Genomic DNA, 55,552 nt, shown 5'->3' on the forward strand with positions numbered 1-55,552 from the left:
CCTCATAAAAATAAGCCGGGAAAGATATTAACATCAATATCCTCCCAGGCTTTTATCCTTCCGTGTACACAGATTCATATACATCTGTGCGTTTTCTCTCGGACCAGCCCCGTACTTTTATCGCCCGGCGGAACCCTAGAAAACTTTTCACTTATTTTTTTCTTCTTTTACCTATGATTAACCCTAAAACTACTGCAAGTGCTGCAAGTCCAACCAAAATATAAAGCAAAGACGAAAACTCAGGTGTGTTCTTTTTGTTCTCTGTCTTCACTTCATTTTTCGTTTTCTCCTCTTTTTTCACCCCGTCATCATTTTTGGCTGCTGGCGGTTTCGCCTCAATCTGCTCTTCCGCCTTCACCGTAAACTTATAAGACCCTTGAACGACGTGGCTGTCCTCCCCGATAATTTTCCAATACACATTGTATGTTCCGTTTGGCATCGCGTTCTCGCTCTCGCTGACAAGTTCGTTGCCTTTCGCTGCCATTTGCATGAGAGCTACTTCTTTACCGTTTGAATCTGTTACTCTTATACGGCTCAGATTCTCAATTTCTGTATTAAACGTAAGCAGAAACTTAACGTTATTATCAGTCACTGTACTCCCCTCTGCAGGCTCAGACTTAACCAGCCCTGAATGAGCAAACGACTTCTGAGGCGACACTATGAGCAGCAGCACAAAAAGAGCTGCAATCCATTTTTTCATCATAACCGCTCCTGTATATATTAGTAAATTGATAACGTCATCATAGTACGTTTTACGTTCTCCTACAAGTCAGACGACAATTTTGATAAAGATTGTTCACAATATGTTTTACAGCGTAACAATGTTATGTTACATTGGATATAACAAAGGAGGGATATAATGGAAAATGATTTGATCTCCAAAAAAGATCTCCTCGAACATGCGGGTATTTCATACGGACAGCTGTACCGTTGGAAAAGGAAAAAACTCATCCCTGAATCATGGTTTATACGCAAGTCCACTTTCACCGGCCAGGAAACCTTTTTTCCTCGCAAGAGCATTATAGAACGCGTCGAGAAAATCATGAATTTAAAAGATGACGTCTCCCTTGATGACCTCGCTGATATGTTTTCCCCTCAGCCTGCTGCAGCAAGTATGACATCAAGCCAGCTTACAGAACGGAACATTGTTTCACCCACTACACTGGAGCTTTCTACTAGGCTGCTTGGGACAAAGCAAGAGTATTCGTTTCTTGAAATCGTGCAGCTTCGCATCACCGACCACCTTCTCCACCAAGGAGACATGACGCTTACTGAAGCCGATCTGCTTCTGCAAACCTTCTCAGACCACCGCGAAAAGCTTCAAGGCCAAGACATGAACATTCTTTTAATTCGCAAAATGGGAGTTCCGCTTGTCTTATTCATTCCAACATCCTGTGAGCTTCTTCTTGACTCCCAAACAAAAGTTATCGCATCCCTCAATCTTAATGGATTTGCCGAGCAATTAAAAATTCAGCTAACGTAGGAGGAATCAAGAGATGGAACAAACCACCCGCACCGATTTAACCATTTCAGGGTCCGGCAGCGCTGCCGGGGGATTTTATGAGGATGTAAAAGTAAATGGTTCTGGCAAGATCCAAGGAGACATCAACTGCTCTCTTTTCAAAGCAAACGGCAGCGCCAATGTTTATGGCAGCATCACGGCACGAGAAGTTAAAATCAACGGGTCCGCCAAAATCCAAGGCGCTGTCAATGCCGATGAAGTAACCATTATGGGGTCCGGTACGATTGAAAAAAACCTGGCGTGCCGCGAGCTTAGTATCAACGGCTCCGCCACTGTTGCCGGAAACGCCGAAGCGAAGGAATGTGAAGTAAACGGTTCTGCCACATTTAAGAACGATCTTTCGTGTGATGAAATTTCAATCCGCGGAAGAGCGAAGATTGAAGGCAGCTGCTCAGCAGAGGATTTTCACGCCAAAGGACAGTTCAATATTCATGGTCTTTTAAATGCAGAATCTATTGAAGTCGATTTATATGGAGAATGCAAAGTGAAGGAGATGGGCGGTAAAGACATCGAAGTTAAAAACACAGAGTTTGCATCGCCATGGAAAAAGATTCTCCGCAAGCTGTTTCCAAGCCACGATGACCGCTTAACTGCAGAGGTCATTGAGGGTGATAACATCGTGCTTGAAAACACATTTGCAAAGGTCGTACGCGGCAATCATATTGTAATCGGGAAAGGCTGCGAGATCGGGCTTGTGGAGTATAAAGATCATCTAGACGTCCGCAGCGGAGCATCCGTCCAATCTGAGAAAAAAGTATAATAGCCTGGCTGTCCCAGCAGTGTCACAACACTTTGGGCAGCCTTTTTTTGAATATAAAAAAGACAGCATCTCAGCTGCCTTGACTCAGTCCTCATAATAACTGATCACCGAAACGGCTTCAGCCACAATTTTCTTAATCAGTTTCTTTGGTTTAATGATCGTCATTTTCGTCCCGAAACCGAGTATGAACTCAACGGCTTCCTGTTCACTTTGAAAATGAAAGACAGCCCGCATCCGCTCCCCTTTTTTCAATGGCGGACGGACGACTTTCATGAACTTCCCTGCAGAAAAGTGAACACGCTTGGCGATATCCGCTGAAATATCTACTTCTACCTCAAACGTAGGAAGTTCTGCGGCAAAATCCTTTTTAGACTGTCTCCAATACTCCTCCAGATGAAATCCATCCGGTCTTTCAAACACTTCATCCAGAAGATGAGCAGTTAACACACGCGAAACACGATAGCTTCGGAGCTGCCCATCGTGACTCGCAGCGAGATACCAGTTACCTTTTTGTGCAACCAGCCCGAGTGGTTCTACTGTCCGGTTAATAATATCCCCATTAATCTTTTCATATTCAATCTTTATCCTTCTGTTTTCAAAAACAGCTGTAAATATCTCAGGCAAAGCTTCGTCCTTTTTATGACCGTTTTCTTTCCAGCCTTCTGAATCAATGTAGATTCTGTCTCTAATGTGCTGCGCTTCTTCTTGATATGGGCCAGCAAGCGAAGATAACAGTTTTTCACGTGTATCAAGTCCCGTTCCTAGTCCAAGGTCTTCGAGCAGCGTTTTAGAAGGAAAGATAAACAGTGACCGGATGTCTTCCTTATTCAACCCGCTGAGCTTCGTTTTGAAATCATCATACAGCCGCCATCCGCCTGCTTTGCCGCGCTCTGCCAACACTGGCACACCAGCCGTTGTAAGAGCATCCATATCCCGCTGAATCGTACGCTCTGAAACTTCCAGCTCTTCAGCAAGCTCCCCCGTCGTAATCTTTCCCCTGTTTTGAAGCAGGATGAGGATGTTCATTAACCGGTCCGCTCTCATTCTAAAATTCCTCCTAAAAAAATCTTAAATAAGACACAACATGACATATTTCAAATGTACAATTAAAACAATAAAACACAAACAGGAGGCTTTGTAATGGAACATACACGTAAAGTCGTATTATTTATTGCCGTGAGTCTAGACGGTTATATTGCGAAAACTGACGGAAGTCTTGAATGGCTTTTTGCCGTTGAAGGCGAAGGAAGCAATGGCTATACTGAATTCTATGACACAATTGATACAATGATATCCGGAAGAGCAACTTATGAACATGTTTTACAAATGATGAATAATGAGTATCCGCATTATGATAAACACAACATTGTTTTGACTTCTTCTGGCAAAGGCGAGGATCCGAAAATTAGTTTCTCTAATGAAGATGTCGCTTCTATTGTAAAAAAGTTACGCAGAGAGCCAGGCAAAAATATCTGGGTGGTTGGCGGATCAAAAGTAATTGAAGCGTTCATGTCAGAAAATTTGATCGACGAATACATCATTACAGTAACTCCAGTCCTTCTTGGTGAAGGGATACCTTTGTTTACAAAATTCCCGCAAGAGATCAAGCTGAAACTGACAAACAGCCGGACTTACGGGCAGTTTGTGCAAAGTACTTATGTAAGAGCAGAATAAACGAGCACCCCAGTCTAAAATAAGGCTGGGGTGCTGATGCTTCATTTATATAGCCTCACATAAAAGGCTGTTCCATAACCAGGCTTGCTTTCTACCCAAATGTCGCCGCAATGGGCATCAACAAGCTTCTTTGCGATGGTCAATCCAATTCCGCTTCCGCCATATTCGCGGTTACGGGATTTTTCCGTCCGATAAAAACGGTCAAAAATGCGATCCAGTTCAGCTTCCTTAATCCCAATACCAGTATCTTTCACAGCCAACACAACGCTTCCGATCTCTTCAAACACCTCTGCATTCACTCTTCCTCCTGAGGGGGTGTATTTAAGTGCGTTGCTCATCAAGTTGAACATTATCTGTGCGATCCTCTTTGGATCAGCTTCAACTACTGTATTACCCTGCGTGTTCAAATTGAGCAGCACTCCTTTTTGCGTAAAAGAAGCTTTCAGCGGCTCCGCATTTTTTAGTAAAAGCTCCCCTAAGTTTACGCTCTCTTTCTTAAGCGTGAACTGCGGTGATTCCATATCAGTCAGCTGTTCGAGATCCTGTACAAGGTAAATCAGCCTGTCTATCTCTTCTCTCAGCCCGCTCATCCTTTCTGGGGTAGGATCAAAGATTCCATCCTCGATTGCTTCAATATGGCTTTTTACTGTGGCTAGCGGAGTACGAAGCTCATGGGCAACATCCGCTGTAAGTGTTTTCCGCGCCTCCTCCTGTTTTTGAAGCTGTGAAGCGAGCTCGTTTAATGACGTGCCAAGATCGTTCAACTCGTCATTGCCGATTGTTTCAATCCTTACCTCTAATTCTCCGCCTGCCATTTTTTCAGCTGCTTTTCTCATCTGGACGAGCGGTCTGGAAAGATTTTTAGCGACAAAATAACTGATCACAGCAACAAGGATCAAGGACCCTGCAGCTGTCCAGATGATCGAACTCAAGAGCGCTTGCTCAAAATGATGCACAAGTGCACTTGATTCCCCAAATCCTTTCACATCCTCCTCAAACATCATCAAATGATAATGCACTTCATAGATGATGACGAGACTTGCGATTAAGAGGATGATCGATGCTGCGGCACCAAAACTGATTGCGAGCCGTCTAAACATTAGATCCTCCAGCAAACTTATAGCCGACTCCAAAAACGGTCTGAATGTATTGAGGTGCTTTCGGATCCTTCTCTATTTTCTGCCGCAGGTTCTTCACATGCTGGTCAATCGTGCGTGTGCTTCCTTCAAAATCGTAGCCGAGAACCTTCTCGACTAATTCTTCCCTAGAAAACGGCCGCTTTGGATGGCGTGCAAAAACGAGTAAAGTTTTATATTCGTTCGGTGTTAAGCTCACCTTTTTATCGTGTACGAAAACCTCCTGTTCGCCTGCATCAATCACAAGCTGACCGTTATTATAAGAGATTTTTTCCGCCAGCAGCTGTGATCCTTCCGTTCGGCGCAAGACCGTTTTGATCCGCATCACAAGCTCACGCGGGCTGAACGGCTTAACCATGTAATCATCCGCACCCACATACAGACCGTTTATTCGGTCTTCTTCCTTCACCTTAGCTGTCAGCATCAGTACCGGTACATCTGATTCTTGCCGAATAATCTTGCAAACCTCTTCCCCATTCATATCGGGGAGCATTAAGTCCAATACAACCAAATCCACGCTAAGGCTATTTATCAGTTCGAGAGCTCTTTTTCCGTTTTCTGCTTCTGCTGTCTGAAAGCCTTCTTTTTTCAAATAAGAAGAGATGACTTCGGTTAATTTCGGTTCATCATCTACGATTAAAATGGTTTTCATTCTTCAGCCTCCTGCCACATTGTTTTTTTAAAACCGGCTAAGGGTATCTTATGGTTATGAGTAAACTTACTAAGAGATAAAGGGGATTTTAGAGAAATGAATCAGCCTCAAGGACAAGAACGCATCCAGCTTCATGGTTTCAATAACCTGACAAAATCATTAAGTTTTAATATGTATGATATTTGCTACACGAAGACGAAGGAAGAGCGTGAAGCGTACATCGAGTACATTGATGAGCAGTACAATGCCGACCGCTTGACTAAAATCTTAAATACCGTTTCTGATACGATCGGAGCGCACGTGCTTAACGTCGCCAAACAAGATTATGTTCCACAAGGAGCGAGCGTAACCCTTCTTGTATCAGAAGGACCTATTGTAGAGGTTCCTGCAGAAGCTTACGAAGACGAAGAACTCGGGGCTATGCCCGGCTCTGTCGTTATGCAGCTCGATAAAAGTCATCTGACCGTTCACACGTATCCAGAGTTTCATCCGAATGAAGGCATATCAACGTTTCGTGCGGATATCGATGTTTCAACATGCGGAGAGATCTCACCGCTTAAAGCTCTTAATCATTTGATTGATTTCTTTGATACAGACATTATGACAGTCGACTACCGTGTCCGCGGATTCACAAGGGACATTAATGGCGAAAAGCTGTTCATCGATCATGACATCACATCTATTCAGAATTATATCTCACAAGAGCACAAAAGCATGTTCGATATGATCGATACGAACATTTATCAGGAAAACGTCTTTCATACGAAGTGTCGCCTTAAGGAATTCGACTTGAACAACTATCTTTTTGGCTACTCGAAGGATACGCTCAGTTCGAGTGAACGAGAAAAGATTACGCAGCAGCTCCAAGCTGAGATGGATGAAATTTTTTACGGACGGAACATGAAACATCGTTAAAATATAGGCTAGATTTCAGAGAAGAGGTTGCTCTCCGTTTCAGGTGCACGCTTTCCGCGGGGCAGGCGGTGAGCCCCCTCGTCGCTACGCGACATTGAGTGGTCTCACCTTCCTGCTTGTCCCGCAGGAGTCGGCACCTTACACTCCGATCAACTTTACCAATGATGAATTCAAGATGATTCAGTAATCAAAAAAATTGGAAGCATTTCTATTTGGTAATCGTTGGATTTCTCAGAGGAATTACCGCTGACCTTCCATACAAACAAATCGTTCAAAAGCAACCATGTATCAATCTTTTTAAAAAAGACGTGTATTTGAAGCCTAATAATAAAAAAGATAGGGCTACACCGCCTCGACAATGAGAGTCGAGGCGGTGTAGCCCCTTATTTATTTGTCGTTTTTTATTCATATTTGATGAAAACTTGGAGTGATTGAAGCGGAAGGGTGCGAGATTCCAGCGGAACGAGCGGGAAGGTGAGACCCTTTAGGGCGCGTAGCGGCAAAGGGGCTCACCGCACGCCCCGCGGAAAGCTCAGCACCCTGGAACGGAAATCATCGCACCACACTTTGTTAAAAACTTAATTCAGTGCCCTCCAGTATGTGGCAGGCTTTTTGTTGTTATTCCACTTCAACCGTAAAATCAGCAATAAACAGCTCTCCGTCCTGCTGAAATTTCCCCAATATTTTGTATACACCTTTGTCATGGAATGATGTAGCAAATTTTGCATCTGGTCCTTTTCATCAAGCGGATGAACATGAAGATCATCCATCTTTTTTAGCTTAACTACAGGTTGTGAAGAAGTAATGAAGAATACATTAAACATCAAATAAAAAAGGAAGTGCCACTCATAATGTCTTCTCTTGCTGTTGTTACATGCATGATCGCCATCGCTCCGGTGCTGATATTAGGCGGGCTTTCCCTGGTTCTGAAAAAATGGAAAGTGATGTTTCTCGCAGCTGCATTGCTGCTATCTATTGGGGAAACAGTTTATTTTATCGCGCGCCACGATCAGGAAAAGCTTGATGTAATGGAAAATATGGACCACGTAGAATCTTATTTGCAAACCAAATACAAAGATGAGCAATGGGTCTTACGGAGAGGAGAAGGAGTATTTCGCAGCCCTGGTTCGATAGAAGCTGTTTTTTTAAATGAGCCGGACGCGGTTTATTTGTACCGTATTAAAGACAATAAAGTAACACTATCAGGATATTCATCAAAAAACGAAAAATCTGAATGGATTCATAAAGAGTAGCGTTTCATAATTATCCCTCGAGGTACATTATGTATGTGAACATTTTTTTAGGAGGGATACTATGTCTCATGAAAATTTTCAGGAATGTATTGATGAATGCCTTGCATGCTTGAAAGCTTGCAATTATTGCTTTGACTCCTGCCTGCAAGAGGAAGATGTTAAGATGATGGCTGAATGTATCCGGCTTGACAGAGAATGTGCGGACATCTGTGGCTATGCTGCTGACGCTATGTTAAGAAACAGCCCCTTTGCTATCCAGATCTGTCAACTGTGTGCAGAAATTTGTGAAGCGTGCGGCACCGAATGCAAAAAACATGATCATGAACATTGTCAGAAGTGTGCCGAAGCCTGCTTCCGCTGTGCTGAGGCGTGCCGGAAAATGGCTGCCTAAACTGAAAGTATGAAAGTTACGAACTCTCACATCTTGTATGATGCGGGAGTTTTTTTATTTTTCCAAAGAGAAGGTTATGTTAAGATTAGAAATTGTTGATTATATACTGTTCTCATCTATGAAAAGAGGTTCTTATGCAAGCTGCAAAACTATCCAGACAGCATTGGCTGCTTATATTAACATTGTCACTCCTGACATTTGTCCTCGGAACGAGCGAGTTCGTCATCGTCGGCATTTTAACCGATATTTCACATAGCCTTCATATCACGAACGCAAAAGCAGGAACATTGGTTTCCGCCTTTGCCATCACGTTCGCTGTGGCTACACCGGTCGTCATGTCGGCAACTAGCCATTATCCTAAACGGAAATGGATGCTCACACTTATCGCTGTATTCATCATCCTTAATCTAGCCTGTGTATTTACTGGCAGCTACACACTGCTTATGGTGTTCCGGATGCTGACAGCTATCGTAACAGGAGTGCTGATTTCGCTAGCAATGGTTGTCGCCAGCGAATCGGTTCCTGATGCAAAACGCGGGCTTGCTATTTCATTTGTGTTTGGCGGTTTTACACTTGCCAATGTGATCGGTGTTCCGCTTGGAACCTTTATCGCAGGAATGTTCAGCTGGCACGCTACATTCATCCTAACGACACTGCTTGGCTTGTGCGCATTATTGTCATCATACAAAGTGCTTCCTTCAAAGCTTAGTCAAGAGCGCGGTTCGATCAAAGATCAGATTATGCTCTTGATTCACCCGCGAATTATGATGGCGTTCTTTATTCCTGCACTGGGATTTGGTGCTCTATATGCTGTGTACACTTACCTTGTTCCAATTTTAAAAGGAATGGGTGTAGCAAGCGGATCAATCAGCTTAATATTGTTCGCATACGGCATCATCTCTATATTCAGCAACATACTCGCCGGCAAGATTGCGAGCCGCAACGGCATCGGACGCCTTCGTTTTGTCTTTCTCGTTCAGGCGCTCGTTCTTTTCGCACTGTATTGGACGACAGGAAGCTACCTTGCGGGCATGATTAATATTGGGCTCATGTCTTTAACAGGAATACTTCTTACCACTTCTACTCAGCTTTATTTAATTGACCTAGCAGGAAAATACCAGCCGAACGCAACGAGCCTTGCAGCATCGCTAATGCCTGTCGCAAGCAACGTCGGCATCGCATTTGGTTCAGCACTCGGCGGTATCGTATATGAACAAGCCGGACTTCTCGACGTCACATGGGCAGGCGGTCTTGTTGCAGTCGCTGCAAGTCTACTCACATTCTCAAGCTATTATTTGGATCAAAAAAAATAAAATGCAGGCTGGCGGATTCCGCTGGCCTGCATTTTATTGTTCTTCGTCATTACGCGCAGCAAGAGCCTGCATCCTTCTCATCCTCACAGCAGCTGCCGGATTCAGTTTCTGCCTCTGAACTGCAGCAAGACTCTTCACTGGTTTCTACTTCGATTATTTCAACTCCGCAGCAATCGCTGCCTTTTTTCGTTCCAACTAGCTTTTTAATAAAGTTCACGTTCTTCACCTCCTTTCAGTAATTTCCTTATAATTAGATGAGATAAAAGATAAATCCGGAAACGGTAGACATTGTCATCACTGATAGTACAAACGTGATAACTAGCTCTTTTTTAAAGATGGATTTCAGCAATATCACTTCGGGAAGGCTTGCTCCCGCTGAGCTGATCATCAGAGCCATAACCGGTCCGAGAGCCATTCCTTTTGCGATCAGCACCTGAGAAATCGGGATCATGCTCGACAGGCGGATATAAAGCGGGATTCCTATTACAGCTGCAAGCGGTATAAGCCACCAATTTCCGCTTCCAAACGTACCAGCAATCCACTTGGTCGGCACCAGTCCATGAATGACAGCTCCGATTGCCGCTCCGATCAGCAGGTACGGATACACACTTTTCATAAGCTGCATGGTCTCCTGCCAAGCTGCTTTCCAATCGAATTTCTTATTGCTTTCTTCATAGCCTTTCATCACAACATTCTTTACTGATTTTTCAAAGCCAAGTGCAGCAAGCGTGAAGCCGATTACTACAGAAAAGATTGCCGTGATGACGGTATACATTACGGTCACTTTCCATCCTAATATGACACCCATAATGGTGATGATGGTCGGATCTAGCACGGGTGAAGCGAACAAGAAAATCATTACTATTGAAAATGGCATCTTCTTTTTAAGCATGTTTACGACAACCGGTATAGTCGAGCATGAACAGAATGGCGTGACGAACGCGAATATGAGCGCGAAGAAAGCAGCAAAAATTTTATTTTTACCCCCTAGATGCTTTTCAACCTTCTCGTATGGAATGTAGGACTGGAGCAGATTGATCAAGAATGAAATCACGACAAAAAGTATGGTTAGTTCGATTGCGATTGCCAAAAAGCTTTTGAACGTTTCAGCGAGCATCTTCTTTCTCCTCCTCAAGCACAGCAAGCTGCGATGTGCTTCTTATTTTCACTCCTCAGGTTCGCAATAAAAGAAAACAAATGGTTCTTTGCAGAATGTTTCACTGTGCGATAATTACTAGCATCCTTTTCAAACTGCTTCATTTTTTCCTCAGCCATTTTTTCTAAGTAATATGAATTCATTTTTTCCTCTCCTTATATCAATTTTTCTTGATTAATACATCAAAAAAATTTGATGTATTTTTAAAATAAAAACTGCTTTAAAAGCAGCATTTAACAACCAGACGGAAGAAAGATGCAGCACAGCTGGTCGGACAGAAGACTCCTCACTTCCTTAACATTTAAAGAGTAATCGTTCCACGTTCCTCTTGTCTCTTTCTTAATGAGTTCAGCATCAAGCAAAATTTTTAAGTGATAGGATAATTTTGATTGCGGCATGTCGATCATCGGTGCAAGATCGCAAACACAGACCGTTCCTTTCGATGCCAGAATGTTGATGATTTGCAATCTCTTCTGGTCAGACAGCGCTTTAAACTTTTTTTCATAACGCTTAAAATCCACGGTTTCTGAAGTGTTGATGAGTGGAATTTCTTTATTCATAGCAATCGCTCCTTACATCAATTTTATTTGATGTAACTTCATTATATTCCATATTTTATTAAATGCAACTATTAAATCAAAAAAAATTGATATTTAGTTTAATAAAAATGAGCTCTGAAATAGATGAGCTCATTCTAAGCTGCAAATTTGCTTAATAAAATCGTCAGCAATCCCAGTGCTGCCAAACAATAATTGTGTATACCATTATAATGATCTTCAGGTTCTGTTATGTTAAAGAGCTTTTCAAAGGCTTTTTTCCGGAAATTAGTTTCATGGATAAACATGATCTGCTCACCACCCTTTTGAAATCGCGTTTAACAATATAATAACGGCTCATTAATTAAATTTCAAAATATTCTGTAAATTTAAACGAAATAAAGAGCACACTTCACGTGTACCCTTTTGTATACCCTATCAATGAGCAGAAAAATTAGTCTCTGCTTTATCATGAACAGCAAGTTTAGAAACGAGAGCCGCACTCTCTTCGTTCAAGCCAACAATCTCGACATCTGTACCATTCATACGATATTTAATCACGATTTTATCAATCGCACCTACCGCAGAATCATCCCATAAATGTGTCTGCGAGAAATCAATAATGATTTTATCTGCCTTCTCTGTAACATCAAACTTTGAAATAAAATCAGTAACAGAGGCGAAGAAAAGCTGCCCTCTCACCGTATATGTTTTAATGTTAAGAACTTCATCTGTTCTCGTTTCGACATTCACTTTCGATATTTTAGAGGCAAAGAACAATGCACTTAAAATTACTCCAGCCAGTACGCCTTTTGAAAGATCATGTGTCAGAACGACTGTTACCACTGTTACGATCATGACGGCTGCATCGGTCTTAGGCATAACGTGAAGCTTTGTTAACGAAGACCAGTCAAACGTGCCAATTGACACCATGATCATGACGCCAACAAGCGCAGCCATCGGTATGGATACAAGAATATCATTCAATAAAATAATAAGCACCATCAAGAATGTACCCGCAACAAATGTAGACAGTCTTCCGCGTCCCCCAGATTTCACGTTAATGACCGACTGGCCGATCATTGCACATCCCGCCATGCCGCCAAAGAATCCAGCAACGATGTTTGCCATCCCTTGCCCTTTTGCTTCTTTATTCTTGTCGCTTTCCGTGTCTGTCATATCGTCCACGATTTGAGCGGTTAAGAGAGATTCTAATAAACCGACTAATGCAAGGGCAAATGAATAAGGGAAAATGATTTTCAATGTCTCAAAGTTTAGCGGAATATCAGGAATTAAGAACATAGGCAGAGCCTGTGTCAATTCTCCCATATCGCCAACAGTACGCACCGAAGATCCAGTTGCAATTGCTATTATGGTAATGACTATAATTGCCACAAGCGGTGACGGAACAGCTTTCGTAACCCTCGGGAACAGATAAATGATGGCAAGAGCGCCTGCCACCATCGCATACATCACCCATGATTCGCCAGCAAAGTGTGGAAGCTGAGCCATAAAGATAAGGATAGCCAGAGCGTTCACAAATCCAACCATAACGGACCGGGGAATAAATTTCATGTATTTGCCTAGCTTCAGCACACCGATCAGGATTTGTATAACTCCTGTTAGAATGGTCGCTGCAAGTAAATACTTCAGACCATGATCGGCAACAAGCGTCGTCATCAGTAATGCCATCGCACCTGTTGCTGCAGAAATCATTCCTGGTCTGCCGCCAACGAACGCAATCACTACGGCAATACAAAACGAGGCATATAAGCCAACCATCGGGTCAACCCCAGCAATAATCGAAAAAGCAATTGCCTCAGGGATTAGCGCCAATGCTACTACTATACCTGCGAGAATATCTCCTCTGATATTCCCAAACCACTCATGTTTAATTGTCTGTAAATCCAACCAAAAACACCTCTCCAACTTTTTTATTTAAAATGAATGACTTTCAACTCTCATGAAAGTCGGGGCCGATGTCAACGAGTTGCATTATAGCATAGGACTGTAAAATTGTGTATGGATTATGTAAGCGAATAACAAGCCTATTTTCTTTGAATTACTTATGTTTTCAATGATTATCTGCGGAAAACAAAAAAGCCCCCTGATTGGAGGCATTTTAAAAACCGCATTGCTTCATGGATATTTTAAAAGTCATTGTTTTCGGCGTTAGTTTCTTCTTTTTGCTTTTTAGCGCCTTTGCTCACATAAGGTTTTGGCCCCTTCTTCTTAGCGCTTGACTTCCAGCGGTTCCACCCTTTCTTTCCAGTACCTCTTCCCGTTCCGCCTTTGCCTTTTGCTTTACTCATAACAGCATCCCTCAATTTCCTACTATGTTTTTAATCATTTTAATAAAATTAACTTTTCAATCATAACATTACACAATGAAACAGAAAGTATAAACTTGCTGAAAGGCAGAATTCTTTTACTCTTTTGTATGAAATGTTATATTTTACCTGAAAATGTTAAGGAGGCAGTGATTATGGCACTTGAAATGAGAGAACAATGTGAACGCTGTGAGTCATCTGTTAAAGGACACTCGCTCGTTTACATTTGTGTTCATGAATGTACGTTCTGTGAACCTTGTACAGCTGAAATGAAAAACGTCTGCCCGAACTGCGGTGGTGAACTTGTAAGGAGACCTCGGCCTGCGCAGAATTCCTGCAGCTTGAATACTTAATAGACAGGAAGAGCACGCAGGCGGCGTGCTTTTTTACTTACTTATCAGGACTGAAAATATACTGCACTTTCTCTAAATGAATTTAAACATTTGTTTAATTCTTAGACAGCCATTGATTTAAGCAGATTGTTGGAACTTAAAAACGTTCAATGGTACGCTTAATAGGTTAGGGCACTCGTTCAGCCCCCTTAAATTCACGATACATAAGGAGTGGTTTTTATTGACTGAATTAGAATTGCAGAAAGCATTACACCCAAAGCTCACCAAAACAAAAATCCTGAAAAGGACGGTTGCGATTTTTTTAGGAGCTTTGTTAATGGCAGTCGGGCTCGAAATTTTCCTCGTACCAAACAAGGTTATTGATGGCGGCATTGTCGGAATTTCGATTATTTTATCTCATTTAACACAATCTCCTCTTGGTTTGTTCATATTCGTATTAAACATTCCATTCTTTTATATTGGTTATAAGCAGATTGGAAAAACATTTGCCATTTCCACACTTTTCGGGATTGCTGTCCTCTCATTCTTTACTTCTCTATTCCACCCTGTACCTGCGTTTACTGAAGACATTCTTCTTGCAACGATTTTTGGAGGCATGGTGCTTGGCGTCGGTGTCGGAATCGTAATCCGGTACGGCGGAGCGTTAGACGGAACAGAAATATTAGCTATACTTATCACGAAGAAAACACCATTCTCCGTCGGTGAAATTATCATGTTCTTCAACCTCTTTATTTTAGGTTCTGCCGGTTTTGTGTTCAGCTGGGACCGTGCTATGTATTCAATTCTGGCCTATATCATTGCGTTTAAAACGATTGATGTCGTCGTGCAGGGGCTTGATGAATCGAAATCTGCCTGGATTATCAGCGAAAAATACGACGATATCGGTGAAGCGATCATTAAACGTCTTGGCCGCGGCGTGACGTATTTAAGCGGTGAGGGTGCCTATACGGGCGATAATAAAAAAGTCATTTTCTGTGTTATCACTAGGCTGGAAGAAGCAAAGCTGAAAGAAATCGTAGAAAGCCATGACCCAGATGCTTTTCTTGCGATTGCTGATATCGCAGAAGTACGCGGCGGCAGGTTTAAGAAGAAAGATATTCACTAAGATAGAGAAACCTTCTTGATTTTTTGAGAGGGTTTCTTTTTTAGTAGGACATTTTTTCAAACTCCTGTTGGAATATTAAAATCATGTAAATACACTTGGACAATAGTGGAAGTCGTACTTTCAACATGTTATTCTTTTTCGGAGTACATTCAATATTACACTAGAGGTGGTAATCCAGTGCAAAAAAAGAGTACCTTTAGAACGCTTATGGAAATTTTATTCGTTTCAACAAAACTCGGCTTAACATCCTTTGGCGGACCGGTCGCTCACCTAGGATACTTTCATGAAGAATACGTCCGCAAAAGAAAATGGCTCGACGAAAAAAGCTATGCAGATTTAGTGGCGCTCTGCCAGTTCCTGCCCGGACCAGCAAGCAGCCAGGTGGGAATCGGAATTGGGGTCATGCGCGGGGGAGTTCTAGGCGGTATTATTTCATTTCTCGGTTTTACACTCCCTTCCGTTATCGCCTTGATTTTATTCGCAGTGACTTTATCTGCAATGGATGATGTGAATTTAAGTTGGATCCACGGATTAAAAATTGTGGCGGTAGCTGTCGTCGCTCATGCTATTTTAGGAATGGCCAGCAATTTGACGCCTGACTTAAAAAGAAAAGCAATCGCCTTGTTTGCTTTGGTCATTACTCTGCTCTGGCAGACCGCTTTCTCTCAAGTCACCGTTATCTTGATTGCAGGATTTGTTGGCTATATTCTTTACCGGCATAATACGAAAGATGGCGAAACGGCAGCAGATTTCCCCATCTCACGAAAATTTGCCGCAGTATGTTTGACGTTATTCTTTGCTCTTTTAGTGCTATTGCCTGTCTTAAAAGAAGTCACGTCATCTTATTGGGTCGCTTTTTTTGACAGCTTTTACCGTTCCGGCTCATTAGTTTTCGGGGGCGGCCATGTTGTCCTTCCTTTATTGCAGCAGGAATTTGTTCCAACGAATTGGATCAGTGAAGGGGAGTTTTTGGCAGGCTACGGCGCTGCTCAAGCTGTACCGGGTCCGCTGTTTACTTTTGCAGCATACCTTGGCGCCGTCATGAACGGATGGCAAGGCGGACTGCTGGCGACTATCGCCATATTCCTTCCTGCATTCCTTCTTATCTTAGGCACGCTTCCTTTTTGGAATATGCTAAGGCGCAACCCTAAGATCAATGGTGCTTTAATGGGTGTAAACGCCGCGGTTGTCGGTATTTTGATTTCTGCATTTTATAAGCCGATCTGGACGAGCACTATACAGAAACCAATCGATTTTGCTTTTGCCGCAGTGCTTTTTAGCATGCTTGTTTATTGGAAGGTTTCTCCTTGGATCGTAGTTGCTACAGGAGCGTTAGGCGGAATTTTACTTTCACTAATTTAATCGCTCGGAGAATCGAGTTAGGTTATTTCTCAGTAGACACAAATTAAACAATTGTTTAATTTGTGTCTTTTATCACAAGATCACCTAAAAAAAGACGTGCCTATATTACAGACACGCCTTTTACAGTATTTAGTTTTATGATATTTTTACGACTTCAAGCGACTTTACATGATATCCATCTGCTTCAAGAACCTTAAAGAGATAATTATCAACTGCTATTTCATCTCCTGTATTCACTTCCATTTTCTCTGAGAGTATCCAGCCGCCGATCGTATCAACATCTTCATCACTGATATTAAGGCCGAACAAATCGTTCACTTCTTCGATTAGTACTTTTCCATCTAATATCGTTTTGTTTTCATCGATTTTTTTTATGTGAGGCACTTCATCATAATCAAATTCGTCTCGGATTTCTCCAACAATTTCTTCGAGGATGTCTTCTACTGTAACAAGGCCAGAAGTTCCGCCATACTCATCGATTAGAACTGCCATATGAACCCGTTCCTTCTGCATCTTAAGAAGCAGCTCGTGAATGGCTGTCGATTCAAATACCTGAATTACCGGTCTGACATAATCCTCAATTTTACTTTCCACGTTTTTGCCTTTTACAATATCGGTAAGAACTTCTTTCATATTGACCATACCAACAATATGATCCTTATCCCCATCAATTACAGGATATCGTGTGTACTTTTCCTCGGTTACCACTTTAATCGTCTCTTTAACGGTTTCTGCAATATCCAAAGTTATCATATCCATTCGAGGCACCATGATTTCTTTTGCAAGACGATTGTCAAATTGAAAAATGTTGTTCACAAATTTAAACTCAGATTGATTGATTTCCCCGCTTTTATAACTTTCTGAAAGAATCAAACGCAATTCTTCCTCTGAGTGAGCGAGTTCATGTTCTGACGCCGGTTTAATGCCAAAAAGCCCTGTAAATAAACGTGCAGAACCATTGAGAGTTTTAATGAATGGATACATCAGTTTATAAAAGAACATGATTGGCTTAGCAACCCTTAACGTTACTTCTTCAGCCTTTTGTATAGCCATCGTTTTAGGGGCAAGTTCACCCACTACAACATGAAGAAACGTAATCAATGAAAAGGCAATGATAAACGATAATAAACTTGAAACAGATTCTGCAATTTCAAATTGTAAGAATAGTGGTCTTAGCAAAAGCTCAACAGTCGGCTTACCAAGCCAGCCAAGACCTAACGCCGTAATCGTTATCCCTAGCTGGCAGGCAGATAAATATTCGTCCAAATTTGTAATGACCTTTTGAGCAGCGATAGCCTTATGATTTCCTTCTGCTGCCAGCTGATCTATTCTCGTCGTACGAATTTTTACAATCGCAAACTCAGTAGCTACAAAAAACGCCGTTAACGCAATAAGCACAACTACCATAAATAAATTAAATATCTCCAAATAATACCCCTGCTGTGTAATCGAACAACAAGGGATCCACCTCCCAGGTTTTTATTGTACATAAACGAATATTCACCCTAAAAGCAAAAGCAAAGAATGGGCTAAAGTTACTCCTTGTGGAGAGACTTTACTCAATACCAATTCACGCTGTTTATCTTCCAGGTTCTCAAGTATCGGCTTCATTTCCATGATTTCCTTCTCAAGGTGTTTCATAAACTCTGCGATCTGATCAAAATGCTTTTCCACTTGAGTGCTACTTATACTATTTTTCTTCTTTACAAGTTCAATAGATGACTTTATTTCCTGCAAGGGCATGTTCATGTTCTTGTAATGTTCAATCAGCTTTAGCACACTCACTGATTCTTCATCATATAACCGATAATTAGATGCCGTTCGATAAGGCTCTAGTAAGCCAATTTGGGAGTAATAGTCAATGGTCCTTCTTGAAACATGTGTGCAATCCGCTAGTTCGCCAATTCGATACAACTTCCCAATTTACTCACCTCTTCCCTCACCTTTTCACTGTAACTTATCGTATATAAAACCGTACAGTCAACTGTATGGTTAACTTTCACACATAACGTTCAAATATAAAAATGTTTTATTTTTTTTCTTCTAAATCGTGAAACCTAACAAACATTTTCTTCGTATATAGCAGGCGAAAATTGTGCACATCGAAGTCTTTAAAAAATATTCCCTTACTGATGGCAATCCTGCCTATATCAAAGCGAGTTTCAATAAATGGCCGGATGTACTTGCTTCTACAAGCAGAACTTGTGCCTTTATTGTATGCTGCAAAGTGCTGGTCTTTACATTAATAAAAGCTGCCAAATTCTTGGCAGCTTTTATTGTTTCAAATATTTCTATTAATTTCCGAAAACACTTGCCAGCGTATATTAGTTAATTACTCATATTCCGCTTTTTATTGAGCTCTATCTTTGTATTACGATTTTTCCTTACTACTAAGGGAACCAGCAATAAAGATAAGATTCCTCCCGCAAAAGACAATGTCGCATAACTAGAAGAACCTACAATCACACCTGATAACGCTCCACCTGAAGCTCCCGCCAAAGCGATAAAGACATCCACCGTTCCCTGGCTCTTTGCACGCTGAGAAGGCTCGGTAGAATCTACTATCATTGTTGTTCCTGTTATTAATCCAACATTCCAGCCAATACCAAGCAAAGATAGAGCGATTATAAGGAAAAGCAAAGAATTGCTTGGAGCCATTGCCGCTATTATGCCTGCAAGCAGCAGAATAACTCCTGAAGCTGCGCCCATAATGGTTCGCCCGATTTTATCTACTAATAATCCTGTTAGTAAAGAAGGCAGATACATGGAACCTATATGAACACCTATTACTAGTCCGATTTCATTTAGACTATGCCCATGATGCTCCATATGAATCGGAGTCATCGTCATAATCGCAATCATCACAAGCTGTGTCAAAATCATGATTGCTGCACCGGCCATAATGCCGTTTTTATAAGCTGGAATTTCACTTGTTGTATGTTCAACATTAGAATTTCGGCTGCGTTTATTGTTTTCTAGCATCTTTACGAAATGATATGGATCCGGACGAAGCATGAGAAAAATAATAAGACCTGCAATTATAAATGCCGTGCCTGAAAATAAAAACGGACCCGCAAGAGAAGGAATACCAATATTTAGTGCATAATCTTTCATCGTTCCAACTAAACTCGGCCCAGCAAATGCGCCAAATGTTGTAGAAACCATAATGATGCTGACTGCTGTGGCACGCTGCTGCTCGCTCGCAAGATCCGTCCCTGCATATCGCGCTTGTAAATTTGACGCTGTCCCTGCTCCATAAATCAACAATGAAAAAAATAAAAGAATAATACTATTGGTTATTGCAGAAAGAGCCACTCCAAGTGCTCCAAAGCCGCCTGTCATAAATCCAGCTGTTAATCCTGTACGGCGGCCAAATCTCTGTGAAAGCTTCCCTACTATGAAAGCCGCACCAGCTGATCCTAAAGTAAACAAAGCTGCCGGCAATCCTGAATAGGCTTCTGTGCCCAACATTTCTTTAGCAAGAAGTGCACCGACCGTTATTCCTGCTGCCAGTCCAGCGCCGCCAAAAATTTGCGATAGACTTACGACCAGCAAGCTCCGCTTATAGAGCTTTTCCTTTATAAGATGTGAATCTTTTTCCTGAATAACGAGAGAACGATTTGTAATGATTTCTTTTGCCAGAGCTGCATCTTCCTCATTTACCTTCAAAAGTAAACAAGAAGAAACGATTTCGAGTTGGAATGAAATTTCTTTTTCTGTTAGTAATTGCTGTACTTGAAATGACTCACCTTGGCTCATTGTCATATGAACTGTGTACATCAGGGACTTTCGATTATGATCCATTGAAATCCCCCCGCTTTTTTTATCTTACTTTCATTTTATGCTTAAGAGTTCTATAATTAAAATGCATATTCGTAATAGTTTAAATGCATTTTCGTTATACGATTTACAAAGGAGAGAGAAGACTTGGATTTTTATCAGCTCAAAACGTTTTATCAAGTAGCTAAGCAGCGCAGTTTTACCAGAGCTGCCGTGGTACTGTCCATCAGTCAGCCAGCTGTTTCTAGACAAATTGAAGCATTAGAGCAGAAGTTAGGACTAACCCTCTTTCATCGAGTCGGGCGGGAAATAAAGCTAACAGATGCTGGTACGTTTTTGTTCGAAAATGCTGAGAAAATACTCTCCTTAGTGAATCAAACTGAGTCATTTATGGAAGGAATGAAAAATGTAAATAGTGGATCGATCGTGGTCGGGGCAAGTACTACAATCGGCAATTATTTGATGGCTCCAATCGTCATTAACTTTATGAAAAAGTATCCAGGGGTCAATATCAAACTAGAAATACAGCCAACAGATGAAATCCTCGTCAAAGTTAAAAACAACGTACTCGATATTGCCATTATCCCTGAAGTACCTGTCATTTCCGCCTTGATTCACGAGCCTTTTATACAGGATGAAATCGTCCTAATCGCAGGAAAAAGTCACCCGCTTATTAATAAAAAAATCAGCAGTCTAAAAGACATAGTGAATGAGAAATACGTAATGAGAGGTCACGATTCAAACACACGCAAAACAATCGAGAATCACCTTAAACAGCATAACGTTCAGCTTCAGCAGTTTATTGAACTTGATTCAACCGAAGCGATTAAACAAGCTGTTTTAACAGGCGAATTCTTGAGTTTTGTTTCAAGAAGAACCGTCCGAATGGAAACAAAATTTGGAGAAATTCAAATACTAAAAGGAAACGAATTAAACACATTTAGAAACTTTCATATTGTCCGGCATAAGGAAACCTTTCCCAGCCCAGCAGTAGACGCCTTTATCAAATTTATCAATCACGATTCTTGTGTGATTTAATACAAAACAGGTCAAGTTCAAAAAATTTGGCTTGTTGGATTTTAATGCTTAGAGCTGAGGTTGAGCATTTCATGTGAATTTTTATGGTGAGATATTGAATAAAACAAAAACTAAAAGCACCCCCGCAAAGGAGTGCTTTTTAAACAATTGTTTAATTCTTAAAGATATTTCCGATGCACACTCTTCCCGTCATAGGTGAACAGCACAGGCTTCTCCTCGATCTTCGTCTCCATGTGCACAGTGCGTCCCCACAGATAATGCACGTGCGGCAGCACTTTCTCGAGATACTTCACATCAAGCTCGATGTCTTCATAACTGTGATGCATATACAGTTCGCCGTTCTTGAGATAGTCTCCGTTTTTCACAGTCAAGTACGGAAATCCGCCATTCACCCTCATGCCGACTAACTGATCCCGCACGTTCTCCCACTCTTTATCGACGATTTTATAGTCTTTGCCCTGCTTCTGGAAAAGGTACATATCCTCCCGCTCGGCAAGATCCTTCGTTAAGTAATTGCGGATGAACGACATGTCAGATTCGAGTTCGCGGACTTCATACATCTTCTCACGGCCTGAGCCTGGCAGCACTCCCTGACGGCGAAGCTCTTCATTAGGCTTGTTATACCGCTCTTCGATGTCTTTGAAAATCTGTAGCCCAAGATAATACGGGTTAATCGATGTTTTAGACGGCTGCACGACACCCGCGTTCAGCTTAGCGAACTCGATCGTCTCATGTGACGTTAGATCCATCTCCTGCAAGATCTTCGCGTGCCAGTAGGACGCCCAGCCTTCGTTCATGATTTTCGTTTCAAGCTGAGGCCAGAAATAGAGCATCTCCTCGCGCATCATGGACAGGATGTCGCGCTGCCATTCCTCGAGCTCGCGGCTGTATTCTTGTATAAACAGCAAGATATCTTTTTCGGGCTGCGGCGGAAATGATTTCTTCTTCTTTGGCATTTCTTCTTTCTTGCCGTCCAGCCCCCATAAATCATCATATGGTGTTTCTTTTTTTATAGGCTCTTCTTCCTCTTCATCCATCCGATATTCCAGTTTGCCGCGGACGAGAGACGGATCGATATGCTCCTGAATCGCGAGCACAGCATCCAAGAATTCTTCAACGGCCTGTTTCCCGTAAAGCATCTCATACTGTGCGACACGTTCAGCGGTAGCGGTCATACTCTCTACCATATCGCGCCTCGTGTTCGAGAAACGCACATTATTTTTGAAAAAATCGCAGTGAGCCAGAACGTGAGCAATAATCAGCTTGTTCTGGATCAGTGAGTTCGTGTCCAGCAAAAATGCATAGCATGGGTCAGAGTTGATCACAAGCTCATAAATCTTGCTTAAGCCGAGATCATATTGCAGCTTCATTTTATGAAATTGTTTGCCGAAGCTCCAGTGCGAAAAGCGCGTTGGCATCCCATATGCGCCGAATGTGTATATAATATCTGCCGGACATATCTCATATCTCATCGGATAAAAATCAAGGCCGAACCCTTCCGCGATTTCCGTAATCTCAGCTATGGCATGTTCCAATTGTTTATTTTGAACGTCCCAATTCATGAATTTCCCCCCTAGCTCATCCTGTACTTACACTTTATGAGCGAAGAGGGGATTTCATGAGGCAAGACTTCGGAGATTCAATTCGTTTGATAAATACTCCATTGTTCTGGCGTCACATTTTCGATCCATATTTTTTGGCTGCTTCCATTGCTATCAGCTTGCCATACGTGGATTCCGGACTGCTGATGCCGCTCCCAAAACAATTGATTGTCCTTTAGAGATACAGGGTGAGTGTCACTATACTGTGAACTTTGAGATGTAATGTTCCGACTGCCACCAGTCATCAAATCCACCGAGACAAGCTGCGGCTTCGGTCTTTTCTCCTGAGCTATGTTCCAGCCGCTTTCCTTCTTTCTTGAAACAACGATAGATGTCTTGCTGGTCCAAGTGAAATCTCCGTCAGCGTATCCAGCAGGTGTGTAGGATTTCTTTTTATTATCGGTTGTGCTAAAGATCGTCAGTTTCTTATTTTCAGTCGTCAGTCTTCCCTCGCCTTCAATAAAAGCGATGAAATTTCCATCTGTAGACCATTTCATCCAATTAATATCAGCAAGCACCTCACCTACCACTCGAAATTTCTTTCCTTCCGTTGTGAGCAGAGAAAGAAAATTTCGGTCAGCCGAATAGGATGCAGTTGGACATGCGATAAACGCCATCAAATTTTTATTTACTGAAAACAAAAACGGCGATGTGCCGATCGCAAAAAAATCATCACTTTCCCCTGGCAGCTCTGCTAATTTCTTCACTTTTCCAGTGTTGCCTGAAGCGTCCATCGGTACATGAAAGATAGCAACATTTGTCCAGCCCGCAGGTGTCAAGTTAGCATCAGATGAAACGATAAAGCCCTGACCGTCAGGTGTCCACGAATAGCTTCCAGTTCCAAGCGCGGCATTTGAAAACGGGGAGTATGGTTCAAGCTTCCTAATGTTTAGTATGCTGCTGTCTTTAAAAGCAATCGTTTTTTCTCTCGGCGACCACTGAGCCAGGCTTACTGATGAATGAAACACTTCCTTTTTGTCATGCGTACTTAAACTGTAAGCCCAAAGCTTACCTTCAAAATCATAGTAGCTTATGTATGTTCCATCAAATGACCATTTTGGCTGAGTTAGTCCACTCTCGCTCACGAGTCTGGTTTCTTTTGTCCCTTTTTTTAGCCATAACCCGTCAGATCGTATAAAAGCAGCTTTAGGTTCTGCAGCGTTAACTGAAACAGGAATTGTGATAAATACGACTATTAGAAGAATTAATATTTTGCTGCGCATTTATAAATCACCTCGTTCTTAAAATAGCCAAACCAGGTAATCTTATTAGTTAAACATAAAAAACGGGGCCGACATTCTATGTCAGCCCCGTTTTTTATGTTATTTACCTGTCTCAGCAAACTTTTTGATGCGTTCTCCAATTTCATCACGTACACGCTGAAATTCGCTCCACTCTTTTCCAGCAGGATCATCGAATCCCCAGTGAGCACGATCTTTGTTCGGCGGGGTTGCAGGACAAACATCGTTGGCATGTCCGCATAGCGTGACAACGAAATCTGCTTTTTTCAAGATTTCTTGGTCGATCACGTCAGATGTTTGGTTTGTGATATCAATATCGACCTCTTTCATCGCCTTAACAGCGTTCGGGTTCACACCGTGCGCCTCGATGCCCGCGGAATAAACTTCATATTTTTCACCTAAATAGTGATGTCCGAACCCTTCTGCCATCTGTGAGCGGCATGAGTTTCCTGTACAAAGAAAGTAGATGATTGGTTTAGTCATATGAAAGACCTCCCTCTTATTTTCACTTTAAATCATAATATAAGAATATACTTATATCAACATTTAATGATATACTGAAACAAAACATTAACAAAAGAGGGGTGAGTAACCTTGGAACTCGATCAGCTGGCTGAATGCTATAAAGCGATGGCAGATAAAACAAGACTTAAGATTCTTGCGCTCGTAAAGCACGAGGAACTATGTGTGTGTGAACTAGTTGAAATTTTAAAGATGACACAGCCGAGCATTTCACAGCATCTCCGTAAACTTAAACAAGCTAAGCTCGTCAAGGAACGCCGCAGCAGTCAATGGATTTTTTATTCCATTGATGGCGAAATGTATCCATTCATAAAAGAAAATTTGAACGCACTGCCTGACATGAGTTCGGATATCGAACAGCTAAAAACATCCGGAATGAAGGTTTGCTGCACCTAGAAAGACACTGGAGGTAAGTTTCTAATGAACACTATGGCAATACTCGCTTTTCTCGTTTTTATAGTTACGATTATTTTCGTAATTTGGCAGCCACGCGGTTTGTCTATCGGATGGTCTGCTTCTATTGGTGCGGTTGTTGCGATGATACTTGGAGTTGTAGACGGTGCCGATGTGCGTGCGGTAACAGGAATCGTCTGGAATGCCACACTTGCCTTCGTCGCCATTATCCTGATTTCCATTATTCTCGATGAAATCGGATTTTTCGAGTGGGCTGCTCTTCATATGGCCCGTTTAGCAGGCGGCAGCGGCAAAAAGATGTTTTTGTACGTTGTTTTACTCGGCGCTGCTGTATCTGCCTTTTTTGCGAATGACGGAGCCGCTCTGATTCTGACTCCTATCGTTCTTGCACAAGTACGGGCATTAAAGTTCAAGGATTCTATGATACTGCCATTTATTATGGCCTCAGGATTTATCGCCGATACAACATCACTGCCGCTTGTCATATCCAATCTTGTGAATATTGTCAGCGCTGACTTTTTCGGCATCGGATTTTTAGAATACGCTAGCCGGATGATCGTGCCAAACTTCTTCTCGCTCGCTGCGAGTCTGATTGTTCTTTACTTGTTTTTCAGAAAAGATATACCAGCTGACTATGATATGTCACAGTTGAAGAAACCCGCTGAAGCGATACGGGATGAAAAACTTTTCCGACTTTCATGGATCATTCTTGCTGTCCTTCTTGCAGGTTACCTGTTAAGTGAAACACTGCATATTCCGGTATCGTTTATCGCTGGTATTGCAGCAGCTGTTTTCATACTTGCTGCAAGAAAGAGTCCGGTTATCGTCACGAAAAAAGTTGTAAAAGATGCACCGTGGACTGTTGTTATTTTCTCTATTGGCATGTATGTCGTCGTTTACGGCCTGCGCAACGCTGGACTAACCGATATGCTTGGTGTGCTGATTGAAAAAACGGCAGATCATGGACTATTTGCAGCAACACTCGGAATGGGCTTTATCGCTGCGATCCTTTCATCCGTAATGAACAATATGCCTACGGTTATGATTGACGCTCTTGCCATTCAGGGAACGGATACATCAGGCGTGATTCGAGAAGCACTCATTTATGCGAATGTCATCGGTTCTGACCTTGGACCCAAAATCACGCCGATCGGTTCTCTTGCCACTCTGCTATGGCTTCATGTTTTATCAAAAAAAGGTGTAAGGATTACTTGGGGTCAATATTTTAAAACTGGCATAATACTAACGATTCCTACACTATTCATAACACTTTGCGGCTTGTATGTATGGCTGCTCATCATCGCTTAATTTAAAGGAGGAATTACTCATGATTACAAGAATGCATGTTGCGGTTAACTGCAGTGATTTGAATAAGTCCCTTGATTTTTATAAAAGCTTCTTCGGTGCAGAGCCGACGAAGGTAAAGGAAAATTACGCCAAGTTTGAATTAGACTCTCCTTCTCTTCATTTCTCGCTGAACGTAAGACCGTTTGAAGAAAAAGGTGTGTTGAACCATCTTGGATTTCAGGTGAACAACACGGAGGATGTGCTCAAGATGGGAGAGCGACTGAGAGAATCCGGTCTTCTGCTTATCGATGAGATGGATACGACTTGCTGCTATGCTGTTCAGGATAAAGTATGGGTGTATGACCCCGACGGCAATGCTTGGGAGATCTTCTTCACGAAGGAAGACAGCGAGTTCGAATCAGCTGGCGACGCCCGCGACCTATCCCTTTGCTGCGCTCCGCCAAAGCCCATCCAGCTTGGCTTTTCAAAAAAATAAACTGATGCGGGGTACGGTACCATTCACCGACATCACAGCTATATAGCCAGATGCTGATGAATGGTACCGTACCCCATCAAGGAAAAAAGGAAAGAGCACTGCAGCATGAGCAAGTCATGATGCAATGCTCTTTTTTTCACACCGCGGATAGGGCAACGATTTGGTCAATTCGGATGATGATCAGGTGATTCTGGCCTTTGTGGCAGATGCATAAAAGGATGACGTCGTGTTCGACTTTTGCCAGGCGTCCCACATATGTCTCATTCACCGTGTCAACCTCGACTTGCCTGTCAATAAAGCGGCGAGCCTGTCGTCTAAAATTCATAAGCTAAACGTAACTTCCTTCCTTGCGGCTAGATAACCGATGATACTACAGTAAATGCAGCTGGTCCCTCTTTGGACAGGGTGATTACCTATTTTCCGTAAATAAAGTTGATAAACATTCGTTTATTTTAAAATGACGACGGGGAAACTCTCTGTAGTATGTACTCTGGAAAGGATGATTTGATGAAGCGCGCAGAATCACTTGAAGAGATCGAGCAATGGACGAGCAGCCAGTCGTCCGGAGGAACAATGCTGCTTGCCCAGAATGAAAAGCAGCCTGGCGGTGTAGTATTTTCCGACGAAGATTCATCTCAGCCCCCAACAGAGATTAAGATGAAGCTTCTTATTCAAGCCAGCGGAGACAGCTTGTATTTTGAACATACGTTTAACAGCAACAGTGAATATGAAGAAGCCCAAGAACTAATCGGACGGCTGAAAGAAAAATTCCAGCTTAAAAATGTTACCGAAGACGATATCCATGCTAAAACAGGCAGCCAATGATGCCTGTTTTTTCTTTTGGGGTCCGGTACAACTTATGTTAACTTGGCCTCCAATCACCACTTTATCATGACTAAACAAGCCTTCATCCGCATACATTTATGTACAAGGTATAGATGAGGATGATGCAGATGCTTAGAAGGACTATGGCCATTTTTTTAGGAAGCTTTTGTATCGGGATTGGAATTAACGCGTTTATTCTTCCCTTTCACCTTCTCGATGGCGGGATGATCGGCATTAGCTTGCTTGTGAAATACGTCTGGGGAATTAAAGCAGGACTTACAATCATTTGTTTAAGCCTTCCTATTTATATATTGGCGTGGAAGCTGGAGCGTTCTTATTTTATTAACAGTATTCATGGAATGCTTGTTTCTTCTGTTGTTATCGATTTGCTGGAGCCGCTGAAAGGCGTTATGAAGCTTCCTATCATGGAGAGCTCGGTTATTGGCGGGCTGCTGATCGGAACAGGCATCGGGATCATGCTTCGCCACCAAACAAGCACAGGGGGAACAGACCTGCTTGCATTATTTATTTCTAGATGGCTCTCGATCAATGTCGGAATGGTCATTTTCTTGATCGATGCACTCGTCATCATCGCTGGGCTTTATGTACTCGGTGAAGGCATATTATTTTATTCTCTTGTGACAATACTTGCTGTCGGATTTGCCACGATGAGCCTCACACTTATCAGGCAGATTAAGATTTATTAGTGAATAATAAAGAATCGAGGGTCCGGTACCATTGGTACCGGACCCCCGCTTCTTATTCTCATTGAACACTCTTGTCTAAACAAGCGATGAGCCGATCCTCAATATCCTTTGCTTTTGCTTCAAGGTTGGCGTCATCAATCAGCTTGACGAACTCTGTTGGCTTAGGCATTCCTATTTTCGTCTTTCCGCTGTCTGTGTAGAGTACAATTTTACACGGCAGGAAATACCCGATCATTTTATTAATGGAAAGAACTTCTTTTGCCTCATGAGGATTGCATACCTCGAGAATGAGGTATTCCTGGTCAAAATCCAGCCCTTTTTCCTGCAGCTTATCTTTCACATTAAACTGCCAGAGCACTCCGAATTTTTCCGCCTTTAGTGTTTCCTCTAACTGCTTTGCTGCCTCTTCAATACCCATGCTTGTTTCAACTGTATAGTGGAACATTTAATGTCCTCCTTCTGTTTTAATCGGAATTTGAAACCAGAAACAATGATGTTTGCCATCTGTTTCGATACCCGCATGTCCTCCATGTGCTTCAGTAATTTCCTTTACAATTGTCAGCCCTAACCCTGAACCATCTGTGTTTCTTTTTCTAGAAGGATCTCCCCGATAAAAACGGTCAAAAAGCAAGTCCTTCTTTTCTGGATTAATATACTGGCCTTCGTTAATAATGCTTATTTTGTAAAAGGAATTCTTCACTTCCCCATTTATCTTTACCCATCCGGCTTTATCATAAAAACATACATTGTTTAACAAATTGAATAGAATTTGTTTTAATCCGTCCTTATTCCCTTCAAGAATGACATTTTCAGCGTCAATTTCATATGTTATCCGCTTCCTGTTTAAAGCGACGCTAAAAAATTCTACGGATTCCATTATTAGCTGATTGATTGCTATACACTGCCATTTATCCTGTAACGAGTCCTCCCAGCGGTTGAGTTCGGTCACTTGTTCAACTAATCGTGTAAGACGTTTGGATTCTTCAAGCAGTGAGCCAAACAGTTCAGTATCTCCATGGATAACTCCTGATTTCAATCCTTCCAGATAGCCATTTAAATTCGTAAGCGGTGTTCTAAGTTCATGAGCAATATCTCTAAACATTCTTGTTCGTTTCTGTTCGTTATCTTGCAGAGTTGCTGTCATTTCATTAAATGTTTTCGTTAATTCACCTATTTCATCTTTTTCGATTACCTGAAGTGGTACGGGATATACTCCTTGTTTTATTTTAATGGCTTGATCAGTAAGTTTCTTCAAGGGATGTATAACTCGTTTAACTAAAAAGAAATGAACGAAGAATGCTAAGAGAAAAGCTAATAAACTTACCTGAAGAAAATATATATCCAGCCGTTTATTAAACTCAGGACCAACAATTTTCCAGTCGTTCACAAGCAGGCAGGCATAATCTTTTATTGAGAGACCCGCAAAGAGAATCACGATCCCAATCGCTAAACCATTGATTATCGCTAACTTTGAGAATAAATGCTGTCTTCTAAAAAGACACAAATCGATACCCCATTCCTCTCACGGTTTCAATAAAAGTGATGTCATCATTTCGTTCTATTTTTTCCCGCAGTTTGACCAAGTGCACATCTACAGTCCTGTCATTCACTGTTTTTTCATGATTGGGATACATTTCGTCCAATAGCTGATCTCGCTTTAAGATTTGATTAGGATGTCTCATCAGCTTATATAAAAGCTTGAACTCATTTGGTGTTAGCGCAATACTTTCCCCTTTATATGTCACTTCACCTTTAAAAGGCTTAATCGTAAGACCCTTATAGGAAATTTTATTGCAGCGATGAACAGTTCTCCGCAATACCGCTTCAACACGTGCAACTAATTCCCCTGGGCTGAAAGGCTTTGTAACATAATCATCTGCACCAGATTGAAGTCCTGCTATGCGATCTTTTTCATCACTCTTCGCTGTGACCATGATGAGCGGGATTTCACTCTTTTGTTCATTTCTTATCCACTCCGTGAGTTTTTCCCCGCTGAGTTTGGGCATCATTAGATCAACAATCATAAAGCATGGGTCGATCTCTTTAAATGCCTTTTTTCCTTCCTCGCCGTCTTCAGCCAGATAGGTCTCATACCCTGAATTTTCAAGATAAATCTTCATGAGGTTTCGAATTTTAGGATCGTCTTCTACTATTAAAATCGATTTCCCTTTCAACTCCATCTTTTCACCTTCTATTTCATGGAAGACACCATTTTATTTAAGAATTCTTCATCCATAGGACCGACAATTTTTCTTTGAATCGTCCCGTTTGAATCAATCATATACGTTGTCGGTATTGAAAAAGCCTGATATTCAACCCCAATATCCCCTTTTTCATCCAATGGTACAGGAAATGTTAATTGATAATCATCAACAAACGTCTGTATATTTGCTCGATCTTTTTCCATAGTTGTTAAATTGACAGCAAGGATTTCAACATTTTGCTTGTCTTTGTTTTTCTCGTAAAAAGCTTGCATATGAGGCATTTCAGCTTTGCATGGAGGACACCAGCTCGCCCATAAGTTTAATACCACTTTCTTGCCTTTATAATCTGAAAGCTTAATGTTCTTTCCTTCTAAGGTCTGCAATGTGAAATCCGGGGCAAAGTCACCTTCATTTATTCCAGATTTGCCCGAAGAAGTTACTTCGGAAGCAGTTGTTTCCTCAACTTGTTCTGTGTTTTCTGATTTCTGAGTTGCCGTTTTTTTATCTTTTTCTTGTCCCTTAATATCGTAGATCGCATATCCAATTAAGCCTATAATAATAACAATCGCCAATAGATTTCTTTTCATCATTTTCACCTCGCAAATTATGGAGCAACCGAAATATAAGCAAGCCAGGAGCTTATTTTTTGCATTTGGCCGGTAAAGAGCAGAAGCCCCATCCCAACCATAATCGCTCCATTAACTTTAGAAATTTTAGGAAGCCATTTGTTTATTTTCTTTACAGCTGCAAAGGAATACGTAACAGTAATAGAAATAAACAAGAATGGAATTCCTAATCCAAGAGAGTATACCCAGAGCATAAGCATGCCGCTGTTAACTGTATCTGCTGAGCCAGCCATCAATAATATGGAAGAAAGCGCTAATCCAACACACGGTGTCCATCCTGATCCGAAGGCTAAACCTAAAAGAAAGGAACGAATTGGATTGGCGTCGGATTTACTTTTATTTCCCCAAGATTTCTCTTTCATCAAAAACGTTAATTGGAGCCAGCCAAGCATTTGAAATCCAAATACAATAATAAGCAGTCCGCTTATTTTTTCAACAAATTCTCGATATTGAGCAAACCATTGGCCGACCACACTTGCTGACGCACCCATCAATACAAAAATTAAACTAAATCCTAAAATAAAAAGAATGGAACGAGCCATAACTGTTTTTTTCTCCATATGCACTTTTCCGTCCCTAATATCGCCTCCTGTTAAATGAGCGACATAAGCAGGGATAAGCGGGAAAATACATGGAGAGAAAAAAGATAATAAACCAGCAGTCAGAGCAAATACAATTGTTACATTTTCCATTTTTTCACCTCCACTTCCATTCTTCTATCACAGTGTTAAGATTTAATGAAGAAGCAAGAAAAATTATTATATAACTCAGCAGAAAATAGACATGTAATCCTGTTCCTAAAGACGGGATTGAATAATACGGGCTGATAACTATACCTGCTATATGAATCACTGCCGCTTTGAATACAATTTGCTTTGAGTTCTCTTCTGAAAAGGTCCAAATAAAATAAAGGAATAGCAGCATTGTCAAAATAAAGAATTGAGTGATTTGTCCCTTTTGAATCAATGGCCAAATGGAAAATGAAATGGTTGTTGTTACTCCAATTATCGTCCAAGCCAGCAGTTCTAATATTTTTCCGTTCTTTCTAAGAAGTAACAGTACAAATATGCATAAGTAAATACCGGCTAAAACCAATCCTTTACTGCCTCCGATGAAGAATAAAAGGGATAAAGGGTTTTCCCATACAGAAAAAAATGAAAAAATGATCGGACTCAACTTCCAAAAGATAAATGCATGAATGTATCCTCTTGCCAAGTCATTGAAAAACAATGGAGTTTTTCCGGACTTTAGGCGTCCCCATAAAAAGACTGCTAAAAGGCTGCTAATCATACTTAGAAATAAATAAAAATGTTCAAGAAGCAAAGGAATGCTGCCGATCTGTATAAATTCCATCTCAAACCTCCTCTTCAAAAGCTAATCAAATCAATGTTAAGAATGTATAAAGAGAAGGATTTAATATTTATTAATATAGATAAATTAAATAACTCACTAACAAGAGCATAATAACAGCTGATAAAGTTCCTGAAATAACAAATACGATATTTATCGGCGAACGGAATTTCCCTGTATTGATTTGATTTCTTTTACTAATAAAATCATAAGCCGCAAATAGAATCGTACCGATTGCCAGGGCAAATGAGACCGCCCCCGCCGCAACTACCGCATCATCCTGGGCGGTTGATGATTTCTCCAGTAAAGTAAAATGCAAATTAATTATGACAAATCCGATACCTGCGAGAGCAATAGCTGTCCTTATCCATGCCAAAAAGGTTCTTTCATTAGCGAGATGCTGCTGGATATATTTAGATTCATCAGCGGATTCATGTATTCTTTTTTCTTTCAAGAAAACCCCTCCTTAAACTAAAAGTACGTTCATATTTGTTATTTCATTTTCCCTAGATTTAAATTCTTCATCCTTACAAAAAAAATACCGCTTAGATAAACGGTATTTTAAACAATATGATATCCAACAACCCGAACGGACTTCCTTTGTAAGAACCTTTCAGCAACTGAAACTTCACGCAGCGAAGAAGCTAATAAGATAAGTTCTTTTTGATTAATTTCACTGAAGTTTCTCTTCAAGTATGCTAAAGGAATGTGGCATTGCCCTACATTCAATGGATGCTGATGCGCTTCTATATAATCTCTAACGTCTAAAAGCAATTTATCATTCTCATGAAGCTGTGAAGGTCTGAAAGGAATACTTTTCGGATGTCTTTTGCTGCTATACAAGACGGAAAAAAGAATGATTAAAAAGAGGATGAATACGTGCATGTTTACCCTAGTATATCCATCCAAATTTTAATTGAAGTTGCTACAATTAGTCCTGCAAGAATATATTGAAGAATTTTAGTATTCACTTTCTTACCGAAGTTCGCACCAAGCGGAGAAGCAATTAAGCTTGCTACGACCATAATCACCGCAGGCCATAACAGCACCTGGCCAGTAGTAATCTTACCGATGGTAGCTCCAATAGAAGAGATAAACGTGATCGCCAATGATGTAGCAATCGTCATGCGGGTTGGGATTTTAAGCACAACAAGCATGATTGGAACTAAGATAAATGCACCTGCCGCACCAACTACACCTGCAGCTATACCGACAATAAAGGCTAATGCTGCAGCAAGCCACTTGTTAAATTTAACTTGATCGAGCGGAATGTCGTCGATCCCTTTTTTCGGAACAAACATCATGACAGCGGCAATCGTAGCTAACACTGCATATACAATGTTTATCTGTCCTTCCGTCATAACCTTAGAACCGAACCCTCCAAGGAAGCTTCCGACTAAAATTGCGGAACCCATATAAATAATGAGTGTTTTATTAAGGTAGCCGCCTTTGCGGTAAGCCCAGACTCCGCCGATTGTAGCAAAAAATACCTGGACTGCACTGATTCCTGAGACTTCATGCGCAGAATATGCTGTATATCCCAGCATTACTGGAATATATAACAACATCGGGTACTTGATTATCGATCCGCCAATTCCAACCATTCCTGATATAAATGAACCTATAAATCCGATTAAAAATATAGTGATAATAAATCCGATGTCCATATACATTCACCTCTTTTACTTCGAGTAAAAACTAGATAAACAAGTTAATCTTAGATTCATCTGCATCAGCCAGATAAGAAGCAACCCCTGCATAATCCAGACCATCGATTAATTCTTCTTTCGTGATTCCCATAACATCCATCGACATCGTACAAGCAACCATCTTAACGTCCAAGTCTTGAGCCATTTCGATCAATTCTTTAAGTGTTACGATGTTCTTCTTTTTCATCGTGCTCTTCATGAACTTTGCGCCTAGTCCGCCCATGTTCATCTTAGAAATACCCAGCTTCTCTGGTCCTCTTGGAAGCATTTTAGCAAACATTTTATCCATGAATGATTTTTCAACTTTTACGTATTCTTCTTTACGCAGAATGTTCAATCCCCAGAAAGTAAAGAACATTGTAACTTGTTTCCCCATTGCAGCCGCACCTGTTGCGATAATAAAACTTGCCATCGCTTTATCAAGATCACCGCTGAATACAACCATTGTTGATTTATTTTGCTGTTCCATTTTTCAACACTCCTCTTCCCATACACCTATGGGTATTTATTATTTTTGAAAAAAAGAGGGCATTCACATACCCTCCACCCTATATTAGTTAGCCTTTTTTAATCCAAAACTTGAATACGCCATCTTCTTCTTTATGATCAAGCAGCTCATGACCAGAAGATTTCGACCAAGCAGCTAAGTCATTTACTGCTCCTTTATCTGTTGCAAGGATTTCTAAAATATCTCCGCTGTTTAAAGTATCCATCGCCTTTTTCGTCTTAACGATCGGCATCGGGCATGATAAACCTTTAGTATCTAAAACTTGTGTTGAATTCATAATAAAATACCTCCTGAGTATTGTTTTGTTTTTTTTGTTTTAAAAATTATTCAGTGATGGCACAGCGGTTAGGACCAATCTCCATCTCACGCTGCTCATCTTCATTAGGGTTGATTTGCCCCATATTCGTCTGGCGAATTTCCTGATACGCGTTCGGCTGCGGCGGAAGATTTTCTGTAACTGCCTTGCGGAACGTCTCTTCACTTTCGATCTTTAAGCCTTCATTCTGCTCGAAAAGTACTCCAAGCTTAGCCTGAACAATACCTTTCTCATCGATCTCGCTTATCTTACCGAAGTGAGCAGGAAGAACGATAAGATCTTTGGAAAGCTCGCTATATTTGTTGTAAAGAGTATTGCGAAGATCGCCAACCCAATCCTCAGCTTTGCCTGCTAAGTCTGGGCGTCCAATAGAATCAACGAATAAAATGTCTCCTGAAAGCAAGTATTGATCATCAACAATCAGACTTGTGCTTCCGATCGTGTGTCCAGGGCTGTATAAAGGCTGGATCGCAATTTTCGTGCTTCCAACAACGATTTCTTTTCCGTCTTCAAGCTTTTCATATTCAAACGTTACTTCACCAGCATCTTTTTCAGGAAGCCAGTACGTGCCGTTTGCTGCTTCAGCAAGTTTGCGGCCGCCAGAAATATGGTCAGCATGAAGGTGAGTGTCAATCAAGTGCTTGATTGTCAGGTTGTTTTCTTTCGCAAAATCTACATATGCATCCGTCATTCTTGCTGAATCAATGATTGCAGCTTCTCCGCCTGATTCAACAAGATAAGACAAACATCCTTTACCGATTCGGTTGAACTGGTAAATGGAGCCCCCGTCCTTCAAATCGCCTACTTTAACAGGATTTAAATATTCGCTCCATGATTTCATTCCGCCTTCAAGGTAGTACACATCCTCTACGCCTGCTTCATCGAGCATTTCTGCGACCATTTGAGATGAACCTTCTTTAGCACAAGCGACAAGGACTTCCTTCCCCTTTGGAAGAAGTTCCAGTACATCCTCTACACCGTCGATAAGGTCAAAATACGGCCTGTTGATGGATTGAATACCTTTCCCTTCAATCTTCCAATCCTTATAATCACTTTCGTTACGCACATCAAGGATAAACAATTCCCCGTCTAATACTCTTGATGCAGCTTCCTTTGCTGTCATTGGTTTAATCATTCCGATACCTCCCGTGGTATATTTCTCCTGAAAATTTTTTCTTTAGAATGTAAGTGTCATGTTAGCGTCTTTTGCAAAATCAAGGAACATCATAGCCCCGCCAACGTCAATTCCGTCAATAAAATCTTCTTTTTTGAGATTCATGACATCCATTGTCATCTGGCACGCAATAATCTTTACGCCCATCTCTACTGCCATTTGAGCTAATTCTTCGATTGAAGGAACATTAGCTTTCTGGAAGCCTTCAGCAAAATGTTCTTTTCCTGCAGGCATCGGCAGATTTTTATGAGCCTCTTTATGAATTAAATTTAAGCCTTCAAATGTGAAGAAAATCGTGACTTCATAATCTGCAGACGCTGCTGCTGTAGCAATATTAAATACTTTATAAGCATCAAACATGCTGCCATTGCTTGCGATAATTGCTGTTCTGTTTGCCATATTATTTTCCTCCCTCTTCTTCTGGACCGTTCCATTCCGACATTCCGGGTAAAACATTTTTCACGTTCTCAAAACCGTTTTCTGCTAAGAGCTGTGATGCCATGTCACTGCGGCTCCCTGTACGGCAGACCACAAATACTTCTTTATTCTTATCAATTTCTTGCAGTCTTCCTTCAAGCTCTCCAAGCGGAATAGATACCGCTCCTGGTATACGTTTGAACGCATACTCTGCAGGCTCCCTTACATCTAGAACAACGATATTTTCTTTGTCAGTAAGTCTTTGAGCAAGCTCTTCGTTCTGAATCACATGAGGATATTTAGTTTCTTCCTTTACCTCGTTTGGATCCGATTTGCGCAGGTAGTGTTTCAGAACATCGCCTTCCGTTGTTGTACCAAGGTACTGATGCCCTGTATTTCGTGCCCAGCCTTGAATATCAGCAAGCGATCCCTTATCTGTTGCCTGGACCTCGATCACCTGTCCCGCTTCAAGCTGGTCGATCGCTTTCTTCGTACGAACGATCGGCATCGGGCATGATAACCCTTTACAATCCAATGTTTGGTCTACTTTAATCATTCCAAATTACCTCCTGAATTATTATTGAACTTCTCCCTGCCATAACATCATTCCGCCCGACATATTTGTAACGTTGAACCCTTGTTGCTGCAAATACTCACAAGCCTTTTCACTGCGCTTACCTGAACGGCACACCATAATGTACTCTGTGGAATGATCGAGTTCATTAAGACGTTCAGGAATCGTGCCAAGTGCGATGTGTTTTGCGCCGGGAATCATCCCGTTTCGAACTTCATCGTCTTCTCTTACATCAATAATGTTAAGCTGTTTATTTTCCTTCAGCTTATTATCGACTTCGAATGGTGAAATTGTTTTGATAGCTGACATGATTAATATCTCCTCCTATAATTAAGTTTACATACCCATATAGGTATATTTCTAACCAAATTTTTTTAACATGAACTAACATTTGAAACAACCGTCAGCTGCTTCATAAATAGAAACTCCTGCACATCAAGTGCTGCCTGCTGCAAAAATGGAGCTATCGCAGGATCTAATGCAATCGTAATATTTTCTTCTGTTTCTATAACATCATTCTTACGCGGCTCATCCAGAGCCACACCTAAGCGGGGTCCGCCTCAGCCAAAACCAGCCATAAACACTCTGACTGATGTTTTGTTCTTTTTCAATAAATACTCTTTAGCTTTTGGTGTGATTATCAACATTATCACCTCATCAAAATACCTATAGGGGTATATTATATGCTAAAAGAAAATCTGTCAACCCATTGGTTCGAACAGATTCTTTATCTGCTTTTCACAAGAAGCTGAACTGCTTCTTTTACGAAATCAGTATTTGTATTATCGCCTTTTTCCATTTGCTCGCGCAGGCACTGCTCCAGGTTGGTGCCGACAATCAAACCGATCGTCCGGTCGATCGCCGTCCTTGAAGCCGAAAGCTGGGTGATGACATCTTTACAATCCTTTTCTTCTTCCAGCATACGCAGCACTCCGCGAATCTGACCCTCAATTCTTCTCAGGCGATTCTTCATTTCTTTTGTATATTCCATAACAGCACCTCCTTTTTAAATACCTATAGGGGTATATTACCTTATGTTGTCCACGTTGTCAAACACATATATTTGTTATGAAAAAGAGAAGGCTTTAATACCTTCTCTTCCATTGTTCTATTATACCGCGCTCGCCATTTTCTCATGTACGATGTCCATAACAGACTTCCTTAATGACTCCAGCTGTGCTTCACTATCCGATTTCGTTTTCGCTTCTACACCAAAATAAAATTTCACTTTAGGCTCTGTTCCAGAAGGCCGGATGCAGAACCATGAACCGTCAGCGAGGAAATACTTTAAAACATTGGAGACCGGCAGATCAAGCGCTGTTTTTTCTTCTTTAATCGAGTCCACGCGTTCCTGTGTTTTGTAATCCTCGACCGCAGCAACTGTTGTGCCTGCTGCTTCAGAAGGAGAGTTTGTTCTAAAACTGGAGAGCAACGCTTCAATTTGCTCTGCTCCCGCTTTTCCTTTCAACGTTAATGACTCAAGCCCTTCAATAAAGTAGCCATATTTCTCATAAATGTCTGTCATTGCGTGATATAGCGTTTTTCCCTGTTTTTTATAAAAAGCAGCCATTTCTGCAGCCAGCAGGCATGCCTGAACGGCGTCTTTATCCCGGACAAATCCGCCAATAAGAGAACCATAGCTTTCTTCGTATCCGAATAAGAAAGTATGCTCGCCCGTTTCTTCATATTCCTTCATCTTTTCGCCGATAAATTTAAAACCGGTCAGGGTATCTTCAGCTGATATCCCATAATGCTGAGCGATCTTTCTGCCGAGCTCTGATGTCACGATTGTCTTCAGCACAATGCCGTTATCAGGAAGGATGTTCTGTCTCTTCCGCTCTGACAGGATATATTCAAGCATTAAAGCACCTGTCTGGTTTCCTGTTAAGATCGTGTACTCGCCATCATGATTCTTAACAGCAATGCCGACTCTGTCAGCATCCGGATCGGTCGCCATCAGAAGCTCCGCTCCGTGACTTTCGCCATATTGAATCGCCAGCTCAAATGCCGCATGCTCTTCAGGGTTTGGCGATTTTACGGTTGAAAATTGCGAGTCAGGCTGCTCCTGCTCTTTAACAATCGTTACGTTCGTAAACCCAAGCCTCTTCAGTCCTTCCCTAACCGGCACATTCGCTGTTCCGTGAAGCGGAGTAAACACAATGCTCATATCGTGCAGCTCTTTATTCACTTCCGGATTAAGACTGATGCTCATAAGCTCGTTTAAGTAAGCCTCATCAATTTCAGTTCCGATCATTTGTATCATGCCCTCCGCTTTCAGCTCTTCTTCAGAACGGACAGATATCGCTAATTCATTATCTACGGCGTTAACTTTATCAATCACTTGATCTGCTTCAGCTGGCGGCAGCTGGCCGCCATCAGGTCCGTATACTTTATAGCCATTGTATTCAGGAGGATTATGGCTTGCCGTGATAACTATCCCGCCATAAGCGTTCAGAAAACGAACCGCAAAAGACAGCTCCGGTGTCGGCCTTAAACCTTCGAATACAAAAGCTTTGATGCCGTTCGATGCCAAAGTTTTAGCTGCTTCCATCGCAAACTCTGGCGATTTAAAACGGGAATCAAAAGCAATAGCCACACCTCTTGCTGCCGCTTCTTCTCCCTGCTCTTTTATAAAATGGGCGAGTCCAAGCGATGCTTTTCGTACAGTATAAACATTCATGCGATTTGTTCCAGGTCCGATTTCTCCGCGCATTCCGCCAGTACCAAATTCTAATGACTTATAAAAACACTCTTCAAGCTGAGAATCATCCTGAGATGCTTCATCGAGCCAAGCTCTCACCTCTGTATCAAGCTCTGCTGCTGAGTTCCATTTGCTGTATGCTTCTTTCCAAGCCATTTTTCTCCTCCTCATGGTGTGTTTTTATGTACTATTCTTTAAGAAATGGGTATTTCCTTCCTTTAAACGTGCCGATCCTTCACTAAATACCTTTTTATTATAATAGTTAACACAATGGATTAAAACATGCTGTCGAATAGAATATATATTTCCCGGAAAATAGTTAATGGGCAAGAAAAAAGCCGGGAGACTTTGTCAGTCTCTGCCGGCTTGGCTTTTATCTTTTTGTACAACGCGGTATAAGTCGAGACGACGGTCCCTTAGCGGCGTAACGCTTCCCGTCTTACGCTGTCTGCGCAATATTTCCAAATCCACGTCACCGACTACGACAGTTTCGATATTCGGGTGGCATTCTCCGACAATTCCGTCCCGCGGAAAAGCAAAATCTGACGGAGTAAAAATACCCGACTGCGCATACTGAATATCCATATTTTCCACCTGTGAGAGGTTTCCGACTGTTCCTGCTATCACCGTGTAAACTTCATTTTCTATAGCTCTCGCCTGTGAACAGTACCGTACCCTGATATAACCTTGCCGGTCCTCAGTACAGAAAGGCGTAAAGATGATTTTCGCACCCATATCTGCCGCAATTCTCGGCAGCTCTGGGAATTCAATATCATAACAGATTAAAATCGCAATCTTTCCGCAGTCCGTGTCGAACACCCGTACCTTGTCGCCAGGGCTGATTCCCCACCATTTGCGTTCATTTGGGGTAATGTGCAGCTTGTCCTGCTTTTCTATCGTTCCGTCGCGCCTGAACAAGTAAGCCACATTATAAATATTGCCCTCTTCTTCTATGAAATGAGAACCTCCGATTATGTTCACATCATAGCGGACCGCAAGTTTTGTAAACAGTTCAATATACTGCTCCGTAAATTCAGTAAGCTTTCGGATCGCCTGGCTCGGGCTTTTTTCCTCAACGAAAGAAAGCAGCTGTGTAGTGAGAAGCTCTGGAAACACAGCAAAATCCGATCCTTGGTCTGCAGCAACGTCTGTATAGTATTCCACCTGTGTCGCGAACTCTTCGAACGAGCTGATCGTCTTCATCATATATTGGATGGCAGTAATTCGCACCGGTTCGCTCGTTTTAAAGTGGCGTTTCGTGTTGTTCGGGATATAATCCACGTTGTTCCATTCCATCAGCGTTGCATAAGCATCGGATTGCTTGTCATCTGGAAGGTATCGTTTGTTGATTCTCATAACTGTAAAACCATTCATCAGCTGGAAGGTGAGAACTGGATCATAAATATTGTGCTGAATAACTTCTTTTACATACTCTCTCGGAGACATCTCATCCGAATGCTTATGATAGTTTGGAATACGGCCGCCAAGAATGATGCTCTTCAAGTTTAGCTGTTCCGCCAGTTCCTTGCGGGCTTCATAAAGGCGTTTTCCAATTTTCATGCGTCTGTAGTCAGGATGCACCATTACCTCGATGCCATAAAGGTTAAAGCCTTCCGGATCGTGGTTTGTAATATAGCCTTTGTCAGTGATCTCATCCCATGTATGCTTATCATCATATTCATCAAAGTTCACGATCAGACTCGAGCAGCTTCCGATAATCTTCCCTTCATATGTTACGCAAAACTGTCCTTCCGGAAAAATCCTGAGGTGGCTTTCAAGCTGTTCTCTTTTCCATGGCTCCATGCTGTTAGGAAAACAAAGCTTCTGCATCGCCAGAATCTCGTCTATGTCCTCAAACTGAATATTTCTTAGCTCCATTTTTTTCTCGAATTTAGAAACATCTAAATCGCTCAATTCTGCCACTCCTTTTACATATAAAGTTTATCTGTTCGGGCTTCTACTGTTTATTTAAAAGTAGACAGCAACTGATGCAGCTCTTTTTCTGCAAGCGACTCAAGTACAAGGTCCATTTCATCAAAATTCATGTGTTTAGTGACCGGATTTGGAATAACCACGCAGTGCATGCCCGCTGCTTTTGCGGCCTTTGCTCCGTTCAGCGAATCTTCAAACGCGACCGCTTCCTCTGGTTTCACTCCGAGTGCTTTGGCAGCTTCCACATAAAGTGCAGGATTCGGCTTAACCTGCTCGACATCGTCTGACGTTTTTATCGTTTCAAAATAATGAAGCAGTCCGATTCTCTCAAGATGCCCAGTTACCCAGCTTCGGGTAGAACTTGATGCAAGCCCGATTTTAAGTCCCATTTCTTTTGCTGCCTCGAGATAAGCGATTACTCCTGGCAGAGCCTCTTGCTCATGAATGAGGCTATGTGACCTGTTAACTCTCTTTTCCCGTAATTCATCATGGTTAACCGGCTGTTTGTACTGTTCCTCCAAGTATTCGTAAGGATCAAACACGTTATGAGTACCAATGCACTTTCCCCAGACTTCAAGAGGAAGCTCACAGCCATGATCTTCAAAAATTTCTTTCAGCGCCTGATATTCCTGCGATTCTGTATCAAGGATCGTGCCGTCAAAATCAAAGATGAGTGCTTTTATCATTACTTTTCCCCCTAAAGGTTTTTGTCTATTATTGTTGCGTTTTACAGCAAAAAGCGCAAGAAATAGGCAGATGGATTTCTCTGCCTATCGAATACCGTCTGTTTTAAAATGAATATTCTTGCCGTTTGAGATCGCGATGATTGATCCAAGTTCATCCGTTCTGTACACTGTGGCCCTTTGTTTTTCGAGCCGGGATAGAACATCTTTTGAAGGAAAATGATACGGGTTGTTCTTGCCGACCGATATAACTGCCGTTTTAGGCTTCACTTTTTTCAGAAATTTCATCGTCGTTCCAGTGTTTGCCCCATGGTGGCCGATCTTTATTACATCGGCCTTAATCTTATCCTTCTTTTTCAGCAGCAGTTCCCGCTCTTCCTCTGCTCCCGCATCAGCCATTAATAGAAAATCATTTCTTCCATGGTTGATTTTTATTACTGCTGAATAATCGTTTATATACTTGTAGTAAGCCGCACGCGGCGCGAGCATTTCTACTTTAACGGCAAAACCCATCCGGAAGGTTACCCCTGACTTCGCACGTTCAACCTGAATCTGCTTTTCGCTGATGTTGCGGAAAAGATCATGATAATATTTTGTATCATATGGCAGGTTCGGCATGTAGACGAGACTCACAGGAAACGCCTTGATTACATCATCCAAAGAACCGATATGATCATGATGCGGATGTGTCGCAACAACAATGTCCAAATGCGTGATGCCTTCATTCTTCAAATAATTAATGATCGTATCCGCATCGTTTTCATCCCCGCCATCAATTAGCATATTTTCCCCGTTCGGTGCCCTCACTAAAATACTGTCCGCCTGCCCGACGTCAATGAAGTGGATGCTTAACGGCTCAAACCACGCCGCTTCCGCTTTATTCGGGGAGGCAGCCAAAACCACAGCCAGAACCAATATTGCAACAACCTTCTTTACTGCTGAACCATTCAAACGCTCCGCTCCTCCCAATCCGTTTCTTTAGTTATATGTAAAAAACAGCAAAATCCGCCATCCAATACATGGATGGCGGATATGCTGGGATTATAATGGGGCTATTATGGGGTACGGTACTCGAACGACTTTAACCCTTTAATAAGGCTTTTTTCTAATGTGCGGTACCGTACCCCAGAAGGTATCTCTGAATATACTCTATACGGTTTCTTTTTTCTTGAAGAAATGCTTCATGGAATGGTACACATCTGCTTTTTCTTTTAGAATGTAGTATTGAAATTTAGGGTCGTTAAAGTTTTTGTATACACTCATTAATGTGGAATGGCGGTTATAGGCATTTACCTCACCGTATCCAAACATATTCGTATGCTCCATAATCTGCTCCACAAGCTTCACACACCGTGCGTTATCGCTTGTCAGGTTGTCTCCGTCGGAAAAATGAAAAGGATAAATATTATAGCGGGCAGAATTGTATTTCGTTTCAATAAGTTCCAGTGCTTTTCTATATGCGGATGAGCAGATTGTACCGCCGCTTTCGCCTTTTGAAAAAAAGTCATCTTCAGTCACGACTTTCGCTTCTGTATGATGGGCAATGAATTCGATATCGACTGTTTCGTATTTTGACCGAAGAAAGCGTGTCATCCAGAAAAAGAAGCTTCGTGCCATGTACTTTTCCCAAATCCCCATACTCCCGGAGGTATCCATCATCGCCAGCACAACAGCCTTTGATTCAGGCTTTGTCACTTCATTCCACGTTTTAAAGCGCAGATCATCGTTATAGATCGGCGCGACTCCTGGACGCCCGTCTAACGCGTTTCGTTTAAATGCGGAAAGAATCGTCTTCTTTTTATCAACGTTCCCCATCAGTCCTGTCCGCCTGATGTCATTAAACTCAATTTTTTCTACAGTAATGTTGTCTTGTTCCTTCTGTTTTAAATCCGGCAGTTCGAGTTCTTTAAAAAGCATTTCCTGAAGTTCAGCGATTGACACTTCTGCCTCTGCATAATCTGAACCTGGCTTATCCCCAGCCGGACCTTTCCCTTTGCCCGGACCGTTCTGCGCGGCGCGCCCGTCACGCGCTACAACATCCCCCACCTGGCTGTCTCCATCACCTTGGCCTACGTGCTTATTCTTTTCATAGTTGTATCGGATTTTGTATTCGTCCAGTGAACGGATCGGAATCTTAATAACATCCTTTCCGTTTGAAAGGATAATGTTCTCCTCACTAATCAAATCCGGCAAGTTGTTTTTAATGGCTTCCTGCACTTTTTCCATATGCCTTTGATGATCTTGATAGCCTTTTCGGTGGAGGGACCAGTTTTCCTGGGAGACGACGAAGTTATTTTTAGACGTTTCACTCATGGGTTTCCCCCCAGCGCAGCAAATGCTGCCTATTTTTGATCAACCCCAGAAAATTCAGCTGCTGCATTCCGCTCATGGATTGTTGTCCGAAAAAGGGTTGGTTACTCTATGATATGCAGGAACGCTGGAGAATTGCTTTATTTTAGCAAGATTGGGGAAGGTTGTTTTGGCAGCCGTGTTTTCCATATAACGGAATTACGCCCGAGGAATAGTGGTTTGTGCCCGCGCTTTGGCTGTTCGCGCCCGCAGATGGGCAGAACACGCCCGCGCAGCAACGGTTAGCGCCCGCAAATGTGTAGAACGCGCCCGCACGTGAAAGTTTGCCGGCCGCGCCATTCAAAAACAAGCTAATTTGTTATAAAATCCGTCATTTGAACTCCAAAGCATGTCTATTTTCGCTAAGTTTCCTTTAACAAAATTTAAAAGTTGATAATAAAACGGTTTAGATTCATTCTTTTCGTCATTCGACCTCTAATACTGATAATGATACGGTGAATAAAATTGAATGGAGGAATCTGAATGATCCTAAAACCGCCTTTACCGGGAATAAAGCTTCTTCAGACAGGTGCACTTTTGCGGAGAACGCCAAATATTCATCCAAATTGGGCCAATATTGAAAGTGATTTTGGCAGGCTGGAGGCGGGTTATAAAGGTGAGCTTTCTCTGCTATATGAACTTAAAATGCTGCCGCAAAATGGCCACATTACGTTGTTTAATATAAGGATGACGAACAACGGGTTTCATTTTTTCCAAGTCGATGTACTACTTTTTACTGAAACATATGCGCTGATTATTGAAGTCAAAAATATCTCTGGGACAGTTTACTTTGATGACATGCACGATCAGATGATCCGCTATAAGAAGGATGGAACTGAAGAGTGCTTTCCCGATCCCATTAATCAAGTGCTGATTCAGGAATATCATTTTCGAGACTGGCTAAAACAAAAGAAACTGCAGCAGCTGCCCGTCGAATCATTGGTTGTCTTCACCAACCCTCAAACCATAATTAAGTTCTCCGATAAATACAATCCTGCCTTAAAGCTGAAAGTGATCAGAAAAAGAATTCTTCCTTTAAAAATTGATGAGTTTTCAAAAAAGTACCAAGATGCTATCCTTTCGGCAAAAGAACTCAAAAAAGTTTCTTCTCAGCTTCAAAAATATCACACCGAACATTTCCCTGATATTTTGGACATATACAAAATAAAGGCTAGTGAGATACTTACAGGTGTTCAATGTCCAAATTGTCTCGGGCTTCCTATGAAGCGGTCTCAAGGTTATTGGTTATGTCAGCGCTGCGGCTGTTTCGATGCAAAAGCTCATGAAACAGCATTTAATGATTTTGGTCTTTTAATTTCTAGTCTTATTTCCAATGGGCAGGCGAGAAACTTCTTACAGCTTCAGTCTCCATCTATTACAAAAAGGCTGTTGAAAAAAATGAATTACAAGTCAGAAGGAAGAGGAAACAGCCTCAAATATGCGATCAGAATACGGGGTTGATTTCCATAAAACGGAATTACGCCCGCGGATTATTGTTTTGCGCCCGCGCATGAGCTGTTCGCGCCCGCAGCTGGGCAGAAGGCGCCCGCGCCGAGACGGTTTGCGCCCGCAAATGTGTAGAACGCGCCCGCGCACTCCCGCTCCATAATAAAAACACAAAAAACCCCACTCCGCCAAGCGGAATGGGGCTCCTTATTTATCTTCCTGTTCCTGATCCGATTCAAGCTGCTGCGGATCAGGGGTCTTGCCGCTCTTCTTTACTTCCTTGTTAGAAGATACATGTTCCATGATTTTTCCGTGTTCTTTCATTTCTTCAAATGTTGATGCCATTGAGCTATTTTTTCGTTTGTCCTGTTCTTTTTCGTTTTTCAAGGGAATCACCTCTTGATGGTTATTTTCCCCTATTCCTTTTTTTCCAAACCGTCAAAAACCTTCATCTCGTCGACCGGCCAGTAGCGAATATTCGCCTTCCCGATCACATCCTTTATTTTTACAAGCCCGATATGCCGGCTGTCCTGGCTGTGCAGACGGTTGTCCCCAAGTACGAGAATCTGCCCTTTAGGGATTTTCTTCAATCCGCCTGTAATCTCTTCTAATGTAAAATCGCCAGTGAGGTTGCTGTTGGGCACTTGCTTTTTATACTCGTTCAAATAAGGCTCGGCTACCGGTTTATAATTTATATATAATTGATCATTGCGGTAAGCGATATGTTCACCTGGCAAGCCGATCACTCGTTTAATATAATCTTCTTTTTCATTCGCGTGAAAAACGATTAAGTCAAAACGCTTTGGCTCTGTAATCTCATAGCCGATTTTGTTAACGATGAGCCGGTTTCCGTTCTCGATTGTCGGCATCATAGACTCCCCGTAAACCACGTACTGCTCAAACAAGAATTTCTTTATTACAATCGCGAGTATTAGAGCGATTCCTATTGCCTTAATCCAGTCAAGCAAGCCGTTTCTTTCTCTGTCAGAGCTCATGAGGTCCACTTCCTTTACCTATCTCTTTAGTATCAATTTACCATTTTAACGTACTGAAATTCAATATATCAGTTCTGAATAGTGAGAAAAAGCATACCCGGATGCCTTGCTTCATCCAAGTATGCTGGTATCACTATTATCGGTTAAGCAAGCTTCCCACATACCTCAGAAGCTCATTGGCGCTGGTCGTATTATAGCCATGTTCGTCGACAAGACGGGCGATAACCTCATTTATTTTCTTAAGCTGCGACTCATCCGGTGTTTTGGACGATGTTGTAATCTTTACAACATCCTTCAAATCTGCAAAAAGTTTCTTTTGTATCGCTTCACGCAGTCTTTCGTGCGACTGGTAGTTAAACTTCTTCCCTTTTCTCGCATAAGCCGAGATTCGGATCAGAATTTCTTCTCGGAACGCTTTTTTCGCGTTCTCAGAAATGCCGATCTGTTCTTCAATCGAGCGCATCAGCTTTTCATCCGGACTCATTTCCTCACCCGTCAGGGGATCGCGCAGCTTGTTCTTGTTGCAATATGCTTCCACGTTATCAAGATAATTATCCATGAGCGTGACCGCTGATTCTTCATAAGAATACACAAACGCCTTTTGCACTTCTTTTTTCGCGATCTCGTCGTACTCTTTGCGGGCAACGGAAATATAGTTCACATAGCGCTCTTTGTCTTCCTTCGAGATGGATGCATGATGGTCAAGTCCATCTTTAAGAGAACGCAGCACATCCAGCGCGTTAATTGAAGGCACTTCCTTGCGGATGATCGTGGACGAAATCCGGTTGATGATATAGCGCGGATCGATCCCGCTCATGCCTTCATCAGCAAACTCGCGCTTCAGCTCTTCCAGATCTACATGGTTAAAGCCTTCCACGATCTCGCCGTCATACAGTCTCATCTTCTTCAGCAGATCCATGCCTTGTTTTTTCGAATCCTTCAACCTAGTTAAGATAGAGAATATCGCGGCAACACGCAGCGCATGCGGCGCGATATGCACGTGCGACATGTCACTCGCCTGAATCATTTTTTCATAAATGCGCTCTTCTTCAGAAACCTTCAAGTTGTATGGTACAGCCATGACAATAATACGGGAGTGCAGCGCCTCATTTTTCTTGTTGGCGATAAATGAACGGTATTCCGCTTCGTTCGTATGTGCAACGATCAGTTCATCCGCAGAGATCAATGCAAATCGGCCTGCTTTAAAGTTGCCTTCCTGGGTAAGAGATAATAAATGCCATAAGAATTTCTCATCACACTTGAGCATTTCCTGAAACTCCATCATACCGCGGTTCGCTTTATTGAGTTCTCCGTCAAAACGGTATGCGCGCGGATCGGATTCAGAACCGTATTCAGCAATCGTTGAAAAGTCGATGCTGCCGGTCAAGTCCGCGATATCCTGGGATTTGGGATCTGACGGGCTGAATGTTCCAATTCCTGTCCTCTTGTCTTCAGAAAAGAAAATCCGTTCTACAATGACATCTTCAATACGGTTTCCGTACTCTTTCTCCAGGCGCATCGTGTTTAGCGGGGACAGGCTTCCTTCAATTCTTACGCCATATTCTTCAAAAAAGTCCTGTCTGAGGTGGTGCGGGATGAGATGTAGCGGATCTTCATGCATCGGGCAGCCTTTAATGGCATAAACCGCACCGCTGTCTGTTTTGGAATATTGCTCAAGTCCTCTTTTAAGCATCGTCACTAGTGTAGATTTCCCGCCAGATACAGGACCCATGAGCAGCAGGATCCGCTTTCTCACGTCAAGCCGCTTGGCTGCCGGATGAAAATATTCTTCTACAAGCCGTTCAATCGCTTCTTCAAGTCCGAAAATTTGGTTGTCAAAAAAACGGTACTTCTTTTGACCATTGAAGGTGTCAATGCCAGCGTCTTTAATCATGTTATAAACGCGGGAGTGTGCTGATTGAGCTACATGCGGCCGCTCTTTTAAAATATCAAGATACTCGGCAAAAGTACCTTCCCACACAAGACGCTGCTCCTCCTCACGGTGCAATTGTATTTTCGATAAAATATCCATGAGTACCTCCCTTGATTGTATTGGCTCCATCAAGTGTTAATCTACTCTATGCGAGGATGTCCGTAATCATTCGATGGAAACATTATTTTCGGATAAGAAGAATATTTCCTAAACAGAGTTACTGACATGGTAAAATAGGGGTGAATTTACAAAGACAGGCAAGAGGTGCAGCATGAATCGATTATTTGGTTTTGCAGCGGCCGTATTTTTACTAGGTATCATCGGGGCCGCGTTTACAGGTTTAAGCAAGGAAATTCATTCATACACGCCGATCGGTGATACGGTAAAATCCATTGCGGATGTTACCGACTATCCTCTTCAGAAAAACAGTCCGGTGCTCGACAGCAGCGGCAGCACTTTTTTCGAGTTTAGAGGAACAGAAAACCGAATTTACATAGCCTATGAGCTTATACCTAAAAAAGTGATACAAAGCTTTATCTCGACAGAAGATCAAGACTTTCTCACCCACCACGGCATTGACGGAAAAGCCGTTGCACGCGCGCTCATCATCAATTTCCGCGGCGGAGGAATTCAGGAAGGCGCAAGCACGATAACACAGCAGCTGGCAAGAAACCTGTTCCTCACACACGAGCAGACTTACGACCGCAAGCTGAAAGAGCTCCTGATTTCATATGAGATCGAAAAGTCACTGAGCAAGAAAAAGATCCTGGAGCTATATGTAAACACCATCTATTTTCAAAACGGTGTTTATGGCATTGAATCTGCAAGCCGGTATTACTTTGGCAAGAGCGCTGGAGAGCTGTCCACTGCTGAAACAGCTCTACTTGCCGCGATACCGAACAACCCATCACTTTATAATCCAGTGACAAAGCTTGAACAGACAAAAAAGCGCCAAAAGTGGATATTAAAGAAGATGCTGGAGCAAAAAGCTATTTCTAAAAATGAGTATCTTACAGCTTTAAACGAAGAGATGAAGGTTATACAGCAGTTGCCAGCTGAAAAGTTTCCTGGCTATGCAGCTTATGTGAGAGAAGAATTGAAGCAGCTGATCGCGGAAAATAAAAAAGGACTCAAAGGAGCAAAACTTGATCAAGAGGTATCAAAGCTGATAGCAGAAGGAGTGACGATAGAGACATCCTTAGACCCATCATTGCAGGAGAAGTCCGAACAGTCACTCGTTCAGTTCCTTCCTTACGAGGAGGTCGAGGGTGCAGTTGTGGTCGTGGATCATGCAAAGCATGAAATCTCAGCTCTTGCCGGCGGGAAGAACAGCCGCTATACCGATTTCAACCGTGCTTACGAAAGCAGGCGCCAGCCTGGTTCTGCTATCAAGCCGCTATTGGTGTATACCCCTTATATAGATAAATTTAATGCTAATGCATCCACTCTTATTGATGCTCGGCCGTTTTGCGAGAGCGGATATTGTCCTCAGAACTATGGCGGTGCTGTATACGGCCATATGCCGCTCGGCCAGGCGCTAGCTTCATCTATCAACACAACAGCTGTGAGGCTGCTGAAAACAACTGGTGTTAAACAATCGTTTAAATATCTAGAGCCCTTTCACTTTAAAGGGATCTCTAACAATGATCACCGCTTGCCTGCGGCGCTTGGCGGTTTCGAGTATGGCTTTTCGCCGCTTGAACTGACCTCTGCTTACAGCACGTATGCAAGTAATGGAATCTATACTGCACCTCATGCGATCCGTACAGTCAAGAACAGAGACGGCAAGATTCTTTTTCAATGGAAAAAGTCCGGCACTCCTGTTTGGAGTCCGGACACGAATGAAAAGATGCGGTCGCTTCTCAGCAGCGTTGTTTCTTCCGGGACCGCACGGCGTGCAGCCTTTTCCGGACCGTCGTATCTCGGCGGTAAAACCGGTACAACTAACAATGTGAAAGATCTCTGGTTTATAGGATTGACTGACCGCTACACGTCAGGCGTCTGGATCGGACGAGATAAGCCGGGATCGATCGGATTTGTTGAAGGCATTCAGCCGCAGATCGGCATTTGGCGCGATGTTATGTCATACGCTCACAGCCGGTGATATTAAGGCTGGTGGACAGTCATGAGGCGATTCCGGCCATCAGCGCGTTATAAAGCCTAATGACGGTGTACGCCGTAACGAGACCGAACGCAGCCCAGAAAAACAGCTGCAAAAACACCATACCGATCAGATTCACTGTCCCCATATGCGCGCTTGCTTTTAGCAAGAAATAAAAGAAATAAACAATAGCGCTGACTGCAAAGACAGATAAAATTACGGCAAAGCTAAAGTTCAGCACGACGGCAATCATGGCTCCCACAAAAAAGATCCATCCGCCCTGCCTTGTCTTTCGGAGCGTTTCTCCTTCCGTGTCAGAAGAAAAGAAAAAGAGCCCAAGCTGCATGACAGAATCGGATAAGAGCTTTAATGCAGCCAAGCTCATAAAAAACAGCAAAAATAAACAAAACCCTGCTGAAAGATGTATGGTCTGCGTCGAGAACATTTCACGCATGCCTTGATAAACACCGAAATATTTAAGTTTAACAATTAAAAGCCGTTCAATATGTATCGCAAATGCGCTGCTGAACAAGATGATAGAAAACAGCGGCAGATACCCTGTGATGTATACATTTTTCTTCAAAATTGACTGCTTGCCCCTTTCTAGATAAAACCTGTACTAATTATACTCATTTTAGATTCACAGCGCTTTCTTTTTCCTTTATAATAAATAAAGAAAATATGGAAAGACTTATGCAAAAGGAGGACGGCAAAATGAGTTTCATCCTTATACTGCTTGTTATGCTCGCGTTCTTGTCCGCCATTTTCACAGCGGGATACAACGACCGGCCTGGAAAGAACTAATATCGCTATACATATAAAAACGCCCCGATTACACGGGACGTTTTTTTATTTGTGCTTATTTGCGCAGATCACGGTAATCCTGCTGCCTGAGTGCTTCATAAATAAGGATGGCTGCCGTGTTAGACAAGTTAAGCGAGCGGATGTTTTCGTTCATCGGCAATCGCATGCATGTCTCACGGTTCGCATCGATCAACTCTCTTGGCAGTCCTGTTGTCTCTTTTCCAAAGATAAAGAAGTATTCTTCTTCCTGATTGGAATAATCAAAATCAGTATGATTCTTTTCTCCGAATTTCGTGACAAGATGGAACTTGCCTTCTGGATACCGGTCAAATAGCTCCTGAATGTCATCATAATATGTCAGGTTCACGTGCTCCCAATAATCAAGTCCTGCACGCTTTAAGTATTTGTCATCTGTCGAAAAGCCCAGCGGACGGATGAGATGAAGATGTGTGTCCGTTCCTGCACAAGTTCTCGCTATATTTCCTGTGTTCGCCGGAATTTCCGGCTGATAAAGTACAACATGAATTGCCAAAAAGCTCACCTCTTAAAATACTTTGCTGCGACTATTATAGCATGCCCTCTCAACGAAGAGGGGGTACGGTACCATTTAAATAAAATTCAGCATCTAAGCCAAATTTATTAAATGGTACCGTACCCCCTAAACAAATTAAACGATGTGAAAAAACTTATATTGTATCCTTTTCGTGTAAGCTGTCGAGTCTTCGTAGCCCCAATAGCGCATCCGGCTGTTCGTCGTGTTCGCATTAACTAAAGGCTCTCCCATAGGGTCCTTCGCGACGACAATCGTACTGTGCTCCCAGCGCCCGTCACCATTAAAATCATAACAGACGATGTCCCCAGGCAGCAGCTGGCTTGCAGAATGCTTTTCTTCTGCAACAAGCCCGCTGCGTGAACCGCTTAAAAACCACCGGAAAGCATGAGCTACACTCCAGCTGTAACTCCAGCTGTTGTTCCTCATCCACCAGCCTTTCGTCCGTACAGCGTGATTGGTCATATGGATTCCGCCCGCATTGATGCACTGTGATACATAATTCGTGCAGTTAACATCAAACGACTTAAATGCCGGATTGTGAGTGTTCCACCAGCGTTCTGCGTATTTGACCGCTTCCATCCTCTGATAGACGCCCTTACGCATATCTGGCGGTGAGGTGTCACGATCTATTTTATTAGCGTCAGTGGAACTTCCTTCTTCAACGATCGGCGAGTCGCTCAGCATGACGTCGTCTTCAAAGACACTTCTCCTTTCCTGCACAAGCTCTTCCACATAAAAGTCATAGCCTTGCTTGATAAGCAGACTGTGATGCACAAGGTAATCGACTTGTGTTTTTCCATCAGCTTCAGCAGTCCGGACAATCGAGCCGCTTGTCTGATTATTTACGATGCTCGCCTTCCGCTCCTTCAGCATTTCCTTTTTCCGGTTAAAGCTTTCCTGTTCTTTCATCAAGTAAAAAACTCTGGACGTCCGCTCATTGCCGATCATCCACTGTGACTGGTTCTGTATATAATTTTTCAGGATATTCGTCCACATTTGCTGCCACTCCTCTCTGCTTCTTTAACATATGAGTCAGCGGCAAAAAAAAAGAACCCGCAATTGGGTTCTAGGACGTTTTTTGACAGCTGTTATGCTCGATGCTCAGCAGTATTTCTTTCTTATCAAGACCGCCTCCATATCCCACAAGGGCGCCATTACTGCCGATTACACGGTGGCACGGAATAAATACAGGAACAGGATTCTGGTTATTGGCTGATCCTACCGCTCTTACTGCCTTTGGAGCGCCGATTCCTGAAGCCACTTCCTTGTAAGAGCAAGTCGTGCCATAAGGTATTCCCGCGAGCTGCTCCCAAACTTTTTTCTGGAAGGGAGTGCCGTATAAATCAAAGTCCATTACAAATTCTCTTAATGTTCCATTAAAATAGCTTTTTAACTGATCAATTGCCGAGGCTAGCTTCAGAGGAGCATGAACAAGCTCTCCTTTAATAAAAAACTTAGCCATCCATGCTTGAAGCGATGGAAGGTTCTCGTTTAATGTGCCAAAATCCAGCCGGCAGATCCCCTTATCGGTAGAAATTATCGTAAGCGGACCGAGTATGCTTTCACATTCCTCATAGTAGAGTACGGTTTTTATCTGACACATAAGTATCCCTTCTTTTCGTTACTTGTCCTTTATACTATCCGACATTGAAAACATTTGCGATTATGAAATTTGCTCATTTTTAAGCATTTGAAGCCCTTTTTCTATCTCTGAAAGCACATTCTCATCTTTTTCTTGTTCTTTTGCCATTATAAGATGATTCTCTATCATTTCCCCGCCTATTTTACCAAGGGCCCATGCTGCAGTGCCCCTCATTACAGGCCGTGGATCTACTTTCATTACATGTAAAAGATCCTCCACTGCTGTTTCATCTTTAAAATGAGCAAGTGCCAGAATCGCGTTTCGCTGAATCGGTTTTTTTCCACGCCATGAGCCGGAGACATGGCCAAACTTTTCTTTAAAATCGCGGTTGCTCATGTTCAGCAGCGGTCTCAGCAGAGGTTTGGCGATCTCAGGATCGGGCTCCATATCAGGATGAAGGTGAAAATCCTTTTTTTTATTTTCAGGACAGACCGTCTGGCACGTATCACAGCCGTAAAGGCGGTTGCCAATTTTAGTCCGATACTGGTCTGGTATAAAATCCTTTGACTGAGTCAGATATGCAACACATTTATTCGAATCGAGCTGCCCTCCCTGAACAAGAGCTCCAGTCGGACATGCGTCAACACAAATATTGCATGATCCGCATTGCTCTTCCATAGGTGTGTCTGGAGGTATTGCCAGATCTGTTATCAGTTCTCCTAAATAAACATAAGAACCAAACTCTGGCGTGATGATAGCACAGTTTTTTCCGGTCCATCCGATTCCTGCCCTTTCCGCAACAGCCCGGTCCGACAGTTCCCCTGTATCCACCATCGACTTAACGGCTGCATCCGGGCACTTTTCTAAAATGAACGCTTCAAGCAGCTGCAGCTTTTCACGCAGCACATGGTGGTAATCTCTGCCCCATGACGCACGGCAGAAAATCCCGCGACGTTCACCTTTCACACTTTTCGGAGCATCCTTCATTTTAGAAGGATACGCAAGCGCGATTGAAATGATGGAGGACGCGCCTGATAAAAGCAATTCTGGATTCGTCCGTTTATCAATATCCGGCTCTTCAAATCCAGATTGATATCCAAGTTCCTGCTGATCGATCAGCCTTTGCTTCAGCTGCTGAAACACGTCAGCTGCGGCAAACCCAATTTTATCTATGCCGATTGATTTACTATATGCGATTAACTCTTCTTTTAACTGGGCGCCTGTCA

Annotated in this window: 65 protein-coding genes and 1 riboswitch (1 of these 66 running past the window's edge); of the genes, 19 read left to right on the forward strand and 46 right to left on the reverse strand. The window is 42.3% G+C overall.

Going from position 1 to position 55,552, the window contains the following annotated elements; translation table 11 throughout:
* Nucleotides 1–39: 39 nt before the first annotated feature.
* Nucleotides 40–150, reverse strand: a riboswitch (guanidine-I (ykkC/yxkD leader).
* A gap of 1 nt (nucleotide 151) precedes the next feature.
* On the reverse strand, nucleotides 152–703 hold the full coding sequence (locus CGZ90_RS15120; protein ID WP_094253370.1) for a copper resistance CopC family protein: 552 nt from the start codon (nucleotides 701–703) through the stop codon (nucleotides 152–154).
* 156 nt (nucleotides 704–859) lie between these two features.
* Between CGZ90_RS15120 and CGZ90_RS15125 the strand changes: the two genes are divergently transcribed.
* Nucleotides 860–1,483, forward strand: a complete 624-nt coding sequence (locus CGZ90_RS15125) for a YhbD family protein (RefSeq protein ID WP_094253371.1) — start codon at nucleotides 860–862, stop codon at nucleotides 1,481–1,483.
* Between the two features lie 13 nt (nucleotides 1,484–1,496).
* Nucleotides 1,497–2,282, forward strand: a complete 786-nt coding sequence (locus CGZ90_RS15130; protein ID WP_094253372.1) for a polymer-forming cytoskeletal protein — start codon at nucleotides 1,497–1,499, stop codon at nucleotides 2,280–2,282.
* Nucleotides 2,283–2,366: 84 nt separating this feature from the next.
* Here the strand turns inward: CGZ90_RS15130 and CGZ90_RS15135 are convergent, their stop codons facing one another.
* Nucleotides 2,367–3,326, reverse strand: a complete 960-nt coding sequence (locus CGZ90_RS15135) for a helix-turn-helix transcriptional regulator (RefSeq protein ID WP_094253373.1) — start codon at nucleotides 3,324–3,326, stop codon at nucleotides 2,367–2,369.
* Nucleotides 3,327–3,422: 96 nt separating this feature from the next.
* Between CGZ90_RS15135 and CGZ90_RS15140 the strand changes: the two genes are divergently transcribed.
* A complete protein-coding gene (locus CGZ90_RS15140) occupies nucleotides 3,423–3,956 on the forward strand; it encodes a dihydrofolate reductase family protein (RefSeq protein ID WP_094253374.1) in 534 nt (177 codons plus the stop codon).
* Nucleotides 3,957–3,997: 41 nt separating this feature from the next.
* Here the strand turns inward: CGZ90_RS15140 and CGZ90_RS15145 are convergent, their stop codons facing one another.
* Entirely contained in the window at nucleotides 3,998–5,056 is a 1,059-nt protein-coding gene (locus CGZ90_RS15145) for a sensor histidine kinase (protein WP_094253375.1), read from the reverse strand.
* Nucleotides 5,049–5,744, reverse strand: a complete 696-nt coding sequence (locus CGZ90_RS15150) for a response regulator transcription factor (protein WP_094253376.1) — start codon at nucleotides 5,742–5,744, stop codon at nucleotides 5,049–5,051. Before CGZ90_RS15150 ends, CGZ90_RS15145 begins: the two co-directional genes overlap by 8 nt.
* 96 nt (nucleotides 5,745–5,840) lie before the next feature.
* Here CGZ90_RS15150 and speD point away from each other — a divergent pair, with 96 nt between their 5' ends.
* From speD to CGZ90_RS15175, 4 genes are all read left to right on the forward strand, one after another.
* Nucleotides 5,841–6,659: an adenosylmethionine decarboxylase gene (speD, locus tag CGZ90_RS15155; RefSeq protein ID WP_094253377.1), complete on the forward strand. Its 819-nt coding sequence runs from the start codon at nucleotides 5,841–5,843 to the stop codon at nucleotides 6,657–6,659.
* 851 nt (nucleotides 6,660–7,510) lie between these two features.
* Nucleotides 7,511–7,912: a hypothetical protein gene (locus CGZ90_RS15165; RefSeq protein WP_094253379.1), complete on the forward strand. Its 402-nt coding sequence runs from the start codon at nucleotides 7,511–7,513 to the stop codon at nucleotides 7,910–7,912.
* Between the two features lie 61 nt (nucleotides 7,913–7,973).
* Complete coding sequence (locus tag CGZ90_RS15170) at nucleotides 7,974–8,303, forward strand: four-helix bundle copper-binding protein (protein WP_094253380.1); 330 nt, start codon at nucleotides 7,974–7,976, stop codon at nucleotides 8,301–8,303.
* 134 nt (nucleotides 8,304–8,437) lie between these two features.
* A complete protein-coding gene (locus CGZ90_RS15175; protein ID WP_094253381.1) occupies nucleotides 8,438–9,616 on the forward strand; it encodes an MFS transporter in 1,179 nt (392 codons plus the stop codon).
* 49 nt (nucleotides 9,617–9,665) lie between these two features.
* Here CGZ90_RS15175 and CGZ90_RS20795 read toward each other — a convergent pair whose 3' ends face one another.
* The 6 genes from CGZ90_RS20795 to CGZ90_RS15195 form a co-directional block, all read right to left on the reverse strand.
* A complete protein-coding gene (locus CGZ90_RS20795) occupies nucleotides 9,666–9,833 on the reverse strand; it encodes a hypothetical protein (RefSeq protein ID WP_165766875.1) in 168 nt (55 codons plus the stop codon).
* 33 nt (nucleotides 9,834–9,866) lie between these two features.
* Nucleotides 9,867–10,733 (reverse strand): permease, encoded by an 867-nt coding sequence (locus CGZ90_RS15180; RefSeq protein ID WP_094253382.1) that lies wholly within the window; start codon nucleotides 10,731–10,733, stop codon nucleotides 9,867–9,869.
* Between the two features lie 14 nt (nucleotides 10,734–10,747).
* Nucleotides 10,748–10,915 (reverse strand): hypothetical protein, encoded by a 168-nt coding sequence (locus CGZ90_RS20800; RefSeq protein WP_165766876.1) that lies wholly within the window; start codon nucleotides 10,913–10,915, stop codon nucleotides 10,748–10,750.
* Nucleotides 10,916–11,005: 90 nt separating this feature from the next.
* Entirely contained in the window at nucleotides 11,006–11,332 is a 327-nt protein-coding gene (locus tag CGZ90_RS15185; protein ID WP_094253383.1) for an ArsR/SmtB family transcription factor, read from the reverse strand.
* Nucleotides 11,333–11,746: 414 nt separating this feature from the next.
* Nucleotides 11,747–13,219: a SulP family inorganic anion transporter gene (locus tag CGZ90_RS15190; RefSeq protein ID WP_094253384.1), complete on the reverse strand. Its 1,473-nt coding sequence runs from the start codon at nucleotides 13,217–13,219 to the stop codon at nucleotides 11,747–11,749.
* Between the two features lie 239 nt (nucleotides 13,220–13,458).
* Nucleotides 13,459–13,620, reverse strand: a complete 162-nt coding sequence (locus CGZ90_RS15195; protein ID WP_094253385.1) for a DUF3934 family protein — start codon at nucleotides 13,618–13,620, stop codon at nucleotides 13,459–13,461.
* 173 nt (nucleotides 13,621–13,793) lie between these two features.
* Between CGZ90_RS15195 and CGZ90_RS15200 the strand changes: the two genes are divergently transcribed.
* The 3 genes from CGZ90_RS15200 to CGZ90_RS15210 all read left to right on the forward strand — a co-directional run bounded on the left by CGZ90_RS15200 (nucleotide 13,794) and on the right by CGZ90_RS15210 (nucleotide 16,458).
* Nucleotides 13,794–13,991: a DUF1272 domain-containing protein gene (locus CGZ90_RS15200; protein WP_094253386.1), complete on the forward strand. Its 198-nt coding sequence runs from the start codon at nucleotides 13,794–13,796 to the stop codon at nucleotides 13,989–13,991.
* A gap of 220 nt (nucleotides 13,992–14,211) precedes the next feature.
* A complete protein-coding gene (locus CGZ90_RS15205) occupies nucleotides 14,212–15,096 on the forward strand; it encodes a YitT family protein (protein WP_094253387.1) in 885 nt (294 codons plus the stop codon).
* A gap of 207 nt (nucleotides 15,097–15,303) precedes the next feature.
* On the forward strand, nucleotides 15,304–16,458 hold the full coding sequence (locus tag CGZ90_RS15210; protein ID WP_094253432.1) for a chromate transporter: 1,155 nt from the start codon (nucleotides 15,304–15,306) through the stop codon (nucleotides 16,456–16,458).
* Nucleotides 16,459–16,593: 135 nt separating this feature from the next.
* Here the strand turns inward: CGZ90_RS15210 and CGZ90_RS15215 are convergent, their stop codons facing one another.
* Complete coding sequence (locus CGZ90_RS15215; protein ID WP_094253388.1) at nucleotides 16,594–17,886, reverse strand: hemolysin family protein; 1,293 nt, start codon at nucleotides 17,884–17,886, stop codon at nucleotides 16,594–16,596.
* A 72-nt stretch (nucleotides 17,887–17,958) separates the two neighbouring features.
* Nucleotides 17,959–18,372: a MerR family transcriptional regulator gene (locus tag CGZ90_RS15220; RefSeq protein WP_165766877.1), complete on the reverse strand. Its 414-nt coding sequence runs from the start codon at nucleotides 18,370–18,372 to the stop codon at nucleotides 17,959–17,961.
* A 181-nt stretch (nucleotides 18,373–18,553) separates the two neighbouring features.
* Between CGZ90_RS15220 and CGZ90_RS15225 the strand changes: the two genes are divergently transcribed.
* Nucleotides 18,554–18,790 carry a hypothetical protein gene (locus tag CGZ90_RS15225; protein ID WP_094253390.1) on the forward strand — a complete coding sequence of 79 codons (237 nt, stop codon included), beginning with the start codon at nucleotides 18,554–18,556 and terminating at the stop codon, nucleotides 18,788–18,790.
* On the opposite strand, the gene CGZ90_RS15230 is transcribed toward CGZ90_RS15225, so the two are convergent.
* Nucleotides 18,787–20,088 carry an MFS transporter gene (locus CGZ90_RS15230; protein ID WP_379675189.1) on the reverse strand — a complete coding sequence of 434 codons (1,302 nt, stop codon included), beginning with the start codon at nucleotides 20,086–20,088 and terminating at the stop codon, nucleotides 18,787–18,789. The genes CGZ90_RS15225 and CGZ90_RS15230 overlap by 4 nt on opposite strands.
* Before the next feature lie 297 nt (nucleotides 20,089–20,385).
* Here CGZ90_RS15230 and CGZ90_RS15235 point away from each other — a divergent pair, with 297 nt between their 5' ends.
* Nucleotides 20,386–21,276, forward strand: coding sequence for a LysR family transcriptional regulator (locus CGZ90_RS15235; RefSeq protein WP_094253391.1), 891 nt, complete (start codon nucleotides 20,386–20,388; stop codon nucleotides 21,274–21,276).
* A gap of 158 nt (nucleotides 21,277–21,434) precedes the next feature.
* Here the strand turns inward: CGZ90_RS15235 and CGZ90_RS15240 are convergent, their stop codons facing one another.
* From CGZ90_RS15240 to arsC, 3 genes are all read right to left on the reverse strand, one after another.
* The gene (locus CGZ90_RS15240; protein WP_094253392.1) at nucleotides 21,435–22,838 is read right to left on the reverse strand and encodes a SpoVR family protein; all 1,404 of its coding nucleotides are present in this window, start codon (nucleotides 22,836–22,838) and stop codon (nucleotides 21,435–21,437) included.
* Nucleotides 22,839–22,915: 77 nt separating this feature from the next.
* Nucleotides 22,916–24,100 (reverse strand): TolB family protein, encoded by a 1,185-nt coding sequence (locus CGZ90_RS15245; protein WP_094253393.1) that lies wholly within the window; start codon nucleotides 24,098–24,100, stop codon nucleotides 22,916–22,918.
* Between the two features lie 99 nt (nucleotides 24,101–24,199).
* Nucleotides 24,200–24,601 (reverse strand): arsenate reductase (thioredoxin), encoded by a 402-nt coding sequence (arsC, locus tag CGZ90_RS15250; protein ID WP_094253394.1) that lies wholly within the window; start codon nucleotides 24,599–24,601, stop codon nucleotides 24,200–24,202.
* Nucleotides 24,602–24,712: 111 nt separating this feature from the next.
* Between arsC and CGZ90_RS15255 the strand changes: the two genes are divergently transcribed.
* From CGZ90_RS15255 to CGZ90_RS15265, 3 genes are read left to right on the forward strand one after another with little or no spacing between them, the layout of a single operon-like run.
* Nucleotides 24,713–25,036 carry an ArsR/SmtB family transcription factor gene (locus CGZ90_RS15255; RefSeq protein WP_240515451.1) on the forward strand — a complete coding sequence of 108 codons (324 nt, stop codon included), beginning with the start codon at nucleotides 24,713–24,715 and terminating at the stop codon, nucleotides 25,034–25,036.
* Nucleotides 25,037–25,069: 33 nt separating this feature from the next.
* A complete protein-coding gene (locus CGZ90_RS15260) occupies nucleotides 25,070–26,362 on the forward strand; it encodes an arsenic transporter (protein ID WP_094253435.1) in 1,293 nt (430 codons plus the stop codon).
* Nucleotides 26,363–26,381: 19 nt separating this feature from the next.
* On the forward strand, nucleotides 26,382–26,837 hold the full coding sequence (locus tag CGZ90_RS15265) for an ArsI/CadI family heavy metal resistance metalloenzyme (protein ID WP_094253395.1): 456 nt from the start codon (nucleotides 26,382–26,384) through the stop codon (nucleotides 26,835–26,837).
* 136 nt (nucleotides 26,838–26,973) lie between these two features.
* On the opposite strand, the gene CGZ90_RS15270 is transcribed toward CGZ90_RS15265, so the two are convergent.
* A complete protein-coding gene (locus CGZ90_RS15270) occupies nucleotides 26,974–27,162 on the reverse strand; it encodes a DUF2642 domain-containing protein (RefSeq protein ID WP_094253396.1) in 189 nt (62 codons plus the stop codon).
* A 182-nt stretch (nucleotides 27,163–27,344) separates the two neighbouring features.
* Between CGZ90_RS15270 and CGZ90_RS15275 the strand changes: the two genes are divergently transcribed.
* Nucleotides 27,345–27,662, forward strand: coding sequence for a hypothetical protein (locus CGZ90_RS15275; RefSeq protein WP_094253397.1), 318 nt, complete (start codon nucleotides 27,345–27,347; stop codon nucleotides 27,660–27,662).
* Between the two features lie 128 nt (nucleotides 27,663–27,790).
* Nucleotides 27,791–28,369 carry a YitT family protein gene (locus tag CGZ90_RS15280; RefSeq protein WP_094253398.1) on the forward strand — a complete coding sequence of 193 codons (579 nt, stop codon included), beginning with the start codon at nucleotides 27,791–27,793 and terminating at the stop codon, nucleotides 28,367–28,369.
* Between the two features lie 58 nt (nucleotides 28,370–28,427).
* On the opposite strand, the gene CGZ90_RS15285 is transcribed toward CGZ90_RS15280, so the two are convergent.
* From CGZ90_RS15285 to yhbH, 21 genes are all read right to left on the reverse strand, one after another.
* Nucleotides 28,428–28,814 carry a DUF302 domain-containing protein gene (locus tag CGZ90_RS15285; protein ID WP_094253399.1) on the reverse strand — a complete coding sequence of 129 codons (387 nt, stop codon included), beginning with the start codon at nucleotides 28,812–28,814 and terminating at the stop codon, nucleotides 28,428–28,430.
* Nucleotides 28,815–29,873 carry a sensor histidine kinase gene (locus CGZ90_RS15290; protein ID WP_094253400.1) on the reverse strand — a complete coding sequence of 353 codons (1,059 nt, stop codon included), beginning with the start codon at nucleotides 29,871–29,873 and terminating at the stop codon, nucleotides 28,815–28,817. It abuts the gene before it with no gap.
* Complete coding sequence (locus tag CGZ90_RS15295; RefSeq protein ID WP_094253401.1) at nucleotides 29,860–30,549, reverse strand: response regulator transcription factor; 690 nt, start codon at nucleotides 30,547–30,549, stop codon at nucleotides 29,860–29,862. The genes CGZ90_RS15290 and CGZ90_RS15295 overlap by 14 nt, the downstream gene beginning before the upstream one ends.
* A gap of 11 nt (nucleotides 30,550–30,560) precedes the next feature.
* Nucleotides 30,561–31,163 carry a peroxiredoxin family protein gene (locus CGZ90_RS15300; protein ID WP_338032250.1) on the reverse strand — a complete coding sequence of 201 codons (603 nt, stop codon included), beginning with the start codon at nucleotides 31,161–31,163 and terminating at the stop codon, nucleotides 30,561–30,563.
* Nucleotides 31,164–31,177: 14 nt separating this feature from the next.
* Complete coding sequence (locus tag CGZ90_RS15305) at nucleotides 31,178–31,891, reverse strand: cytochrome c biogenesis CcdA family protein (RefSeq protein ID WP_094253403.1); 714 nt, start codon at nucleotides 31,889–31,891, stop codon at nucleotides 31,178–31,180.
* Between the two features lie 4 nt (nucleotides 31,892–31,895).
* Nucleotides 31,896–32,552, reverse strand: a complete 657-nt coding sequence (locus CGZ90_RS15310) for a hypothetical protein (RefSeq protein ID WP_094253404.1) — start codon at nucleotides 32,550–32,552, stop codon at nucleotides 31,896–31,898.
* Nucleotides 32,553–32,622: 70 nt separating this feature from the next.
* A complete protein-coding gene (locus CGZ90_RS15315) occupies nucleotides 32,623–33,003 on the reverse strand; it encodes a YidH family protein (protein ID WP_094253405.1) in 381 nt (126 codons plus the stop codon).
* 433 nt (nucleotides 33,004–33,436) lie between these two features.
* Complete coding sequence (locus CGZ90_RS15325; RefSeq protein ID WP_094253407.1) at nucleotides 33,437–34,216, reverse strand: sulfite exporter TauE/SafE family protein; 780 nt, start codon at nucleotides 34,214–34,216, stop codon at nucleotides 33,437–33,439.
* Between the two features lie 31 nt (nucleotides 34,217–34,247).
* A complete protein-coding gene (locus CGZ90_RS15330; protein ID WP_094253408.1) occupies nucleotides 34,248–34,727 on the reverse strand; it encodes a DsrE/DsrF/DrsH-like family protein in 480 nt (159 codons plus the stop codon).
* Between the two features lie 88 nt (nucleotides 34,728–34,815).
* Entirely contained in the window at nucleotides 34,816–35,043 is a 228-nt protein-coding gene (locus CGZ90_RS15335) for a sulfurtransferase TusA family protein (RefSeq protein ID WP_094253409.1), read from the reverse strand.
* A 46-nt stretch (nucleotides 35,044–35,089) separates the two neighbouring features.
* Nucleotides 35,090–36,217 (reverse strand): MBL fold metallo-hydrolase, encoded by a 1,128-nt coding sequence (locus tag CGZ90_RS15340; protein ID WP_094253410.1) that lies wholly within the window; start codon nucleotides 36,215–36,217, stop codon nucleotides 35,090–35,092.
* 42 nt (nucleotides 36,218–36,259) lie between these two features.
* Nucleotides 36,260–36,655: a DsrE/DsrF/DrsH-like family protein gene (locus CGZ90_RS15345; protein WP_094253411.1), complete on the reverse strand. Its 396-nt coding sequence runs from the start codon at nucleotides 36,653–36,655 to the stop codon at nucleotides 36,260–36,262.
* A gap of 1 nt (nucleotide 36,656) precedes the next feature.
* On the reverse strand, nucleotides 36,657–37,229 hold the full coding sequence (locus CGZ90_RS15350; RefSeq protein WP_094253412.1) for a sulfurtransferase TusA family protein: 573 nt from the start codon (nucleotides 37,227–37,229) through the stop codon (nucleotides 36,657–36,659).
* Between the two features lie 21 nt (nucleotides 37,230–37,250).
* Nucleotides 37,251–37,556: a rhodanese-like domain-containing protein gene (locus tag CGZ90_RS15355; RefSeq protein WP_094253413.1), complete on the reverse strand. Its 306-nt coding sequence runs from the start codon at nucleotides 37,554–37,556 to the stop codon at nucleotides 37,251–37,253.
* Between the two features lie 65 nt (nucleotides 37,557–37,621).
* Nucleotides 37,622–37,789, reverse strand: a complete 168-nt coding sequence (locus CGZ90_RS20805; RefSeq protein ID WP_165766878.1) for a hypothetical protein — start codon at nucleotides 37,787–37,789, stop codon at nucleotides 37,622–37,624.
* A gap of 185 nt (nucleotides 37,790–37,974) precedes the next feature.
* Nucleotides 37,975–38,238 (reverse strand): metal-sensitive transcriptional regulator, encoded by a 264-nt coding sequence (locus CGZ90_RS15360; RefSeq protein ID WP_094253414.1) that lies wholly within the window; start codon nucleotides 38,236–38,238, stop codon nucleotides 37,975–37,977.
* A 120-nt stretch (nucleotides 38,239–38,358) separates the two neighbouring features.
* Complete coding sequence (locus CGZ90_RS15365) at nucleotides 38,359–40,104, reverse strand: phospho-sugar mutase (RefSeq protein WP_094253415.1); 1,746 nt, start codon at nucleotides 40,102–40,104, stop codon at nucleotides 38,359–38,361.
* Nucleotides 40,105–40,299: 195 nt separating this feature from the next.
* Nucleotides 40,300–41,862 carry a bifunctional GNAT family N-acetyltransferase/carbon-nitrogen hydrolase family protein gene (locus CGZ90_RS15370; protein WP_094253416.1) on the reverse strand — a complete coding sequence of 521 codons (1,563 nt, stop codon included), beginning with the start codon at nucleotides 41,860–41,862 and terminating at the stop codon, nucleotides 40,300–40,302.
* A gap of 50 nt (nucleotides 41,863–41,912) precedes the next feature.
* A complete protein-coding gene (locus tag CGZ90_RS15375) occupies nucleotides 41,913–42,566 on the reverse strand; it encodes an HAD family hydrolase (RefSeq protein ID WP_094253417.1) in 654 nt (217 codons plus the stop codon).
* Between the two features lie 84 nt (nucleotides 42,567–42,650).
* Entirely contained in the window at nucleotides 42,651–43,514 is an 864-nt protein-coding gene (locus tag CGZ90_RS15380; RefSeq protein WP_165766879.1) for a ComEC/Rec2 family competence protein, read from the reverse strand.
* A 198-nt stretch (nucleotides 43,515–43,712) separates the two neighbouring features.
* Complete coding sequence (gene yhbH / locus CGZ90_RS15385) at nucleotides 43,713–44,876, reverse strand: sporulation protein YhbH (RefSeq protein ID WP_094253419.1); 1,164 nt, start codon at nucleotides 44,874–44,876, stop codon at nucleotides 43,713–43,715.
* A gap of 573 nt (nucleotides 44,877–45,449) precedes the next feature.
* Here yhbH and CGZ90_RS15390 point away from each other — a divergent pair.
* The gene (locus tag CGZ90_RS15390; protein ID WP_165766880.1) at nucleotides 45,450–46,373 is read left to right on the forward strand and encodes a nuclease-related domain-containing protein; all 924 of its coding nucleotides are present in this window, start codon (nucleotides 45,450–45,452) and stop codon (nucleotides 46,371–46,373) included.
* A 192-nt stretch (nucleotides 46,374–46,565) separates the two neighbouring features.
* On the opposite strand, the gene CGZ90_RS15395 is transcribed toward CGZ90_RS15390, so the two are convergent.
* From CGZ90_RS15395 to CGZ90_RS15405, 3 genes are all read right to left on the reverse strand, one after another.
* Nucleotides 46,566–46,745 (reverse strand): hypothetical protein, encoded by a 180-nt coding sequence (locus CGZ90_RS15395; RefSeq protein ID WP_094253421.1) that lies wholly within the window; start codon nucleotides 46,743–46,745, stop codon nucleotides 46,566–46,568.
* Nucleotides 46,746–46,774: 29 nt separating this feature from the next.
* Nucleotides 46,775–47,353 (reverse strand): signal peptidase I, encoded by a 579-nt coding sequence (lepB, locus tag CGZ90_RS15400; RefSeq protein ID WP_094253422.1) that lies wholly within the window; start codon nucleotides 47,351–47,353, stop codon nucleotides 46,775–46,777.
* 136 nt (nucleotides 47,354–47,489) lie between these two features.
* Entirely contained in the window at nucleotides 47,490–49,385 is a 1,896-nt protein-coding gene (locus tag CGZ90_RS15405) for a PrkA family serine protein kinase (RefSeq protein WP_094253423.1), read from the reverse strand.
* A gap of 172 nt (nucleotides 49,386–49,557) precedes the next feature.
* Here CGZ90_RS15405 and CGZ90_RS15410 point away from each other — a divergent pair, with 172 nt between their 5' ends.
* A complete protein-coding gene (locus CGZ90_RS15410; RefSeq protein WP_094253424.1) occupies nucleotides 49,558–51,390 on the forward strand; it encodes a transglycosylase domain-containing protein in 1,833 nt (610 codons plus the stop codon).
* Nucleotides 51,391–51,409: 19 nt separating this feature from the next.
* Here CGZ90_RS15410 and CGZ90_RS15415 read toward each other — a convergent pair whose 3' ends face one another.
* The 5 genes from CGZ90_RS15415 to queG all read right to left on the reverse strand — a co-directional run.
* Nucleotides 51,410–51,970 (reverse strand): DUF5366 family protein, encoded by a 561-nt coding sequence (locus tag CGZ90_RS15415; RefSeq protein WP_094253425.1) that lies wholly within the window; start codon nucleotides 51,968–51,970, stop codon nucleotides 51,410–51,412.
* A 276-nt stretch (nucleotides 51,971–52,246) separates the two neighbouring features.
* Nucleotides 52,247–52,723, reverse strand: a complete 477-nt coding sequence (trmL, locus tag CGZ90_RS15420; RefSeq protein WP_094253426.1) for a tRNA (uridine(34)/cytosine(34)/5-carboxymethylaminomethyluridine(34)-2'-O)-methyltransferase TrmL — start codon at nucleotides 52,721–52,723, stop codon at nucleotides 52,247–52,249.
* Between the two features lie 135 nt (nucleotides 52,724–52,858).
* Nucleotides 52,859–53,740 (reverse strand): amidase domain-containing protein, encoded by an 882-nt coding sequence (locus CGZ90_RS15425; protein ID WP_094253427.1) that lies wholly within the window; start codon nucleotides 53,738–53,740, stop codon nucleotides 52,859–52,861.
* A gap of 70 nt (nucleotides 53,741–53,810) precedes the next feature.
* A complete protein-coding gene (locus CGZ90_RS15430) occupies nucleotides 53,811–54,347 on the reverse strand; it encodes a methylated-DNA--[protein]-cysteine S-methyltransferase (protein ID WP_094253428.1) in 537 nt (178 codons plus the stop codon).
* A 60-nt stretch (nucleotides 54,348–54,407) separates the two neighbouring features.
* On the reverse strand, nucleotides 54,408–55,552 hold the 3' portion of the coding sequence (queG, locus tag CGZ90_RS15435) for a tRNA epoxyqueuosine(34) reductase QueG (RefSeq protein ID WP_094253429.1). 1 nt of this gene lie beyond the right edge of the window; only the last 1,145 of its 1,146 coding nucleotides appear in the window; the start codon is cut by the window's right edge — 2 of its three bases fall inside, at nucleotides 55,551–55,552; it ends in the stop codon at nucleotides 54,408–54,410.

Source organism: Fictibacillus aquaticus (genome assembly GCF_002245695.1).
Lineage (GTDB): Bacteria > Bacillota > Bacilli > Bacillales > Fictibacillaceae > Fictibacillus > Fictibacillus aquaticus.

Coding starts and splice junctions, on each gene's coding strand:
- CGZ90_RS15335 (WP_094253409.1), bottom strand. CDS start 35,043: ATGAATTCAACACAAGTTTTAGATACTAAAGGTTTATCATGCCCGATG.
- CGZ90_RS15310 (WP_094253404.1), bottom strand. CDS start 32,552: ATGGAATTTATACAGATCGGCAGCATTCCTTTGCTTCTTGAACATTTT.
- CGZ90_RS15355 (WP_094253413.1), bottom strand. CDS start 37,556: ATGTCAGCTATCAAAACAATTTCACCATTCGAAGTCGATAATAAGCTG.
- CGZ90_RS15410 (WP_094253424.1), top strand. CDS start 49,558: ATGAATCGATTATTTGGTTTTGCAGCGGCCGTATTTTTACTAGGTATC.
- CGZ90_RS15260 (WP_094253435.1), top strand. CDS start 25,070: ATGGCAATACTCGCTTTTCTCGTTTTTATAGTTACGATTATTTTCGTA.
- CGZ90_RS15165 (WP_094253379.1), top strand. CDS start 7,511: ATGTCTTCTCTTGCTGTTGTTACATGCATGATCGCCATCGCTCCGGTG.
- CGZ90_RS15130 (WP_094253372.1), top strand. CDS start 1,497: ATGGAACAAACCACCCGCACCGATTTAACCATTTCAGGGTCCGGCAGC.
- CGZ90_RS20800 (WP_165766876.1), bottom strand. CDS start 10,915: ATGAATTCATATTACTTAGAAAAAATGGCTGAGGAAAAAATGAAGCAG.
- CGZ90_RS15120 (WP_094253370.1), bottom strand. CDS start 703: ATGATGAAAAAATGGATTGCAGCTCTTTTTGTGCTGCTGCTCATAGTG.
- lepB (WP_094253422.1), bottom strand. CDS start 47,353: ATGAGCTCTGACAGAGAAAGAAACGGCTTGCTTGACTGGATTAAGGCA.
- arsC (WP_094253394.1), bottom strand. CDS start 24,601: ATGACTAAACCAATCATCTACTTTCTTTGTACAGGAAACTCATGCCGC.
- CGZ90_RS15285 (WP_094253399.1), bottom strand. CDS start 28,814: ATGTTCCACTATACAGTTGAAACAAGCATGGGTATTGAAGAGGCAGCA.
- CGZ90_RS15140 (WP_094253374.1), top strand. CDS start 3,423: ATGGAACATACACGTAAAGTCGTATTATTTATTGCCGTGAGTCTAGAC.
- CGZ90_RS15170 (WP_094253380.1), top strand. CDS start 7,974: ATGTCTCATGAAAATTTTCAGGAATGTATTGATGAATGCCTTGCATGC.
- CGZ90_RS15295 (WP_094253401.1), bottom strand. CDS start 30,549: ATGGAGTTGAAAGGGAAATCGATTTTAATAGTAGAAGACGATCCTAAA.
- CGZ90_RS15350 (WP_094253412.1), bottom strand. CDS start 37,229: ATGATTAAAGTAGACCAAACATTGGATTGTAAAGGGTTATCATGCCCG.
- CGZ90_RS15325 (WP_094253407.1), bottom strand. CDS start 34,216: ATGGACATCGGATTTATTATCACTATATTTTTAATCGGATTTATAGGT.
- CGZ90_RS15365 (WP_094253415.1), bottom strand. CDS start 40,104: ATGGCTTGGAAAGAAGCATACAGCAAATGGAACTCAGCAGCAGAGCTT.
- CGZ90_RS15240 (WP_094253392.1), bottom strand. CDS start 22,838: ATGAATTGGGACGTTCAAAATAAACAATTGGAACATGCCATAGCTGAG.
- CGZ90_RS15180 (WP_094253382.1), bottom strand. CDS start 10,733: ATGCTCGCTGAAACGTTCAAAAGCTTTTTGGCAATCGCAATCGAACTA.
- CGZ90_RS15135 (WP_094253373.1), bottom strand. CDS start 3,326: ATGAGAGCGGACCGGTTAATGAACATCCTCATCCTGCTTCAAAACAGG.
- CGZ90_RS15300 (WP_338032250.1), bottom strand. CDS start 31,163: ATGATGAAAAGAAATCTATTGGCGATTGTTATTATTATAGGCTTAATT.
- CGZ90_RS15430 (WP_094253428.1), bottom strand. CDS start 54,347: ATGTGTCAGATAAAAACCGTACTCTACTATGAGGAATGTGAAAGCATA.
- CGZ90_RS15405 (WP_094253423.1), bottom strand. CDS start 49,385: ATGGATATTTTATCGAAAATACAATTGCACCGTGAGGAGGAGCAGCGT.
- CGZ90_RS15125 (WP_094253371.1), top strand. CDS start 860: ATGGAAAATGATTTGATCTCCAAAAAAGATCTCCTCGAACATGCGGGT.
- CGZ90_RS15185 (WP_094253383.1), bottom strand. CDS start 11,332: ATGAATAAAGAAATTCCACTCATCAACACTTCAGAAACCGTGGATTTT.
- CGZ90_RS15245 (WP_094253393.1), bottom strand. CDS start 24,100: ATGCGCAGCAAAATATTAATTCTTCTAATAGTCGTATTTATCACAATT.
- CGZ90_RS15345 (WP_094253411.1), bottom strand. CDS start 36,655: ATGGCAAACAGAACAGCAATTATCGCAAGCAATGGCAGCATGTTTGAT.
- CGZ90_RS15200 (WP_094253386.1), top strand. CDS start 13,794: ATGGCACTTGAAATGAGAGAACAATGTGAACGCTGTGAGTCATCTGTT.
- CGZ90_RS15265 (WP_094253395.1), top strand. CDS start 26,382: ATGATTACAAGAATGCATGTTGCGGTTAACTGCAGTGATTTGAATAAG.
- CGZ90_RS15360 (WP_094253414.1), bottom strand. CDS start 38,238: ATGGAATATACAAAAGAAATGAAGAATCGCCTGAGAAGAATTGAGGGT.
- CGZ90_RS15305 (WP_094253403.1), bottom strand. CDS start 31,891: ATGGAAAATGTAACAATTGTATTTGCTCTGACTGCTGGTTTATTATCT.
- CGZ90_RS15340 (WP_094253410.1), bottom strand. CDS start 36,217: ATGATTAAACCAATGACAGCAAAGGAAGCTGCATCAAGAGTATTAGAC.
- CGZ90_RS15210 (WP_094253432.1), top strand. CDS start 15,304: ATGGAAATTTTATTCGTTTCAACAAAACTCGGCTTAACATCCTTTGGC.
- CGZ90_RS15270 (WP_094253396.1), bottom strand. CDS start 27,162: ATGAATTTTAGACGACAGGCTCGCCGCTTTATTGACAGGCAAGTCGAG.
- CGZ90_RS15150 (WP_094253376.1), bottom strand. CDS start 5,744: ATGAAAACCATTTTAATCGTAGATGATGAACCGAAATTAACCGAAGTC.
- CGZ90_RS15375 (WP_094253417.1), bottom strand. CDS start 42,566: ATGATAAAAGCACTCATCTTTGATTTTGACGGCACGATCCTTGATACA.
- CGZ90_RS15175 (WP_094253381.1), top strand. CDS start 8,438: ATGCAAGCTGCAAAACTATCCAGACAGCATTGGCTGCTTATATTAACA.
- speD (WP_094253377.1), top strand. CDS start 5,841: ATGAATCAGCCTCAAGGACAAGAACGCATCCAGCTTCATGGTTTCAAT.
- CGZ90_RS15280 (WP_094253398.1), top strand. CDS start 27,791: ATGCTTAGAAGGACTATGGCCATTTTTTTAGGAAGCTTTTGTATCGGG.
- CGZ90_RS15330 (WP_094253408.1), bottom strand. CDS start 34,727: ATGGAACAGCAAAATAAATCAACAATGGTTGTATTCAGCGGTGATCTT.
- CGZ90_RS15195 (WP_094253385.1), bottom strand. CDS start 13,620: ATGAGTAAAGCAAAAGGCAAAGGCGGAACGGGAAGAGGTACTGGAAAG.
- CGZ90_RS15425 (WP_094253427.1), bottom strand. CDS start 53,740: ATGTGGACGAATATCCTGAAAAATTATATACAGAACCAGTCACAGTGG.
- CGZ90_RS15275 (WP_094253397.1), top strand. CDS start 27,345: ATGAAGCGCGCAGAATCACTTGAAGAGATCGAGCAATGGACGAGCAGC.
- yhbH (WP_094253419.1), bottom strand. CDS start 44,876: ATGAGTGAAACGTCTAAAAATAACTTCGTCGTCTCCCAGGAAAACTGG.
- CGZ90_RS15145 (WP_094253375.1), bottom strand. CDS start 5,056: ATGTTTAGACGGCTCGCAATCAGTTTTGGTGCCGCAGCATCGATCATC.